This is a genomic window from Pedococcus sp. (genome assembly GCF_036000045.1).
GTDB lineage: Bacteria > Actinomycetota > Actinomycetes > Actinomycetales > Dermatophilaceae > Pedococcus.
Genome location: NZ_DASYGF010000069.1, coordinates 1 through 54,706 on the forward strand (window position 1 = coordinate 1; position 54,706 = coordinate 54,706).

At 71.4% G+C, this 54,706-nt stretch carries 51 protein-coding genes, 2 tRNA genes and 1 pseudogene; 45 read left to right on the forward strand and 9 right to left on the reverse strand.

All coding sequences use genetic code 11. The features are described from left to right. The 4 genes from VGN50_RS10460 to cimA form a co-directional block, all read left to right on the forward strand. Positions 1–1,377 (forward strand): aldehyde dehydrogenase family protein (locus VGN50_RS10460; protein ID WP_327444705.1); only part of this gene is annotated, 1,377 nt, incomplete at its 5' end. Positions 1,378–1,408: 31 nt separating this feature from the next. Beyond that, a complete protein-coding gene (locus tag VGN50_RS10465) occupies positions 1,409–2,176 on the forward strand; it encodes a 3-oxoacyl-ACP reductase (RefSeq protein WP_327444755.1) in 768 nt (255 codons plus the stop codon). Positions 2,177–2,186: 10 nt separating this feature from the next. Continuing rightward, complete coding sequence (locus VGN50_RS10470) at positions 2,187–2,909, forward strand: gamma-glutamyl-gamma-aminobutyrate hydrolase family protein (protein WP_327444707.1); 723 nt, start codon at positions 2,187–2,189, stop codon at positions 2,907–2,909. A gap of 285 nt (positions 2,910–3,194) precedes the next feature. After that, a complete protein-coding gene (gene cimA / locus VGN50_RS10475; RefSeq protein ID WP_327444708.1) occupies positions 3,195–4,775 on the forward strand; it encodes a citramalate synthase in 1,581 nt (526 codons plus the stop codon). Positions 4,776–4,781: 6 nt separating this feature from the next. Here cimA and argG read toward each other — a convergent pair whose 3' ends face one another. Both argG and VGN50_RS10485 read right to left on the reverse strand, forming a co-directional pair. Continuing rightward, on the reverse strand, positions 4,782–6,206 hold the full coding sequence (gene argG, locus VGN50_RS10480; RefSeq protein ID WP_327444709.1) for an argininosuccinate synthase: 1,425 nt from the start codon (positions 6,204–6,206) through the stop codon (positions 4,782–4,784). A gap of 6 nt (positions 6,207–6,212) precedes the next feature. Then, the gene (locus tag VGN50_RS10485) at positions 6,213–7,136 is read right to left on the reverse strand and encodes a 3-methyladenine DNA glycosylase (protein ID WP_327444710.1); all 924 of its coding nucleotides are present in this window, start codon (positions 7,134–7,136) and stop codon (positions 6,213–6,215) included. Positions 7,137–7,209: 73 nt separating this feature from the next. Between VGN50_RS10485 and VGN50_RS10490 the strand changes: the two genes are divergently transcribed. The 5 genes from VGN50_RS10490 (at position 7,210) to VGN50_RS10510 (ending at position 10,957) form a co-directional block, all read left to right on the forward strand. Next, positions 7,210–8,163, forward strand: a complete 954-nt coding sequence (locus VGN50_RS10490) for a GlxA family transcriptional regulator (protein ID WP_327444711.1) — start codon at positions 7,210–7,212, stop codon at positions 8,161–8,163. A gap of 30 nt (positions 8,164–8,193) precedes the next feature. After that, on the forward strand, positions 8,194–8,970 hold the full coding sequence (locus VGN50_RS10495; RefSeq protein ID WP_327444712.1) for a fumarylacetoacetate hydrolase family protein: 777 nt from the start codon (positions 8,194–8,196) through the stop codon (positions 8,968–8,970). A gap of 73 nt (positions 8,971–9,043) precedes the next feature. Beyond that, entirely contained in the window at positions 9,044–10,576 is a 1,533-nt protein-coding gene (gene gltX, locus VGN50_RS10500; RefSeq protein ID WP_327444713.1) for a glutamate--tRNA ligase, read from the forward strand. 132 nt (positions 10,577–10,708) lie between these two features. Further along, positions 10,709–10,780: transfer RNA gene (locus tag VGN50_RS10505), tRNA-Gln, on the forward strand. A 104-nt stretch (positions 10,781–10,884) separates the two neighbouring features. Further along, positions 10,885–10,957, forward strand: a tRNA-Glu gene (locus VGN50_RS10510). Between the two features lie 392 nt (positions 10,958–11,349). Here the strand turns inward: VGN50_RS10510 and VGN50_RS10515 are convergent. Continuing rightward, the gene (locus tag VGN50_RS10515) at positions 11,350–12,093 is read right to left on the reverse strand and encodes an IclR family transcriptional regulator (protein ID WP_327444714.1); all 744 of its coding nucleotides are present in this window, start codon (positions 12,091–12,093) and stop codon (positions 11,350–11,352) included. A 156-nt stretch (positions 12,094–12,249) separates the two neighbouring features. On the opposite strand from VGN50_RS10515, the gene leuC reads away from it, so the two are divergent. The 4 genes from leuC (at position 12,250) to murA (ending at position 16,891) form a co-directional block, all read left to right on the forward strand. Next, complete coding sequence (leuC, locus tag VGN50_RS10520; protein WP_327444715.1) at positions 12,250–13,662, forward strand: 3-isopropylmalate dehydratase large subunit; 1,413 nt, start codon at positions 12,250–12,252, stop codon at positions 13,660–13,662. Then, positions 13,662–14,255: a 3-isopropylmalate dehydratase small subunit gene (gene leuD / locus VGN50_RS10525; protein ID WP_327444716.1), complete on the forward strand. Its 594-nt coding sequence runs from the start codon at positions 13,662–13,664 to the stop codon at positions 14,253–14,255. Before leuC ends, leuD begins: the two co-directional genes overlap by 1 nt. A 394-nt stretch (positions 14,256–14,649) precedes the next feature. Next, positions 14,650–15,480 carry an HU family DNA-binding protein gene (locus VGN50_RS10530; protein WP_327444717.1) on the forward strand — a complete coding sequence of 277 codons (831 nt, stop codon included), beginning with the start codon at positions 14,650–14,652 and terminating at the stop codon, positions 15,478–15,480. Between the two features lie 94 nt (positions 15,481–15,574). Next, on the forward strand, positions 15,575–16,891 hold the full coding sequence (murA, locus tag VGN50_RS10535; RefSeq protein ID WP_327444718.1) for a UDP-N-acetylglucosamine 1-carboxyvinyltransferase: 1,317 nt from the start codon (positions 15,575–15,577) through the stop codon (positions 16,889–16,891). A gap of 5 nt (positions 16,892–16,896) precedes the next feature. Here the strand turns inward: murA and cofC are convergent, their stop codons facing one another. Then, the gene (gene cofC, locus VGN50_RS10540; protein ID WP_327444719.1) at positions 16,897–17,787 is read right to left on the reverse strand and encodes a 2-phospho-L-lactate guanylyltransferase; all 891 of its coding nucleotides are present in this window, start codon (positions 17,785–17,787) and stop codon (positions 16,897–16,899) included. Positions 17,788–17,858: 71 nt separating this feature from the next. Between cofC and VGN50_RS10545 the strand changes: the two genes are divergently transcribed. Together VGN50_RS10545 and VGN50_RS10550 are read left to right on the forward strand one after the other, a co-directional pair. Continuing rightward, positions 17,859–18,641, forward strand: a complete 783-nt coding sequence (locus tag VGN50_RS10545; protein WP_327444720.1) for a lysophospholipid acyltransferase family protein — start codon at positions 17,859–17,861, stop codon at positions 18,639–18,641. Continuing rightward, positions 18,638–19,636, forward strand: coding sequence for an NAD(P)H-dependent glycerol-3-phosphate dehydrogenase (locus tag VGN50_RS10550; RefSeq protein ID WP_327444721.1), 999 nt, complete (start codon positions 18,638–18,640; stop codon positions 19,634–19,636). The genes VGN50_RS10545 and VGN50_RS10550 overlap by 4 nt, the downstream gene beginning before the upstream one ends. Before the next feature lie 43 nt (positions 19,637–19,679). On the opposite strand, the gene VGN50_RS10555 is transcribed toward VGN50_RS10550, so the two are convergent. Then, positions 19,680–20,753, reverse strand: a complete 1,074-nt coding sequence (locus tag VGN50_RS10555; RefSeq protein ID WP_327444722.1) for a trans-sulfuration enzyme family protein — start codon at positions 20,751–20,753, stop codon at positions 19,680–19,682. 74 nt (positions 20,754–20,827) lie between these two features. On the opposite strand from VGN50_RS10555, the gene VGN50_RS10560 reads away from it, so the two are divergent. After that, positions 20,828–21,985, forward strand: a complete 1,158-nt coding sequence (locus tag VGN50_RS10560) for a D-alanine--D-alanine ligase family protein (protein WP_327444723.1) — start codon at positions 20,828–20,830, stop codon at positions 21,983–21,985. 57 nt (positions 21,986–22,042) lie between these two features. Here the strand turns inward: VGN50_RS10560 and VGN50_RS10565 are convergent, their stop codons facing one another. Together VGN50_RS10565 and VGN50_RS10570 are read right to left on the reverse strand one after the other, a co-directional pair. Further along, positions 22,043–22,531 carry a DUF3515 family protein gene (locus VGN50_RS10565; RefSeq protein WP_327444724.1) on the reverse strand — a complete coding sequence of 163 codons (489 nt, stop codon included), beginning with the start codon at positions 22,529–22,531 and terminating at the stop codon, positions 22,043–22,045. Positions 22,532–22,553: 22 nt separating this feature from the next. Further along, complete coding sequence (locus VGN50_RS10570; protein ID WP_056884115.1) at positions 22,554–22,787, reverse strand: Lrp/AsnC family transcriptional regulator; 234 nt, start codon at positions 22,785–22,787, stop codon at positions 22,554–22,556. A 143-nt stretch (positions 22,788–22,930) separates the two neighbouring features. Here VGN50_RS10570 and thiL point away from each other — a divergent pair, with 143 nt between their 5' ends. Next, positions 22,931–23,965, forward strand: a complete 1,035-nt coding sequence (gene thiL / locus VGN50_RS10575; protein ID WP_327444725.1) for a thiamine-phosphate kinase — start codon at positions 22,931–22,933, stop codon at positions 23,963–23,965. Between the two features lie 96 nt (positions 23,966–24,061). Here thiL and rpmB read toward each other — a convergent pair whose 3' ends face one another. Next, a complete protein-coding gene (gene rpmB, locus VGN50_RS10580) occupies positions 24,062–24,256 on the reverse strand; it encodes a 50S ribosomal protein L28 (RefSeq protein WP_056922510.1) in 195 nt (64 codons plus the stop codon). Positions 24,257–24,434: 178 nt separating this feature from the next. On the opposite strand from rpmB, the gene VGN50_RS10585 reads away from it, so the two are divergent. The 4 genes from VGN50_RS10585 (at position 24,435) to rsmD (ending at position 29,896) form a co-directional block, all read left to right on the forward strand. Then, positions 24,435–26,120, forward strand: a complete 1,686-nt coding sequence (locus tag VGN50_RS10585; protein WP_327444727.1) for a DAK2 domain-containing protein — start codon at positions 24,435–24,437, stop codon at positions 26,118–26,120. A gap of 2 nt (positions 26,121–26,122) precedes the next feature. Further along, positions 26,123–28,423: an ATP-dependent DNA helicase RecG gene (locus VGN50_RS10590; RefSeq protein ID WP_327444728.1), complete on the forward strand. Its 2,301-nt coding sequence runs from the start codon at positions 26,123–26,125 to the stop codon at positions 28,421–28,423. 40 nt (positions 28,424–28,463) lie between these two features. After that, a complete protein-coding gene (locus tag VGN50_RS10595; protein ID WP_327444729.1) occupies positions 28,464–29,252 on the forward strand; it encodes an alpha/beta fold hydrolase in 789 nt (262 codons plus the stop codon). Between the two features lie 68 nt (positions 29,253–29,320). Continuing rightward, positions 29,321–29,896 carry a 16S rRNA (guanine(966)-N(2))-methyltransferase RsmD gene (rsmD, locus tag VGN50_RS10600; protein ID WP_327444730.1) on the forward strand — a complete coding sequence of 192 codons (576 nt, stop codon included), beginning with the start codon at positions 29,321–29,323 and terminating at the stop codon, positions 29,894–29,896. 95 nt (positions 29,897–29,991) lie between these two features. Here the strand turns inward: rsmD and VGN50_RS10605 are convergent, their stop codons facing one another. Further along, positions 29,992–30,288: a Fe-S cluster assembly protein HesB gene (locus VGN50_RS10605; RefSeq protein WP_327444731.1), complete on the reverse strand. Its 297-nt coding sequence runs from the start codon at positions 30,286–30,288 to the stop codon at positions 29,992–29,994. A gap of 209 nt (positions 30,289–30,497) precedes the next feature. On the opposite strand from VGN50_RS10605, the gene coaD reads away from it, so the two are divergent. The 24 genes and pseudogenes from coaD to VGN50_RS10725 form a co-directional block, all read left to right on the forward strand. After that, positions 30,498–30,983 carry a pantetheine-phosphate adenylyltransferase gene (gene coaD / locus VGN50_RS10610; RefSeq protein WP_327444732.1) on the forward strand — a complete coding sequence of 162 codons (486 nt, stop codon included), beginning with the start codon at positions 30,498–30,500 and terminating at the stop codon, positions 30,981–30,983. Positions 30,984–31,115: 132 nt separating this feature from the next. Continuing rightward, on the forward strand, positions 31,116–31,691 hold the full coding sequence (locus VGN50_RS10615) for a YceD family protein (RefSeq protein ID WP_327444733.1): 576 nt from the start codon (positions 31,116–31,118) through the stop codon (positions 31,689–31,691). Between the two features lies 1 nt (position 31,692). Then, positions 31,693–31,887 (forward strand): 50S ribosomal protein L32, encoded by a 195-nt coding sequence (rpmF, locus tag VGN50_RS10620; RefSeq protein WP_327444735.1) that lies wholly within the window; start codon positions 31,693–31,695, stop codon positions 31,885–31,887. Positions 31,888–31,904: 17 nt separating this feature from the next. After that, complete coding sequence (gene rnc, locus VGN50_RS10625; RefSeq protein WP_327444736.1) at positions 31,905–32,771, forward strand: ribonuclease III; 867 nt, start codon at positions 31,905–31,907, stop codon at positions 32,769–32,771. 35 nt (positions 32,772–32,806) lie between these two features. Next, positions 32,807–33,682 carry a bifunctional DNA-formamidopyrimidine glycosylase/DNA-(apurinic or apyrimidinic site) lyase gene (gene mutM / locus VGN50_RS10630; RefSeq protein WP_327444737.1) on the forward strand — a complete coding sequence of 292 codons (876 nt, stop codon included), beginning with the start codon at positions 32,807–32,809 and terminating at the stop codon, positions 33,680–33,682. Positions 33,683–33,727: 45 nt separating this feature from the next. Further along, positions 33,728–34,024 carry an acylphosphatase gene (locus tag VGN50_RS10635; RefSeq protein ID WP_327444738.1) on the forward strand — a complete coding sequence of 99 codons (297 nt, stop codon included), beginning with the start codon at positions 33,728–33,730 and terminating at the stop codon, positions 34,022–34,024. 136 nt (positions 34,025–34,160) lie between these two features. Next, a complete protein-coding gene (locus tag VGN50_RS10640; protein WP_327444739.1) occupies positions 34,161–34,352 on the forward strand; it encodes a hypothetical protein in 192 nt (63 codons plus the stop codon). A gap of 17 nt (positions 34,353–34,369) precedes the next feature. Next, on the forward strand, positions 34,370–34,702 hold the full coding sequence (locus VGN50_RS10645) for a chorismate mutase (protein ID WP_327444756.1): 333 nt from the start codon (positions 34,370–34,372) through the stop codon (positions 34,700–34,702). Between the two features lie 175 nt (positions 34,703–34,877). Beyond that, a complete protein-coding gene (gene smc / locus VGN50_RS10650; protein WP_327444740.1) occupies positions 34,878–38,450 on the forward strand; it encodes a chromosome segregation protein SMC in 3,573 nt (1,190 codons plus the stop codon). A gap of 83 nt (positions 38,451–38,533) precedes the next feature. Continuing rightward, complete coding sequence (locus VGN50_RS10655; protein WP_327444741.1) at positions 38,534–38,827, forward strand: hypothetical protein; 294 nt, start codon at positions 38,534–38,536, stop codon at positions 38,825–38,827. Between the two features lie 146 nt (positions 38,828–38,973). Beyond that, a complete protein-coding gene (ftsY, locus tag VGN50_RS10660; RefSeq protein WP_327444742.1) occupies positions 38,974–40,179 on the forward strand; it encodes a signal recognition particle-docking protein FtsY in 1,206 nt (401 codons plus the stop codon). Positions 40,180–40,328: 149 nt separating this feature from the next. Further along, a complete protein-coding gene (locus tag VGN50_RS10665) occupies positions 40,329–41,768 on the forward strand; it encodes an ammonium transporter (protein ID WP_327444743.1) in 1,440 nt (479 codons plus the stop codon). Then, positions 41,765–42,103, forward strand: a complete 339-nt coding sequence (locus VGN50_RS10670; RefSeq protein WP_327444744.1) for a P-II family nitrogen regulator — start codon at positions 41,765–41,767, stop codon at positions 42,101–42,103. Before VGN50_RS10665 ends, VGN50_RS10670 begins: the two co-directional genes overlap by 4 nt. A gap of 197 nt (positions 42,104–42,300) precedes the next feature. Next, complete coding sequence (locus VGN50_RS10675; protein WP_327444745.1) at positions 42,301–44,676, forward strand: [protein-PII] uridylyltransferase; 2,376 nt, start codon at positions 42,301–42,303, stop codon at positions 44,674–44,676. A gap of 69 nt (positions 44,677–44,745) precedes the next feature. Beyond that, positions 44,746–46,359, forward strand: coding sequence for a signal recognition particle protein (ffh, locus tag VGN50_RS10680; protein WP_327444746.1), 1,614 nt, complete (start codon positions 44,746–44,748; stop codon positions 46,357–46,359). Further along, the gene (locus VGN50_RS10685) at positions 46,356–47,189 is read left to right on the forward strand and encodes an alpha/beta hydrolase (protein WP_327444747.1); all 834 of its coding nucleotides are present in this window, start codon (positions 46,356–46,358) and stop codon (positions 47,187–47,189) included. Before ffh ends, VGN50_RS10685 begins: the two co-directional genes overlap by 4 nt. A 9-nt stretch (positions 47,190–47,198) precedes the next feature. After that, positions 47,199–48,290 (forward strand): amidohydrolase family protein, encoded by a 1,092-nt coding sequence (locus VGN50_RS10690; protein WP_327444748.1) that lies wholly within the window; start codon positions 47,199–47,201, stop codon positions 48,288–48,290. Between the two features lie 183 nt (positions 48,291–48,473). Beyond that, complete coding sequence (locus tag VGN50_RS10695; RefSeq protein ID WP_327444749.1) at positions 48,474–49,541, forward strand: sulfate ABC transporter substrate-binding protein; 1,068 nt, start codon at positions 48,474–48,476, stop codon at positions 49,539–49,541. A gap of 3 nt (positions 49,542–49,544) precedes the next feature. Continuing rightward, positions 49,545–50,426, forward strand: a complete 882-nt coding sequence (gene cysT / locus VGN50_RS10700) for a sulfate ABC transporter permease subunit CysT (RefSeq protein ID WP_327444750.1) — start codon at positions 49,545–49,547, stop codon at positions 50,424–50,426. After that, entirely contained in the window at positions 50,423–51,232 is an 810-nt protein-coding gene (cysW, locus tag VGN50_RS10705) for a sulfate ABC transporter permease subunit CysW (RefSeq protein WP_327444751.1), read from the forward strand. Before cysT ends, cysW begins: the two co-directional genes overlap by 4 nt. After that, entirely contained in the window at positions 51,229–52,239 is a 1,011-nt protein-coding gene (locus tag VGN50_RS10710; RefSeq protein WP_327444752.1) for a sulfate/molybdate ABC transporter ATP-binding protein, read from the forward strand. The genes cysW and VGN50_RS10710 overlap by 4 nt, the downstream gene beginning before the upstream one ends. A gap of 128 nt (positions 52,240–52,367) precedes the next feature. Continuing rightward, positions 52,368–52,832: an Rrf2 family transcriptional regulator gene (locus tag VGN50_RS10715; protein ID WP_327444753.1), complete on the forward strand. Its 465-nt coding sequence runs from the start codon at positions 52,368–52,370 to the stop codon at positions 52,830–52,832. Continuing rightward, positions 52,829–54,424: an SDR family NAD(P)-dependent oxidoreductase gene (locus VGN50_RS10720; RefSeq protein ID WP_327444754.1), complete on the forward strand. Its 1,596-nt coding sequence runs from the start codon at positions 52,829–52,831 to the stop codon at positions 54,422–54,424. The genes VGN50_RS10715 and VGN50_RS10720 overlap by 4 nt, the downstream gene beginning before the upstream one ends. Before the next feature lie 209 nt (positions 54,425–54,633). Continuing rightward, positions 54,634–54,706, forward strand: a pseudogene (locus VGN50_RS10725) (30S ribosomal protein S16); the annotation flags it as partial.

Sequence of the window (54,706 nt, forward strand, 5' to 3'; positions counted from 1 at the left end):
ACGACAACTCGGCACGAGGTCGTCAACCCGGCCACCGGAGAGGTCGTCACCCAGGTCACCCTGGCCGGCCTCGAGGAGACCGACGCGGCGATCGCGGCCGCGGAGGCCGCCGGTCCCGGGTGGCGGTCCGTCTCGCCCGCCGACCGTGGCCGGCTGCTGCGGCGGTTCTCCGAGGTCGTCGACGACCACCGCGAGGAGCTTGCCCAGCTCGAGGTGGCCAACGCCGGCCACACCATCGGCAACGCCCGGTGGGAGGCAGGCAACGTCCGCGACGTGCTGGCGTACTACGCCGCAGCTCCCGAGCGACACTTCGGGCGCCAGATCCCAGTGGCCGGCGGCCTGGACGTGACGTTCAAGGAGCCGCTCGGCACCGTGGCCATCATCGTCCCCTGGAACTTCCCGATGCCGATCGCGGGCTGGGGCTTCGCCCCTGCGCTCGCGGCCGGCAACACGGTCGTCCTGAAGCCGGCCGAGCTCACGCCCATGACCGCGATCCGCCTGGGCGAGCTCGCCCTCGAGGCAGGGCTGCCCGAGGGCGTGTTCACCGTGATTCCCGGCAAGGGGTCGGTCGTGGGTGAGCGGTTCGTGACCCACCCCGCTGTGCGCAAGGTGTGCTTCACCGGCTCGACAGCGGTGGGGCAACGGATCATGCGAGGCGCCGCCGACCAGGTCAAGCGGGTGACGCTCGAGCTCGGTGGCAAGAGCGCGAACATCATCTTCGCCGACAGCGACCTGGAGCGGGCGGCGGCGACGGCGCCGTACGGCGTCTTCGACAACGCCGGTCAGGACTGCTGTGCTCGTAGCCGGATCCTGGTGCAGCGCAGTGTGTTCGACCGGTTCATGGAGCTCCTCGAGCCCGCGGTCAAGGGCGTGGTCGTGGCAGACCCGTCACAGGAGTCGACCGAGATGGGGCCGCTCATCAGCGCCGGCCAGCGCGACACGGTGCGGTCGTTCGTCGACGAGCCCTCCGAGCCGGTCGACGTGGCGTTCCGCGGTGAGGCGCCCGGCGGCGAGGGGTTCTGGTACCCCGCCACTGTGGTGCTGCCGCGCTCCACGCAGGACCGCGTCTGGCAGGAGGAGATCTTCGGCCCGGTCGTCGCCGTCATGCCGTTCGACGACGAGGCGGACGCGGTCACGAAGGCCAACGACACGGCATACGGGCTGTCCGGCTCGATCTGGACGCGCGACGTCGGCCGGGCCATCCGCGTGGCCCGCGGCGTCGAGGCCGGCAACCTGTCCGTCAACTCGCACAGCAGCGTCCGCTACTCGACCCCGTTCGGCGGCTTCAAGCAGTCAGGCCTCGGCCGCGAGCTGGGGCCCGATGCGCTCGACGCCTTCAGCGAGGTCAAGAACGTCTTCATTGCCACCGATGACTGACATCTCCACCACCACTCGAGAGGACCCACACATGGCAGGCAGGCTCGACGGCAGGGTTGCCGTCGTCACGGGCGGATGCAGCGGCATCGGGCTGGCGACGGTCCGACGCTTCGCCGAGGAGGGCGCCACGGTCGTCATCGGCGACCTCGACGACGCGGCGGGCGAGCGGGTGGCCGACGAGGTCGGTGGTGCCTACGTGCACTGCGACGTCACCGACGCCGACGAGGTCAATCGCCTTTTCGCCACGGCCAAGGAGCGGTTCGGCAGTGTCGACGTGGCGTTCAACAACGCGGGGATCTCGCCGCCCGAGGACGACTCGATCCTGACGACCGACCTCGAGGCTTGGCGCAAGGTGCAGGAGGTGAACCTGACCAGCGTCTACCTGTGCTGCAAGGCGGCGCTGCCCTACATGCTGGAGCAGAAGCGCGGGTCGATCATCAACACCGCGTCCTTCGTCGCGGTCATGGGCGCGGCCACCAGCCAGATCTCCTACACCGCCAGCAAGGGCGGCGTGCTGTCCATGTCGCGCGAGCTGGGTGTCCAGTTCGCCCGTGAGGGGGTGCGCGTCAACGCCCTGTGCCCTGGCCCGGTCAACACCCCGCTGCTCCAGGAGCTGTTCGCCAAGGATCCCGAGCGGGCGGCCCGTCGCATGGTGCACATCCCCGTCGGGCGGTTCGCCGAGCCCGCCGAGATCGCCAACGCCGTGCTGTTCCTGGCGAGCGACGAGTCGAGCTTCATCACAGCGTCGCAGTTCCTGGTGGACGGCGGGATCGCGGGCGCGTACGTCACCCCCGTGTGATGGGGATGTGATGAGCCTGCGGCGGCGCCCGGTCATCGGGATCACGTGCTACGTCGAGCCGGCCACCAGGGGTGGCTGGGTCGACGTCCCCAGCGCCATCCTGCCGATGCGCTACGTCACGATGGTCGAGGAGTCCGGCGGCCTGGTGATGCTCGTGCCACCGCGGGCCGACGCCGACGAGGCGCTGGCAGCCGAGGTGCTCGAGCGCCTCGATGGGCTCGTGATCGCCGGTGGCGCCGACATCGACCCCCAGCGGTATGCCGCCGATCGGCACCCCGAGGTGCAGGAGTCGCGGGCGGACCGCGACGGCACCGAGCTGGCCCTCGCGAGAGTGGCTGGAGAGACGGACATCCCGCTGCTGGGCATCTGTCGCGGAATGCAGGTGATGGCCGTGGCCGCCGGCGGCGTCCTGGAGCAGCATGTGCCGGACCGCGTCGGGCACGTCGACCACGCGCCCGGGCTGGCGGTCTACGGCGCGCACGACGTCGAGACCGTGCCGGGAACCCGGCTGGCGGAGCTGCTCGGTCCGCAGGCGACGGTGCCGACGTACCATCACCAGTCGGTCCAGACACACCCCGGCTTCGAGGCGGCGGCGTGGGCCCCGGACGGCACGTTGGAGGCGATGGAGGACCCCGCCGCGACGTTCCGGGTCGGCGTGCAGTGGCATCCCGAGATGGGCACGGACCCGCGCCTCTTCGACGCGCTCGTGCAGGCCGCGCGGGTGCGCTCGTGACGTCGGTGGTGACCACCATGCGGACCAGGGATTCAGCCCCTGGACAGGACCTGTCACAGTGAGCGCGTGACGTCCTGGCACATGGCTACCACCATGGTGATTATCGACTAGCGCGACGAGCCCTCCTCGTCGCGCAGACCTCCCGCACCCGGGGGGTCTTTCGCTTTTTCAGACATTCGTCTGTAAGGCGCTGCCGGCCACACCCCAGGCCCGGCGGCGGGCGGGACGGCGGAGGACAATGACCACCAGGACACAGGCGAGACCGAGTGTGATGAGGACCAGCTGATGAGCGACCTGCACGTCTACGACACCACCCTGCGCGACGGCGCGCAGCAGGAGGGGCTCAACCTCTCCGTGTCGGACAAGCTGGCGATCGCGATGCACCTCGACGAGCTCGGCGTGGGCTACATCGAGGGCGGCTGGCCGGGCGCGAACCCCAAGGACACGGAGTTCTTCGCCCGCGCCCGCAGCGAGCTGCGACTGCAGCACGCCACCCTCGCGGCCTTCGGCGCGACCAGGCGGGCCGGCGGTAACGCGGCCGACGACCCGCTGGTCCGCGCCCTGGTCGACTCGGGCGCCCCCGTCGTCACGATCGTCGCCAAGTCCCATGTGCGCCACGTCGAGTCGGCGCTGCGCACCACCCTCTCGGAGAACCTCGACATGGTGCGCGACACCGTGGCCTTCCTCTCTGGGGAGGGGCGGCGGGTGTTCCTCGACGCCGAGCACTTCTTCGACGGGTACGCCGCGGACCGCGCCTATGCGCTGGAGGTGATCCGGGCGGCGGTCGAGTCCGGCGCCGAGGTCGTGGCCCTCTGCGACACCAACGGCGGGATGCTGCCGGACCAGATCGCGGACGTCGTCGCCGACGCGGTGGCGGCCACGTCGGCACGCCTGGGCATCCACTGTCACAACGACACCGGGTGCGCGGTCGCGAACTCCATGGCGGCGGTGCAGGCTGGGGCCACCCATGTGCAGGGCACCATCAACGGCTATGGCGAGCGCACCGGCAACGCGGACCTGCTCACGGTTGTCAGCAACCTCCAGATCAAGCAGGGCATGCCGCTCCTGGAGACCGGGAGACTGCGTGAGGCGACGCGCATCGCCCATGCCATCAGCGAGATCACCAACGTCCCGCCCTACTCGCGCCAGCCCTACGTCGGCGCCAGCGCCTTCGCGCACAAGGCCGGCCTGCACGCCAGCGCGATCAAGGTCGACCCCGACCTCTACCAGCACACCGACCCTCAGCACGTCGGCAACGACATGCGCATGCTGGTCTCCGACATGGCCGGTCGGGCCAGCATCGAGCTCAAGGGCCGCGAGCTGGGCTACGACCTCGCGGGCGACGACGAGACGCTGTCGCGGGTGCTGGCGCGGGTCAAGGGTCTCGAGCTGCGGGGCTATACCTTCGACGCCGCCGACGCGTCCTTCGAGCTCTTGCTGCGCCAGGAGGTCGAGGGCAGGGGCTACGACTTCTTCGAGGTGGAGTCCTGGCGCGTCATCACCGACTCCCGGGGTGACGACGACGCCCTCTCCGAGGCGACCGTCAAGCTCTTCGCCGGCGGCGAGCGGGTGCTGGCGACCGGCGAGGGGAACGGCCCCGTCAACGCCCTCGACCACGCCCTGCGCCAGGCTCTCGCGCCTGCCTACCCCGAGCTGGACAAGCTCGAGCTCATCGACTTCCGGGTGCGCATCCTCGACGCCGCGCACGGCACGGACGCCGTGACGCGCGTGCTGATCGAGACCTCCGACGGCTCCACGTCCTGGGAGACCATCGGGGTCGCGGGCAACATCATCGAGGCGTCCTGGCAGGCGCTGGTCGACGGCGTGACCTACGGCCTGGTGCGGGCGGGCGTTCCCGTCCGCTGACCCGCGTCAGTCGGTGCCCGACTCCATCGCGGCGCGGTCCAGGGCGTCGTCGTCCGAGTCGGCCTGGGCCGCAACGGGGTTGGACGAGATCTCCTTCGCGCCGCCGGGCTCGAGGTCGCCCACGAGGTCCTGGTGACGGGCGACGAGCTGGCCCTGCGCGGCATACAGCTCGAGCTTGGCCCGGGAGTCCGCGATGTCGAGGTTGCGCATCGTCAGCTGACCGATCCGGTCGACGGGGCCGAAGGCCGCGTCCTCGGTGCGCTCCATCGAGAGCTTCTCGGGGTGGTAGCTGAACGCCGGACCCTCGGTGTTGACGATGGAGTAGTCGTCTCCGCGACGCAGCCGCACGGTGACCTCACCGGTGACCACCGAGGCGACCCAGCGCTGCAGCGACTCGCGCAGCATCAGCGACTGCGGGTCGAGCCACCGGCCTTCGTAGAGCAGACGACCCAGACGGCGACCCTCCGCGTGGTAGTTCGCGATGGTGTCCTCGTTGTGGATCGCGTTGAGCAGCCGCTCGTACGTCAGGTGCAGCAGGGCGAGCCCGGGTGCCTCGTAGATGCCGCGAGACTTGGCCTCGATGATGCGGTTCTCGATCTGGTCGGACATGCCGAGCCCGTGGCGCCCACCGATGCGGTTGGCCTCGTCGACCAGTGCCACGGCGTCCGGGAAGGTCTGTCCGTTGATCGCCACCGGGCGGCCCTGCTCGAAGCGCACGGTGACGTCCTCCGTGGCGATCTGGACCGACTCGTCCCAGAAGGCCACGCCCATGATGGGCTGGACGATCTCCATGCTCTCGCTGAGGAACTCGAGCGTCTTGGCCTCGTGTGTCGCGCCCCAGATGTTGGCGTCCGTGGAGTACGCCTTCTCGGCGCTCGCGCGGTAGGGCAGGTCACGCGCAGTGAGCCACTCGGACATCTCCTGGCGGCCGCCCAGCTCGGAGACGAACTCGGCGTCGAGCCACGGCTTGTAGATGCGCAGCGCGGGGTTGGCGAGCAGGCCGTAGCGGTAGAAGCGCTCGATGTCGTTGCCCTTGAAGGTCGACCCGTCACCCCAGATGCCGACGCCGTCGTCCTTCATGGCCCGCACGAGCAGCGTGCCGGTGACCGCGCGGCCCAGGGGAGTGGTGTTGAAGTAGGTCTTGCCACCGCTGCGGATGTGGAAGGCGCCGCACGCGACGGCTGACAGCCCCTCCTCGACGAGCGCCGCTCGGCAGTCGACCAGACGGGCGAGCTCGGCGCCGTACTGGCCGGCGCGGTCGGGGACCGTGTCGATCTCAGGCTCGTCGTACTGCCCGAGATTGGCGGTGTAGGTGCAGGGGATCGCGCCCTTCTCGCGCATCCACGCAACGGCGACAGAGGTGTCCAGACCGCCCGAGAAGGCGATCCCGACACGCTCACCAACAGGCAGGGACGTCAGAACCTTCGACACGGTAGGTCAGCCTACGGCCACGTCGACGCTCCCGCGCACAGCGTCCAGCGCAGCGAGGAGGCGGGTGCGCAGGAGCTGGCCGCGCTCGGCGAACGCGCGCTGCCTCGCGGCATACTCCGCCCGTCCGGTGGCGGTCTCGATCGGCAGGGGCGCGTAGCCGAGCGCACGCAGGTCGTACGGGGAGGCGCGCATGTCGAGCACGCGGATCTCGCGGGCCAGGTCGAAGCAGTCCATCGTCAGATTGCTGGGAACCGCCGGCGCGAGCTTCATCGCCCACTTGTAGAGGTCCATCCCGGCGTGCAGGCAGCCGGGCTGCTCCAGGCTCTCCTGTCGCTCGCGGGTGGGCTGCAGCAGGTTCAGCGAGCGGGCAGGCGGCGTGTAGAAGCGGTAGGCGTCGTAGTGCGTGCACCTCAGCTGCAGGCTCTCGACCACCGCATCGGTCCCGGCGCCACCCAGCCGCAGGGGCCAGCCGCGGTGGCGCACCTCGTCCTCCTCCAGCCGGTAGACCATGGCCCACTCGTGCAGCCCGAAGCAGCCGAGCTGAGCCGGTCGGGCGGCGGTCGCCGAGACCAGGCGGTGCACCCGGTCGAGCAGGTCGCCACGCGCCCGCAGGTAGGCCGTCCGGTCGAGCTCGACACCCCCGGCCGCCTCGCGGTAGTGGCGCCACCCGGCGCGCGGCAGGTCTTCGGCATCGGCCAGGAGCACACCGGGGCCCGGGTGCCAGCGCCGCAGCTGCGCCGGCTTGAAGGGGTAGTAGGTGAACAGGAAGTCCTCGACCGGGTGCGCGCGGCCGGACTGCCGGCGTTCGCGGTGGGTGGCCGTAGCCGCGTCGACGCGCTCCTGGTGGGCGGCCTCCCGTTCGGTCCACTCCTCGCGCGCCAGCACTCGCGGCAGGAGTGGGAGGGTTCGCGGTGCCTCGGTCGAGCTCACCCGGTGAAGGGTAGCCGTGGGGGGCTGATGGCAGAACCAAGTCATTGAGCCGGCTTCCTGCCACACTGGGGGCATGGCCCTGTCCACGGTGGCCGCCATCGCCACCAGCCCGATGTCCCTGTTCGAGATGTCCATCGCCGGCGAGGTGTTCGGTCTCGACCGCACCGACGACGGCGTGCCGCCGTTCACGTTCCTCACGTGCGGCGAACGTCCCGGCGAGGCCGTCCCCACGACCAGCGGCGGCCATTTCGTGCCCACCCACACGTGGCGGGATGCCGTCAGCGCCGACCTCGTCGTCATCCCGGCAGGGGGCATCAAGGACACCTATCCCGATGAGCTGCTCGACACGATCCGTGACGCGCACCGACAGGGGGCGACCATCCTGTCGATCTGCACGGGCGCCTTCATCCTCGCCGAGGCGGGCCTGCTGGACGGCCTCTCGGCCGTGACGCACTGGAGGTATGCCGAGCAGTTCGCGTCCCGCTTCCCCCGGACCCAGGTGTCGATGGACGTCCTCTACATCGACCACGGCTCGATCGTCACCGGTGCGGGTACAGCGGCGGGGATCGACGCCTGCCTGCACCTCGTGCGGCGTGAGCTCGGTGCGAGCGTCGCGACCCGGATCGCCCGGCGCATGGTGGTGCCACCGCAGCGCGACGGCGGGCAGCGTCAGTACGTCGAGGCGCCGGTGCCCGACAGCGACTGCGAGAGCATCCAGCCGGTGCTCGACCACATCACCCGGCACCTCGACGCGGCGCACGCGGTCCCTGAGCTGGCCAGGCTCGCGATGATGTCGGAGCGCACCTTCGCGCGCCGGTTCGTCAAGGAGACCGGCACGACGCCACACAAGTGGGTCGTCCAGCAGAGGGTGCTCCGCGCCCGCGAGCTGCTCGAGCAGACCGACCTGCCGGTGGACTCGGTCGCAGCCCAGAGCGGCTTCGGCTCCGCGGCCTTGCTGCGCAGCCACTTCCAGACCGTCGTCGGCACCTCACCCCAGCGCTACCGCCGCGAGTTCTCCGCCCGCTGACCGCTGAGAGGCGCCGGATAGGCTCATCCTGTGCGCATCGCGAGATACACGACAGGTGAGGACCCGGCCTACGGCATCGTCGAGGGGGAGCCAGGCAAGGAGCTCATCGCCCAGGTGCAGGGCGACCCGCTCTACCAGCCCATCGTGCTGACCGGCGAGCAGGTCCTCCTCGAGGAGGTTCGCCTGCTCACGCCCGTCATCCCGCGCAGCAAGGTGATCGGGGTGGGCAAGAACTACGCCGACCACGCCCGAGAGATGGGTGGCGAGCCGCCCACGGAGCCGTTGCTCTTCCTCGTCCCCAACACCGCCGTGGTGGGGCCCGGTGACCCCGTGGTCATGCCGTCGATCACCGACGAGGTGTCCTACGAGGGCGAGCTTGCGGTGGTCATCGGCCGGATCGCCAAGGACGTGCCGCGGGAGCGCGTCAAGGAGGTCGTCTACGGCTACACCTGCGCCAACGACGTCACCGCCCGCGACCTGCAGCGCAGCGACGGACAGTGGGCACGCGCCAAGGGTTTCGACACCTCGTGCCCCCTCGGCCCGTGGATCGTCACCGACCTGGACGTCTCGGACCTGGCCATCCGCACCCGCCACGGCGGCGAGGTGGTCCAGGACGGCACGACGGCCGACATGATCCACGACGTGGAGACGCTGGTCTCGTACATCTCGCAGGCGTTCACCCTGCTGCCCGGCGACGTGATCCTCACGGGGACGCCTGCCGGTGTCGGCCTGGTCCAGCCCGGCTCGAGCGTGAGCGTGGAGATCGAGGGCATCGGGACCCTCACCAACCCCTTCGTCCGCCGCTGAGGCGACGTATGCCGCGTGGCCCGGCCACGCGGCATACGAGCCCTGGGGTGCCGGTCCCTAGAATCGGGGCACCATGACAGACCAGCCCGCCAGCACCCACCCCACCCCTCGCCTGCGCGTCGCGCCGTCGCCCACCGGTGACCCGCACGTCGGCACCGCCTACATGTCGCTGTTCAACCTGGCCTTCGCCCGCCAGCAGGGCGGCAGCTTCGTGCTGCGCATCGAGGACACCGACAGGGCACGGTTCCGCGAGGACAGTGAGCAGCAGGTGTTCGACACCCTGCGCTGGCTGGGTCTGCAGTGGGACGAGGGACCCGACGTGGGCGGCCCGTACGCGCCGTACCGCCAGTCGGAGCGGCTCGACACCTACCGCCCGTACGTCGAGCGGCTGCTGGCGGAGGGCAAGGCGTACCACTGCTGGTGCTCCACGGAGCGGCTCGCACAGATGCGCGAGGTGCAGCAGAAGAGCAAGCAGCCCACCGGCTACGACCGCCTGTGCCACGGCAGGACCCGCGACGAGCGCGCCCAGCTTCCGGGCTTCTCCGAGACGCCGGTCGTGCGGATGCTCATCCCCGAGGACGTGGAGCTCCAGTTCGATGACCTCATCCGCGGCCGGGTCTCGGCGCCGCGTCCGGACGACCAGGTGATCCTCAAGGCCGACGGCTTCCCGACCTACCACCTCGCCGTCGTCGTGGACGACCACGAGATGGGCATCACCCATGTCGTGCGCGGCGAGGAGTGGATCTCCAGCACACCGAAGCACAACCTGCTCTACCGCTGGTTCGGGCTGGAGCCGGTCCGGTGGGCGCACATGCCGCTGCTGCGCAACACCGACAAGTCGAAGATCTCTAAGCGCAAGAACCCTGCGGCGAGGCTCACCTGGTTCCAGGAGCAGGGCTACCTGCCCGAGGCGCTGGTGAACTTCCTGGCCCTGCTGGCCTACCCGCCGGCAGTCGGCCCGGACGGTGAGGACGTCGAGGTCTTCACCTTCGAGGAGTTCAGCAGCGACTTCGACTGGAAGAAGGTCAACCCGGTCGGGCCGATCTTCGACCTCAAGAAGCTCGAGTGGCTCAACGGCGTCTACATCAGGGCGCTCGAGACCGGGCAGCTGGCCTCGCGGCTGCTGCCCTACCTCCAGCGCGACGGTGTGATGCCGGCGAGCCCGAGCCTGGGTGAGCTGGCCCGCCTCGGCAAGGTCACCGAGCTGATCCAGACCCGCATGGTCCTGCTGTCCGAGGCGACGGCGCTGGTCCGGCCGTTCTTCGTGGCCGACGACGAGCTCGAGATCGCCGATGACGCCAGGGCCCAGCTCAAGGACGACTCCCGTGAGGTCCTGGCCGCAGCGATCGACGCGCTCGGCCCCCTCGACGACGCGGGCCAGGGCGTCCTCGGGTCGGACAGCGGCTGGAGGGCCGCCCCGATCGAGGCGGCCCTGCGCGCCGCCATCGTGGACGGCATGGGGATCAAGCCGAAGTTCGCGTTCGGGCCGCTGCGCACGGCGGTCTCGGGGCAGCGGATCAGCCCTCCGCTGTTCGAGTCCATGGAGATCCTCGGCAAGGCCCCGACCCTGTCCCGGCTGGGCCGCCTGCGCGACCAGCTGGGCTGACGCGGCACACTCCGCCAGCCCGGGCCGGCCGGTCCGCAGTGGCCGATTTGGGAACGCGCTCGCGAGCCCGGTAGTATCGGCTCTCGGTTCACCCCCTGAAGGCTTTCGAGCGCGCGGGGAGTGATACCCCCTTGGGGTATGGTGTAATTGGCAACACTACGGTTTCTGGTACCGTCATTCTAGGTTCGAGTCCTGGTACCCCAGCTCAGGCGCAAGTCCTTGTGACAGACGCCGATTCGGAGATTCCCACCACCTTCGGTAAGGTTCTCTCCGCTGCCCGGGCGTCCGCGCCAGGTCAGACCAGCTAGGGCCCCGTTGTGTAGCGGCCTAGCACGCCGCCCTCTCAAGGCGGTAGCGCGGGTTCGAATCCCGTCGGGGCTACGCGATGAAGGCCCTCGTCCTCGGACGAGGGCCTTCGCCGTCTCTGCGTGGTGCACCGCCCCGACGGCACCCGGATCTGCTCATGCGCCGACGCCAGCGTGGCCCATCCGGAGAGGGCCCCGGGGACTCCTCGCGCGATACGAAAGCCGCCTGGGGACATCCGAAAGGCGGTTTCGGTTCGCGAGCCGACACCCAGGGGGCTCCATGGGAGTTACTCGCGACGAGTCTTGCCTGACGAAACCGCCTTGCCCGTTGCCGCGCCGATGTCGAAGGATGACCGCGGGGACACCCGGCGGTGCGCATGCCAGGGCGTTCGAGCGAAGGGGGTCGAGTTCGCCCGTGACGGTATGCGCGCCGCCCCCCGCCCACTCGCGGCGGGTGACGCGCTGGACTCAGGCGTTGTTCTGCTGCTGCTGCTGTGCATGGTGACGGGCGAGCACCTCGGTGAGCTTGTTCGCGCCGGCCACCACGGTCGCGGCGTGCAGCCGGCCCGGCTGCCGGGAGAGGCGCTCGATCGGCCCGGAGATCGAGACCGCAGCCACGACCCGCCCCGAAGGCCCGCGCACCGGCGCGGAGACGGACGCCACGCCCGCCTCTCGCTCACCGACGCTCTGCGCCCAGCCGCGACGGCGGACGCCGGACAGGCTCGTCGCCGTGAACTTCGCGCCGTGCAGCCCGCGGTGGAGGCGGTCCGGCTCCTCCCAGGCGAGCAGCACTTGGGCGGCCGAGCCGGCGAGCATCGACAGGGTGGCCCCAACCGGGATGGAGTCGCGCAGCCCGACCGGCCGCTCGGCCGCCGAGACGCAGATGCGCTGGTCTCCCTGACGGCGGAACAGCTGGGCGCTCTCGTTCGTGTGGTCGCGCAGCGCCCCCAGCACGGGGCCTGCGGCGGCGAGCAGCCGGTCCTCGCCGGCCGCGGCGGCCAGCTCGGCCAGGCGCGGACCGAGCACGAATCGGCCCTGCAGGTCGCGGCTGACGAGCCGGTGATGCTCCAGCGCCACGGCCAGGCGGTGGGCCGTGGGACGGGCCAGGCCGGTGGCCGTGACGAGCTGCGCGAGGGTCGACGGTCCGGCCTCTAGGGCGCCGAGGACGATGGCCGCCTTGTCCAGAACGCCGACTCCACTGGTGTTGTCCATGGGATGATATTGACGTCTCATTGCCTGAGACGCAAATCCCCGGGGGTGGACCGCGTGCCAACCTCCGAGAGACGGTACGACGTAGGACCCGGAGACGACGTGGTGACCGGGGGCTGGACGCGGCGAAGGCCGGAAACTGCTAAGGAAGTGGGAGACGTGTCAGGAACCCTGGCCGAGAAGGTGTGGGACGCCCATGTGGTGCGTCGTCGGGACGGTGAGCCGGATCTGCTGTACATCGACCTCCACCTGATTCACGAGGTCACCTCCCCCCAGGCCTTCGACGGGCTGCGGCTGGCCGGCCGCAAGGTCCGCCGCCCGGACCTCACCTTGGCCACCGAGGACCACAACGTCCCGACCACCCCCGGCCCCATCACCGACCCGGTCAGCAGGACCCAGGTCGAGACCCTGCGCCGCAACTGCGAGGAGTTCGGCGTCCGGCTCTTTCCCATGGGAGACGCTGAGCAGGGCATCGTTCACGTGGTCGGCCCGCAGCTGGGTCTGACCCAGCCCGGCATGACCATCGTGTGCGGCGACTCCCACACCTCGACCCATGGGGCCTTCGGCGCCCTGGCGTTCGGCATCGGCACGTCCGAGGTCGAGCACGTGCTGGCGACCCAGACGCTGCCTCTCAAGCCCTTCAAGACGATGGCCATCACGGTCGACGGCCGGCTCCAGCCCGGCGTGACGGCCAAGGACATCGTCCTGGCGGTCATCGCCAAGATCGGCACCGGCGGCGGCCAGGGCTACGTCCTGGAGTTCCGTGGCAGCGCCATCCGCGCGCTGTCCATGGAGGCGCGGATGACCGTCTGCAACATGTCGATCGAGGCCGGCGCCCGGGCCGGGATGATCGCCCCCGACGAGACGACCTTCGCCTATCTCCAGGGCCGTGACCACGCCCCCTCAGGCGACCAGTGGGACGCCGCCGTGGCCGACTGGAGCCTGCTGCACAGTGACGACGACGCCGTCTTCGACGCCGAGGTGCACCTCGACGCCGACACCCTGACGCCGTTCGTCACGTGGGGAACGAACCCCGGCCAGGGGCTGCCGCTCGGCGAGTCCGTGCCGGACCCCGAGACGATGACCGACACCGAGAAGGCGGCGGCACGCCATGCCCTCGAGTACATGGGCCTGACCGCCGGCACTCCCTTGCGCGACATCAAGGTCGACACCGTCTTCGTCGGGTCCTGTACCAACGGCCGCATCGAGGACCTCCGCGCTGCCGCCGAGATCGTCAAGGGCCACCACGTGGCCGATGGGGTCCGCATGCTCGTCGTGCCCGGCTCTGCGCGCGTCCGGCTCCAGGCCGAGCAGGAAGGCTTGGACAAGGTCTTCACCGCGGCGGGCGCCGAGTGGCGTCTGCCCGGCTGCTCGATGTGCCTCGGCATGAACCCCGACCAGCTCGCCCCGGGGGAGCGCAGCGCCTCGACCTCCAACCGCAACTTCGAGGGGCGGCAGGGCAAGGGCGGCCGCACCCATCTCGTCAGCCCCCTGGTCGCCGCAGCCACGGCCCTGCGCGGCACGCTCTCGAGCCCCGCTGACCTCGTCGACGCCACGGACGGAGGCAAGTGATGGACAGCTTCACGACCCACACCGGTATAGGGGTGCCGTTGCGTCGCAGCAACGTTGACACCGACCAGATCATCCCGGCGGTCTACCTCAAGCGGGTCACCCGGACGGGCTTCGAGGACGGCCTCTTCGCGGCGTGGCGCAGGGACGAGTCCTTCGTCCTCAACCACCCCTCGTATGCCGCGGGTTCGGTGCTCGTAGCCGGCCCTGACTTCGGGACCGGGTCGTCGCGTGAGCATGCCGTCTGGGCGCTGATGAACTACGGCTTCCGCGTCGTCCTGTCCTCCCGGTTCGCCGACATCTTCCGCGGCAACAGCGGCAAGCAGGGGCTCCTGACCGCCCAGCTCGCCCAGGACGACATCGAGCTCATCTGGAAGTACCTCGACAACGAGCCGGGGTCGTCGGTGACCGTCGACCTCGTCTCCCGGACGGTCACGGCGGGCGACATCATCGCCCCGTTCGAGGTCGATGACTACACCCGCTGGCGGCTCCTCGAGGGGCTGGACGACATCAGCCTGACCCTGCGTCACGAGCAGGACGTCACCGACTTCGAGAGCCGGCGCCCGTCCTACAAGCCTTCCGCCGGCGCTGCCTGACCCCGCGGCGCGCCGACACGGTCACGTTGTCGGCGACCGGGCTGAACAACCACGAGGTGGCCCTCGGTGCAACGCGCCGGGGGCCACTGGCGATGTGTCGGGCGACAGCGACAGCGCAGTCCTTTGATGTGAAAGTCCTTGTGGAACAACGCGTTTCGTCCCATCACGGCCGCATCTGAGGCGCGCGACAGGCGCGCGCTAGTGGAGTCGACCCCGACTTCCGGCGGGGCCCGAGGTGGCCTGAATCCGTTGCGACACAATGGATCAGGGCGTCGGGATGGTGGACTCCCGGCCACAACAGCCCTAACGTCAGGCTTGAGGTCGGGCATCGGCTCGGCCGCACACCTCGTCGGACTAAGGCGTTCGACCTCACTCACCCTGTGGAGGGGAAGACGTGAACAAGGCAGAACTGATCAAGGAGCTCGAGACTCGCCTCGGCAGCCGCAAGGCCGCCAGCGACGCCCTGACGGCGGTCGTCGACGTGGTCATCCGTGAGGTGGCCAAGGGTGGCACGGTCGCGATCACCGGTTTCGGCACGTTCGAGCAGGCTGCCCGCGCGGCACGAACCGGACGCAACCCCCGCACGGGCGCCAGTGTGAAGATCAAGAAGACGGTCGTCCCCAAGTTCCGCGCCGGCTCTGCCTTCAAGGACGTCGTGAAGAACCCTCGCTCGCTGCCCAAGGCAGCCGCTGCCGGCGCCCGTGCCGCGGCGGGCACGGCCACCAAGGCCGCGGCCGCCGGAGCCAAGAAGGCTGCTCCAGCTGCCACGAAGTCGGCCGCAGCCAAGAAGGCAGCGACCACCACGACCAGAAAGAGCGCCACCAAGGCGACGACCAGGGCGGCAGCCACGAAGTCCACCGCCACGAAGGCCGCCGCCACGAAGTCCACGACGGCCAGGTCCGCGGCCGCGAAGAAGACCACCACGAAGGCTGCTCCCGCCGCCAGGTCGACGGCGAAGCGGACTGCGCCCACCAAGGCGGCGACCGCCAAGGCCACCACCGCCAAGACCACCACCGCCAAGACCACCACCAAGAGCGCAGCCAAGAGGTCGACGCCGGCCAAGACGGCGACCACGCGCGCAGCCACCAAGTCGGCCCCGGCCAAGGTTGCGGCGAAGTCCACCGCCAAGGCCACCACCGCCAAGAAGACCACGAGCAAGGCCACCACCGCCAAGGCGACCAGCGCGAAGAAGGCCACCGCCAAGCGCACCGCCAAGCGGGCCTGATCGCCCGGCATACGCACGCCGGCTTTTCCACGCACACGGCGGCCGCCACCCCTCGGGGTGTCGGCCGCCGTTGGCGTTTGCGATGCTTGGCCCCATGGTCAACATCCTCACGGTGAACGGCGGAGTCCCTCTGGTCGGCGACATCGAGGTTCGCGGTGCGAAGAACCTCGTGTCCAAGGCCATGGTCGCTGCCCTGCTGGCCGAGGGTCCGTGCCGGCTGAGGGGGGTCCCGGAGATCTCCGACGTCAAGATCGTCTCGGGCCTGCTCGAGCTGCACGGCGTCAAGATCGAGGCGACGGACCGTGACGGCGAGCTGCTGCTCGACCCCACCAACGTCGAGCAGGCGCACGTGGCCGACATCGATGCGCACGCCGGCTCCTCCCGAGTCCCGGTGCTGTTCTGCGGACCGCTGCTGCACCGCCTCGGCGAGGCCTTCATCCCCGACCTCGGCGGGTGCCGCATCGGCGAGCGGCCCATCAACTACCACCTCGACGTGCTGCGCAACTTCGGCGCTGACGTCCAGAAGCGCCCCGAGGGTCTGCGTCTGACCGCGCCGAACGGCCTGCACGGGGCGCGGATCCACCTGCCCTACCCCAGCGTCGGAGGCACGGAGCAGGTGCTGCTGACCGCGGTGCGGGCCCAGGGTGTCACCGAGCTGCGCAACGCCGCGGTCGAGCCCGAGATCCTCGACCTCATCGCGGTGCTCCAGAAGATGGGCGCGGTGATCAGCGTCGAGACCGACCGGGTCATCAAGATCGAGGGCGTCGAGCGGCTCGGTGGCTACGACCACCTCGCCATCCCGGACCGCATCGAGGCCGGGTCGTGGGCCTGCGCGGCACTGGCGACCAAGGGCGACATCTACGTGCGGGGTGCGCAGCAGCTCGCCATGATGCCGTTCCTCAACGTCTTCCGGAAGATCGGGGGCGACTTCGACATCGACGACGAGGGCATCCGGTTCTGGCACGCGGGCGGACCGCTGTCGTCGCTGGTGCTCGAGACCGACGTGCACCCCGGGTTCATGACGGACTGGCAGCAGCCGCTGGTCGTCGCCCTCACGCAGACCACCGGCCTGTCCATCGTCCACGAGACGGTCTACGAGAACCGGCTCGGCTTCACCGACGCCCTCGCCGAGATGGGCGCGGTCATCCAGCTGTATCGGGAGTGCCTGGGTGGCTCCCCGTGCCGCTTCGGGCGCGCCAACTTCCGGCACAGTGCCGTCATCTCCGGCCCGACCCCGCTCAAGGGCGCCGAGATCACCGTGCCCGACCTGCGTGGCGGGTTCAGCTACCTCATCGCGGCGCTGGCGGCCGAGGGACAGTCCAAGGTGCACGGGATCGAGCTGATCTACCGAGGCTACGAGCGGTTCTCCGAGAAGCTCGACGCCTTGGGCGCCGACTACGAGGTCGGCTGACCGGCTCAGCCGATCCGCTGGTCCTCGCCGATGCCCACGATCCACAGGCGCGAGACCTCACCGGCGGGCGCGAGGTCGATGCTCAGCCGCTGACCGCGTCGCAGGTGGCGCAGCGCGCTCGCCGCGAACACCTCGGCGCTGAAGCTCACCTGTCGCCCGTCGTCGAGCAGGACCGACCCGGCCCCGCTGTCCTCGTCGAAGCTGTGCACGCTGGCCTGCATGGTCGGCAGCGTAGCCGCCGCGCCCCGGAGCGCTGCCGTGGTGGCCGGACCAACGCCGAGTGCGAGGGCGGCTGCGAGGTCGGTGTCGGCGTCGACGTCGGTCCGCAGGCGGGGGAGAGGCAGCTCGAGCCGACGGTAGCCCGCCGCCTCGTGGCGTGCTGCCGAGCCCGGCCCGAACCTCGGCGCCAGGTCCGCCCCGCGGCGTGCGGCGAGCAGCACGGTGCCGGTCCCGGAGGCATCGGGCACGACGGACGTCTCGTGCTCGCTGGCGGCGGCCAGCGCGTCGAGCACGTCCCCGGGGCGCAGCGAGGGCAGGTCGCCGAGCAGCGCGGCGACGGGCTGGTCGGGACCACCGTCGGCGAGCACCCGGTCGCGACCCGCCTCCACAGCGCGGTTGAGCCCGTGCCCGGGGTCGGCGACGACGACCGCCCCGCAGCGCTCGGCCACGGCAGCCGCCCGCACATCGGTGGTCACGACGAGAAGGTGACCACGCGGCATACCGGCAGCGCACGCCGTGAGGCAGTCCTCGGCGAGCGCCAGCGCCAGCGCGGCCCGCTCGACGCCGGGCGGTGGGTGCAGCCGCGACTTGGCCCCCGGACCACCCTTGACGGGGACGACGAGGCGCCACGCGAGCGGGTCTGGTCCTCCGGTCATCAGGACGATGGTCTCAGCCATCGCTAGGGTGCTCGACACCGACCCCATGAGCCGGGAGGATGCACACCCGTACCCATCGACAGGGAGCTTTTGTGACCGCCAGCGGCAACCCGCCTTTGCCCTTCGCCTACCGCTTCGTCGTCGCGCTGGTCCGTCCGCTCTTGATGGTCCTCACGCGGCGTGACTGGCGGGGCGCCGAGAACCTGCCGAGGACGGGCGGTTTCGTGGCGGCGCCCAACCATCTCTCCTACGTCGACCCGCTCATCTTCGGGCACTTCATGGTCGACAACGGGCGCGCACCGTTCTTCCTCGGCAAGGAGAGCGTGTTCCGGGTCCCCGTCGTGGGCGCGATCCTGCGGGCGGCCGACCAGATCCCCGTCTACCGCAACACCGGGCAGGCCGCAGACGCGTTCCGGGCCGCCGTGGGCGCCATCCAGGAGGGCAAGTGCGTCGGGGTCTACCCCGAGGGCACGCTGACCCGCGACCCGGACCTGTGGCCGATGGTCGGCAAGACAGGCGCGGCTCGGATCGCCCTGACCACCCACTGCCCGGTGATCCCGGTCGCCCAGTGGGGTCCCGAGGCGATCCTGGCGCCGTACTCCAAGCGCCTGCGGCTCCTGCCTCGCAAGACGATGCACGTCAGCGCCGGACCGGCCGTCGACCTCAGCGACCTCTACGACGTCCCGATGACGGGTGCGGTCCTGCGTGAGGCGACCGACCGGATCATGACCGCTCTGGCAGCTCAGCTGGCCGAGCTGCGGGGCGGACAGCCGCCGGCCGAGCGGTTCGACTCGCGCAAGCACGGACTGCCCGAGACCGGCAACTTCCACAAGGCCAAGCGACGCCCCAGCGGCGCCCACGGGGCCGACGCATGACCACGGCTGCTGTCTACGGCATGGGCAGCTGGGGCACCGCGTATGCCGCCGTGCTCGCCGACGGCGGCACGACGGTGCGCATGTGGGGACGGCGCGCGGAGGTGGTCGAGCAGGTCAACGCGGGGAGCAACGAGGACTACCTGCCCGGGATCGAGCTGCCCTCAGGGATCACCGCAACGACCGACCCGGCCGAGGCCGCCGAGGGGGCAGACATCGTCGTGCTGGCGGTGCCCTCGCAGACCCTGCGGGCCAACCTCGCGGACTGGGGCGGGGTCCTGCCCCGCAGAGCGGCTGTCGTCTCGCTGATGAAGGGGGTCGAGCTCGGCACCACCAAGCGCATGAGCGAGGTGATCGCCGAGGTGGCCGGGGTCGAGCAGGAGCGGATCGTCGTCGTCTCGGGTCCCAACCTCGCCAAGGAGATCGCCCTCAAGCAGCCGGCCGCGAGTGTGGTCGCCTGCGTCGACGAGGACGTCGCCGAGTTGGTGGCCGAGGCGTCCAACCCCCCGTACTTCCGGCCCTACACCAACACCGACGTGGTGGGCACCGAGCTGTGCGGGGCCGTGAAGAACGTCATCGCCCTCGCGGTCGGCATGGCGGAGGGGCTCGGCATGGGGGACAACTCCAAGGCGTCCATCATCACCCGTGGGCTCGCGGAGACCACCCGCATCGGTATGGCGCTGGGTGCCGACCCCATGACGTTCGCCGGGCTGGCGGGGGTGGGCGACCTCATCGCCACGTGCATGTCGCCGCTGTCACGCAACCGCACCTTCGGGCTCAACCTCGGCCGGGGCATGTCGGTGGCAGAGGTCGTGGCGGTGACCCGGCAGACCGCCGAGGGCGTCAAGTCGTGCGAGTCGATCCTCGAGCTCGCTCAGAAGCACGACGTGCAGGTCCCGATCATCGAGCAGGTCGCGGCGGTGGTGCATGACGGACGCCCGCCCGCCGAGGTCGTCGCGGCGCTCATGACCAGGGCGCTGAAGAACGAGACGGACTGAGACCCGTCTGTTCAGTGGTTCGTCGGGTCGTCCGCCCGTCGGCTCAGCGCTGCAGCGCCTGGTCGAGGTCGGCCCACAGGTCGTCGACGTCCTCGATGCCGACCGAGAGCCGGAGCAGCTCCTCAGGCACGGCCACCGGCTCGGCCGGATGCCGCCGGCGGCGCTCGACCTGGGACTCCACTCCGCCGAGGCTGGTCGAGTGGGTCCAGAGCCGGGTGGCGGCCGCCACCCGCTCGGCACCGTCGGCGCCCCCGGGCACCTCGATAGACACGATCGCCCCGAACCCCGGGTAGCGCACCCGGTCGACACCAGGGTGCTGCCTCAGTCGGGCCGCCAGCTCCTTGGCGTTCGCGGTGGCCCGCTCGAGGCGCACATGGAGGGTTCGCAGGCCGCGTAACGCGAGCCAGGTCTCCATCGGGCCGGCGATGGCGCCGCCGAGCAGACGGGACCGGGACAGGCGCTCGTGCAGCGCCCGTCCCCGCTCGTCCGGCGTCGTCACCGTGGCGCCCAGGATCACGTCGCTGTGGCCGCTCAGGTACTTCGTGACCGAGTGCACCACGACGTCGATCCCCAGGCCGAGCGGCTGCTGCACGAGCGGGGTGGCAAAGGTGTTGTCGCAGACCGAGATCACCCCGCGCTCCCGCGCGGCTGCCGCCAGTGCCGCGAGGTCCGAGACCTCGAGCAGCGGGTTGCTCGGGGACTCGAGCCACACGAGGTCGGCTCCGTCCATCGCGGCCACGGTGGCGTCGACGTCCGTGGGGTCCACCCAGCGCACCTCGAACCTGCCGTCGCGCTCGGCGTCCAGGAGGCTGGCCACGGTGCCGTTGTAGGCCGCGCGCGGCGCCACCACGACATCGCCGTGCCCGGCCAGGGAGAGGGCCGCGGTCACCGCCGCCATCCCGGAGGCGAAGACGAGGGCGTCACCGCCCTCCAGCGCGCCCAGCGCCTCCTCGAAGGCGGACCAGGTCGGGTTGCCGCCCCGCGCGTAGTTGACCGGGCCGTCCGCCACGTAGGTGGAGGACAGCTCGAGCGGGGCGTTCACGCCGGCACCCGGCATACGGTCCTGGCGGCCCAAGGCCACCACACGGCTGGCGGGGGCGAGGTGTTCGTGGCTCACGCACGCCAGCCTAGAGGGAGCCGTCGCGGGTCGTGGCCCGTGCCCGGGTGGGCCTCGGGATACGCTCCTGGGCGATGACTACGGACCAGCCCGCCCCCCGCGCTCCCCGCCAGCCGGACCTGCGCAAGCCGCGCGTCGCCGTCGTCTTCGGCGGTCGCTCCTCCGAGCACGCGGTCTCGTGTGCCACGGCGGCCGGCGTCATGCAGGCGCTCGACCGCGAGACGTACGACCTCGTCGCCATCGGCATCTCCCGCGACGGGCGCTGGGTCCTGGCGGACGGCGACCCGGCGCGGCTGGAGCTGACCACCTCGCACACGCCGGAGGTGGCCGGGGACGGCGCCGGCGTCGTAGTGCCGCTCGCCACCACCGACCGCTCGCTGACCGTGCTGGAGCCCGAGGAGGTGCCGCGCAGCCTTGGCGAGGTCGATGTCGTGTTCCCTTTGCTGCACGGGCCGTTCGGTGAGGACGGCACGATCCAGGGCATGCTGGAGCTGGCCGACATCCGGTACGTCGGCTCGGGAGTGTTCGCCTCGGCAGCGGGCATGGACAAGCACTACATGAAGGTCGTGTTCGCCAGCGCGGGGCTGCCGGTGGGCCCGTACACCGTGGTCACCGACGCCCAGTGGCGGCGCGACAAGGCCGCGGCCATGGATGCCGTGGGCGCGCTGACCTATCCCGTGTTCGTCAAACCGGCTCGCGCCGGGTCGAGCATGGGCATCTCCAAGGTCTCGGAACCTGAGGGGCTCGAAGCCGCGATCGAGGTCGCCCGACAGCACGACCGCAAGGTCATCGTCGAGCAGGGCATCGTGGGCCGAGAGATCGAGTGCGCGGTGCTGCAGGGTCGCGGCACGGACGGGCCGCGGACCTCCCAGGTCGGCGAGATCGTCGTGGAGTCCGGTGGCGGTCACGAGTTCTACGACTTCGAGGCCAAGTACCTCGACGAGCAGGGAGTCGTGCTCAGCTGCCCGGCCGAGGTGCCCGACCGCATCTCGGCCGAGGTGCGACGACTGGCCGCGGCGGCGTTCGACGCCCTCGGGTGCGAGGGGCTGGCACGGGTCGACTGCTTCTACACCGAGTCGGGGGACGTGCTGATCAACGAGATCAACACCATGCCCGGGTTCACCCCCCACTCGATGTACCCGCAGATGTGGGCGGCGACAGGGGTCTCCTACCCCGAGCTGATCGACGAGCTCATCCAGCTGGCGCTGACCCGACCCGTCGGCCTGCGCTGAGGCCTGCTCGCCTAGCTGCTGCCAGCAGAGGTTAGGGGCTGGTGGCGGGGGCGTCGGTCAGCTGCAGGCGCGGCCGTTGGTCGGCAGGGCCTTGGCGGCCGCGCCGAACGCCGGCAGGAGCAGGGGCTCCGGTGCGTACGCCTTGGGCACCAGCACCTCGATCACCGTCGAGCGCCCGAACGTCCGGAACCGCACGCCGTCGTCGAGCTGGTGGGCGACCCAGTCCACCCCGTCGACCTGGATGCACTGATCGGTGGTGGGCCCCAGCTCGGGCCATCCGCACGTCGCGATGATGGCCGGGTCACCCCAGGCTGCGGCGTCGGGGTTGCTCGGGGAGACCGAGCGGCGGGCCTTGCGGCTCACGGTGTGTGGCCAGAGTCGGTCCGGCCGGTCGCAGGCGGCGGTATGCCGCGGGGCGGCGCGGACGTCGACCGAGGACGAGCAGCCGGACAGCACACCACCGGCCACCCCGAGGACGAGGAGGCCGGTGGCGATGGTATGACGCGAGCCTGCGGCCGTGCGGCCGGGACCGGTGGTCACCGGCATGGCGCCGCAGCCGGAGCGCAGGTCAGACGTGGACGACTGTGCAGGTGAGCGTGCGGGTGATGCCCGGCACGTCCTGGATCTTGGCGATGACGAGCTTGCCCAGCTCGTCGACGGTGTTGGCTTCGACGCGGGCGATCACGTCATAGGGGCCGGTCACGTCCTCGGCCAGGACCACTCCGGCGATGCCGGCGATGGCCTCGGCCACGGAGGCCGCCTTGCCGACTTCGGTCTGGATCAGGATGTACGCCTGGACCACCACGAGACACCTCATTCTGTTCTGGTTGGCCGGGACCCGAGGCCCCGCGAGAACCGCACCGCGATGGGTACCACGGCACAGCCAGACGCTACCGTGCCCGTGTCCCGCCCGTCTCCCCTGGTGGGTCAGAGGAGGTCAAAGTCATGAGCGCAGGCCCGCAGACCCTGGCCGACGTCTCCGAGGGCACCCTGCTGGCGCGGATCTTCCCGTTCTTCCCCGCAGGCCCCGCGGTCGCCGTCGGCCCGGGCGACGATGCCGCCGTCCTGGCGACCGGAGCGGCGACGGTGGCGACGACGGACAGCATGGTCCGGACCCGGGACTGGCTGGACGCGTGGTCCACAGCAGGTGACGTGGCGGCCAAGCTGCTGACCCAGAACCTCGCCGACGTCGCGGCCATGGGCGCCGAGCCGACCGCCGTGCTGGTGTCCCTGATGGCGGACCCGCAGACGCCGGCAGCCTGGGCCGTCGAGTTCGCGCGTGCGCTCGGCGAGCAGGCCACGGCCGCCGGGGTGCTCGTTGCCGGAGGCGACCTGTCCTCGGCGCCGGACGGCGTGCTCATGGTCTCGCTGACGGCGCTGGGCGACCTCGGCGGTCGAGAGCCGGTCCTGCGAAGCGGGGCCAGGGCGGGCGACGCCGTCGCGGTGTGCGGCACGTTGGGCCGCTCGGCCGCAGGGCTGGCCCTTCTGGAGGCCGGCACCGACCCAGCCCTGGCCGACGCCGACCTGGCCGACGCCGACCCGGCCGAACCCGGAGCCGTCGTCGACGGAGCGAGCCGCGCGCGGGATGCCTGTCTGCGCCATCATCTGCGCCCGACCGCCCCGCTGGCCGCAGGACCGCAGGCGGCCAGGGCCGGCGCCTCGGCCATGATCGACCTCTCGGACGGCCTACTCCGAGATGGGTCGCGGATCGCCGCCGCGAGCGGTGTACGCCTGGCTCTGGAGTCGGCGTTGCTGGGGGAGGACCTCGAGCTGCTCGCCCGGGCGGTCGGCGACCTGGCGCTCGAGTGTGTGCTGGCCGGCGGCGAGGAGCACAGCCTGCTGGCGACGTTCCCGGGTGCCGTGCCCGAGGGCTGGAGGCGGATCGGTCACGTCGTTGCCGGCGCCGGCGTCACCCTGGACGGTGAGCCGCAGACGGCGCGCGGGTGGGACCACTTCGGCGGTGCCGGCACGGTGGCGTGAACCCAGCGTGGGGTGAGCGGAACCTGGAGAGCGCGAAGCCGGCCTCCCGTCGGGAGGCCGGCTTCGTCGGTATGCCGGTGGGCGGAGCTCAGCGCCTCAGCGCTTGACCTTGCCGGCCTTGAGGCACGAGGTGCAGACGTTGAGACGCTTCGGGGTCACACCCGCGTCACCGACCAGAGCCTTGACCCGCTGGATGTTGGGGTTCCAGCGACGCTTGGTGCGGCGGTGCGAGTGCGAGATGTTGTGACCGAAGCCCGGTCCCTTGCCGCAGACATCGCAGTTGGCAGCCACGGGTGTTCTCCTGAAATCGACGTTACAAACTTGGGGGTGGACCTGCTCACCTGGCGTCGGGCGCGAGCCAGCGACGGAGAGGTTCACGGGAACCGGTCAAGAGTAGCCGAGGGGAGGGGTAACGGCCAAAATGAGCCGCTTCCGGCCTGCTGACACCGGCGGGCACTAGCCTGCCACCGTGCTCGAAGCTCTGTCTGCCGCCGATGCCCGGCGCTGGGCGGTGCTCACGCGGGCCGCCTTCGCCGCCAGGCGGGCCGAGATCGACGCGCTCAACGTCTACCCCGTCCCCGACGGCGACACCGGCACCAACCTCTACCTCAGTCTCGACGCCGCCCTCGACGCCGTGCGGACCGAGCACGAGAGGGCCGGGGTCCTCGGGGAGGCCACGCTCGCGCAGGAGTGCTCGGCCCTGGCCTCGTCGCTGCTGCTCACCGCGCGGGGCAACTCCGGGGTCATCTTCAGCCAGCTCGTCAGGGGCTTCGCTGAGGCGATCGAGGAGGCCGGTGGGGAGCTGGCGGACGTGCGCACCATCGCCGAGGGCATGGGGCGGGCCAGCCAGCGGGCGTACGACAGCGTGACCCGGCCGGCCGAGGGCACCATCCTCACCGTCGCCAGAGCCGCTGCCGAGGCGGGCGCCGCCGCTGTCGACCGCGGGTTGGTGGCCGTCGTGGAGACCGCCCTCGACGCCGCCGCGGAGGCGCTGCAGGCGACCACCGCCCAGCTGCCGGCGCTCGCGAGGGCCGGCGTCGTCGACGCCGGGGCCGCTGGATACCTGCTGCTTCTGGAGGCCCTGGCGCGCGTGGTGCACCAGGACGAGGCTCCGGTCGGTGAGCGGCTGGAGCCGTTCGCCCACGAGGACTCGATGCGGCGCCGCGCGGAGTGGAGCCAGGTCGGTGGCGTGGTCGAGCCGAGGGGCGCCACCGGTGGCTCGCCTGCGGGCGCGGACCTCGACCCGGCCGGCCCGGCATACGAGGTCATGTACCTCCTGCGCGACAGCGACGAGCAGCGGGCGGCCTCGCTGCGCGACACCCTCGACGGGCTCGGAGACTCGCTCCTGGTCGTCGGTGGGCCCGAGCTGTGGAACGTCCACGTGCACGTCGACGACGTGGGGGCGGCGATCGAGGCGGGTCTGCTCGCCGGACGTCCCTACCGCATCCGGGTCACTCACTTCGCCGACCAGCTCGGGCAGCCCCAGCCGGCCGGAGGAGTGGCCGTGGTCGCCTGCGCGGCGGGTCCCGGGCTGGCCGACGTCTTCCGCCAGGCGGGTGCGGTGGTGGTGCTCAGCGGTCCGGGGCGCCGCGCCTCCGCCGGCCAGCTGCTCGACGCCGCGCGCGCCACCCAGGCCGCCGAGGTGGTGATGCTGCCCAACGACGGCGACACCGTGATGGCCGCAGAGGCGGCCGCTCGCGCAGCCGAGCAGGACGGGCTCACCGTGCACGTGGTCGGCTCCCGCACCGCCGTGCAAGGTCTGGCGGCGGTCGCCGTCTTCGACCCCGCCGCCTCGGGTGCGCGCAACGGCTCGGCCATGAGCGCGGCCGCCGCCGCGACCCGGCACGGCGCCGTCGCAGTCGCCGGTAAGGACGCGCTGACCAGTGCCGGGCCGTGTCACGAGGGTGACGTGCTCGGCGCGGTCGCCGGAGACGTGGTGCTGGTGGGGGACGACCAGTCTGCTGTCGCGACCTCCGTGGTCGAGCGGCTGCTCACCGGCGGCGGCGAGCTCGTCACGGTCGTCGTCGGGGCGGAGGCGGCCGAGGGGCTGGGGGAGGCCATCGCCGACGCCGTCCGCCGGTCCCACCGTGACGTCGACGTCACCGTGATCGAGGGCGGTCAGCCGCACTACCCCGTCCTGGTGGGAGTCGAGTAGGCGTGGCCGACGTCGTCACGCTGTCCACCAAGCTCTCGCGCATCGTCTCGACGGCGGCCCCGAAGCTGGCGAGGCACCGGGGGATCGAGGTCGTGGCCGACCTGCTCGAGTTCTGGCCGCGGCGCTATCTGGAGCACAGTGCCGACCTCGGGACGCTGCACGTCGGCATGTACGTCGTCGCGGTGGCGACGGTGAAGACCGCGACGACGCGGTCCATGAAGAACCGCCGCGGCGAGATGCTCACGGTGACGATCACCGACGGCGCCCACGAGGTGGACCTGGTGTTCTTCAAGTCGTGGGGCCACCGCGACGCCCTGGTGCCCGGCACCACGGCGTTGTTCGCCGGCACGGTGGGCATGTACCGCGGACGCTGGCAGCTGGCGCACCCGGCATACCAGCTCATGCACGGGGGGCTGGGTGAGGCGGCCACGGACCGGGGGCCGATCCCGGTCTATCTCCAGGTCAAGGGCATGCAGAACTGGGCTGTTGCCGAGTGCGTGCGGCTGACCCTCGACCAGCTGGACGACCTGCCCGACCCGGTGCCGAGCGCGCTGCGTGGGCGGCATGGGCTGCCGGGGCGCCTCGAGGCGATGCGGGGCATCCACGTCCCCACCGAGATGGCGCAGGTTCAGCGTGCCCGTTATCGGATGCGCTACGAGGAGGCTCTCGTCCTGCAGACGCTGCTGGCGCAGCGTCGCGCTTGGCTGGCGCGCGAGCACACCGCGGTCGCCCGCACGCCCTCAGCCGGGGGTCTGCTCGACGCCTTCGACGCGCGGCTGCCCTTCGAGCTCACCGCCGGGCAGCGAGACGTCGGCGCCACGCTGGCGCGGGAGATGGCCGGCGATACCCCGATGAACCGCCTCCTGCAGGGTGAGGTCGGATCCGGCAAGACCGTCATCGCGCTGCGCGCCATGCTCGCCGCCGTCGACGCGGGCGGCCAAGCCGCCTTGCTCGCGCCCACGGAAGTCCTTGCGGCACAGCACTTCCGCTCGATCACCGCGATGCTCGGCGAGCTGGCCGAGGGCGGCATGCTCGGCGGCAGCGACATCGGCACGCGGGTCGCCCTCCTGACGGGCAGCCAGTCGGCGGCCACTCGCAAGCGCTCGCTGCTCGAGGTGGCCAGTGGCGACGCCGGCATCGTCATCGGCACGCATGCCCTCATCCAGGAGCACGTCCAGTTCTTCGACCTCGCGCTCGTGGTCGTCGACGAGCAGCACCGGTTCGGGGTGGAGCAGCGAGATGCCCTGCGCGACAAGGCGAGGCAGCCTCCGCACGTCCTCGTGATGACTGCCACCCCGATCCCGCGCACCGTGACGATGACCGTGTTCGGCGACATGGAGACCTCGACACTGACCGAGCTGCCCCGCGGCAGAGCCCCGATCACCACCCACGTCGTGCCCACGGACAACCCCCGTTGGGTCGAGCGCACCTGGCACCGGGTCGCCGAGGAGGTCAGGTCCGGTCGGCAGGCGTATGTCGTGTGCCCACGCATCGGGGACGCCGAGGACGCCCGTGGTGGGGTGTCCGACGAGGAGGTGGCGGACGTGCCGCGCCCGGCGGGAAACGCGGGCGACGACGCCATGGACGAGAGGGTCGACGAGACCCGCGACGAGGATGGTGCCCTCGGTCGGGAGGGGGAGGGGGCGGGCGAGCAGGCCCTGCCGCGCACCTGGGCGAGCGCGCTCGCGGTCGCCGAACAGCTCCGCTCCGACCCCGCCCTGCACGGCATCAGCATCGACGTCCTGCACGGCCGGATGCCTGCCGAGGAGAAGGACGCCGCGATGGCGCGGTTCACCCGAGGCGAGACAGGCGTGCTCGTCTCGACCACGGTCATCGAGGTCGGCGTCGACGTGGCCAACGCCACCGTCATGGTGGTCATGGACGCAGACCGTTTCGGTGTCTCCCAGCTCCACCAGCTGCGCGGTCGTGTGGGCCGGGGCGGGCACCCCGGCCTGTGCCTGCTCATGACGGGTGCCGACGCAGAGGGCGGTGCACGAGAGCGCCTCGACGCCGTCGCGAGCACGACCGACGGGTTCGCCCTGGCCCAGCTCGACCTCGAGCTGCGCGGCACCGGCGACCTGCTCAGCGGCCGCCAGAGCGGTAGCGGCCAGCTCACCAAGAGCATGGGCCGGGGCAGCTTCCGCTTCCTGTCCCTGCTGCGAGACGAGGAGCTCATCCTGCAGGCGCGGGAGGACGCTGCGACCCTGGTGGCCGCCGACCCCGACCTTGAGGCCCACCCCGAGCTCGCCGCGGCCGTCGCCGAGCGCCGCGACGAGCAGGCGGCGTTCCTCGAGCGCGGCTGACGCGTTCACAGCGCGCGGCCTCGGACCGTACGCTCGGCGGGTGATCCTCGCGTATGACGACTCCGGCGCCGGCGACCCGGTCCTGCTCCTGCACGCGGGGGTCGCCGACCGGAGGATGTGGGACCCCCTCGTCCCCATACTGAGCCACACGTTCCGCGTGATCCGCCCAGACCTGCGTGGGTTCGGCGACTCGGCACAACCGGGGGTGGAGTATGCCGACGCCGACGACCTCGACGTTCTCCTGGACTCCCTGGGGGTCGGCAGTGCGTCCGTGGTCGGCTCGTCCTACGGAGGTCGCGTCGCCATGGAGCTCGCGACGGCCCATCCCGGCCGCGTGTCGTCCCTGGTGCTGCTGTGCCCGGCGTTCCGCGGTCTGCAGCCGTCCGAGGAGGACGCGGAGGCGCTGGAGACGTATGCCGCGCAGGAGGGCCGGCTGCTCGGAAGCGGCGACCTCGACGCGGCGGTGGAGCTCACGGTGGCCACGTGGGTGGGCCCGGAGGCCGACCCCGAGGTCCGTGACCTCGTCGCCGCCATGCAGCGGCATGCGTACGACGTCCAGCTCGCCGCCGAGCGTCAGGACCCGCCGCCGTCGGCGCGACGGATCGACGTCGACCCGTCGGCGCTCACGGTCGACACGCTGGTGGTGTCGGGTGGCCAGGACCTGGGCCACTTCCGCGCCATCGCCAGGCACCTGGCCGAGGAGGTCCCGGGCGCCGAGCACGTGGAGCTCGACTGGGCCGGTCACCTGCCCTCGCTGGAGAGGCCGGACGCCGTGCTGGCCCTCCTGCTCGACGTCCTGCGCGACGACCCGGCAGTCCACGCCCCCTGAGACCCGCTCCGTGAGGACGGTGGCCATGGGTGGGGGCCCCGGGTGAGGACCGCTGCTACCTTGCCGCCGTGACGCGGATCATCAGTGGGCGAGCGGGCGGGTTGCGGCTCTCGACACCGCCCGGCTCGGGCACCCGGCCCACCAGCGACCGGGTGCGGGAGGCGTTGTTCTCGCGACTGGAGCACCTCGATGTCCTCCTGGGGGCCCACGTGCTCGACCTGTATGCCGGGTCCGGTGCGCTCGGCCTCGAAGCGGCCAGCCGCGGTGCGCAGTCGGTCCTGCTCGTCGAGGCGGACAAGCGGGCCGCCAGGGTGACCTCCCAGAACGCAGGAGCACTCGGCATACCGGGGGTGTCGGTGCGCCAGGCCACCGTGCAGCGGGTGCTGGCCACGCCGCCGTCCCAGCCATGCACGCTGGTGTTCAGCGACCCGCCGTACGACCTCGACGAGGACGCGCTCGCGGCCGACCTGGGGCTACTGCACGAGCGGGGGTGGCTGCACCCCGACGCCCTCGTCGTGGTGGAGCGGTCGTCCCGCTCGCCGGAGCCGCGCTGGCCGGGGGACTGGGAACGCGAGGACGAGCGACGGTACGGCGAGACCAGGATCTGGTTCGCCGGCCCGCGCACACCCGACGTCGTGGCGTGACCGACGGCCCGGCCACGGGCTCAGACACGCCGCGACCCGACGGCCGAGGGCTGTCGGGTCGCGGGGCAGCACGTGGGCTGCGTCGGTCGTGTCGCTCAGGGAGCGGCAGGTGTCGCCGGCAGGATGCTGAACTGGACCGAACCGGTGTCGTCGACCTCGGCGTCGAGCACCTGGTCGCCCAGCGCCACGGCGGCGGTCTCGTCGAGGAAGACCTTGGCGCCGTTCTTCTCGACCACCTCGTCGCCTGGCTCGGCCTGCTCGGCGGTGGTGACGGTCAGGGCGGACTCCTGGCCGGACTCCTGGCTGAACCGCAGCCCAGCGTCCTCGGTCGGCAGGTTCTGGTCGACGAGGGTCTTGACGATCGTGCTGGCGTTCTCGGTGAGGGTGAGCATGGCTCTCCTTCCGATGGAGTGCAGGACCTCTCCACCGTGGCCTAGTGCGGCTCAGGGGACAAACGCACCGTCCGATGGGTGGGACGGCTCCGCCTCGAGCTGGGCCGCGTGGCTGGCCGTGGGCAACCTGACGCCCGCCGAGGACGAGGAGAAGTAGCGCGCTGTCGCGCCTGGGCGGCCGTGGACACGCACGCTGCTAGGTTGCCGCTGTGACCAGACGGTGCGTATGTCCCGGCTCCTATGACCCCGTCACGCTCGGCCACGCTGATGTCATCCGGCGCGCTGCCGCACTCTACGACGAGGTCGTCGTCGCCGTCCTGCACAACCCGGCCAAGCACGGCACGTTCACCCCGGACGAGCGGCGCGACCTGATCCTCGACACCTGCGGCGACCTCGCGAACGTGCGCGTGGAGCTGTTCGCGAACCGGCTCCTCGTGGACGTATGCCGCGACGTCGGGGCGTCGGCGATCGTCAAGGGCCTGCGCGGCGGGACGGACTTCGCCTACGAGCTGCCCATGGCCCTGATGAACCGTCACCTCACCGGCGTGGAGACGGTCTTCCTGCCCGGCGACCCGCGGTTCGAACACATCTCGAGCTCGCTGGTCAAGGAGGTTGCCCGCTACGGCGGGGACGTCTCCGGACTGGTCAGCGACCGCGTCCGAGATGCGCTGGCCGGGGCCTGGTCCGACCGGTGACGGGGTGCGGCATGGGCTGCATTTGGGAGTGAGGGCGGCGCTCGGGTAGCCTCGTGCGTCGGTCTACTCCCCGTCGTGCCCGTCGGGCTCGTCGGGGTGCCCAGGCCGACCCACTCGACGTCTGCTGGAGCCATGAACCATCTCGACCCCCGATCGCCCTTGGTGTTCGACACCAAGAGCCTCGGTCGGCGACCCGGTTCGATGGAGCGGTTGCAGCGGACCGTCGAGGCGCCGGCCGACTTCGGCACGGACGTCATCGGGGTGCCGCAGGGCGCACCGATCGAGCTGGACCTGCGGCTCGAGTCCGTCGTCGAGGGAGTGCTGGTCACCGGCTCGGCCCGTGCCACGGCAACCGGCGCCTGCGTGCGGTGCCTGGAGCCCGTCGACCTCGAGGTCGACGGGGTGTTCCAGGAGCTGTTCGCCTACGCCGATCGTGCGGCGCACCACCGCGAGGTGGGCGCCGACGACGCAGAGACGGAGGAGGAGCACACCCTCGAGGGCGACCTGTTCGACCTCGAACCCGTGCTCCGGGACGCAGTGGTGCCATCGCTGCCGTTCCAGCCGGTCTGCCAGGACGACTGTCCAGGGCTGTGCTCCGAGTGTGGAGCACGCCTGGCCGACGACCCTGAGCACCACCACGAAGTGATCGACCCCAGGTGGGCCGCGCTCCAGGCGCTGACCACTGACACCGAAGAGAAGAGGAACTGACGTGGCTGTCCCGAAGCGGAAGACGTCGCGCTCCAACACCCGTTCGCGTCGTGCGAACTGGAAGACGACGGCGACCACGCTCACCACGTGCCCCCAGTGCAAGGCGCCGACCCAGCCCCACATGGCGTGCCCGTCCTGCGGCACCTACAAGGGCCGTCACTACACGCCGGCCGAGCGCACCGAGCACCAGGGCTGACGCGCCCTGTCCCGCGCGTGAGCTCCCCTGAGTCCGCGGGCTCGTCCCAGGACGATGCGGCCCAGCGGCCCGTCGACGGGTTCGCCGAGCACCTCGCCGAGGTGTCCGGCGCGCCGGTCGACGAGCCGCTGCTTCTGCGTGCCCTGACGCACCGCTCGTACGCGTACGAGAACGGCGGCCTGCCCAACAACGAGCGCCTGGAGTTCCTCGGCGACTCGGTCCTCGGGCTCGTGGTCACCGACACCCTGTATGCCGCGCATCCGGACCTGCCCGAGGGGCAGCTCGCGAAGCTGCGCGCCGCCGTCGTCAACATGCGTGCTCTCGCCGAGGTCGCGCGCACCCTCGGTCTGGGCGAGCACCTGCTCCTGGGCCGCGGCGAGGAGAGCACCGGCGGGCGAGACAAGGCCTCGATCCTCGCCGACACGATGGAGGCGGTGATCGGGACGGTCTACCTCTCCTCGGGGATGCCTGCCGCTGCCGCCCTGGTGCATCACCTGCTCGACCCGCTAATGGCCCAGTCGGCCACCATGGGTGCTGGGCTGGACTGGAAGACGAGCCTGCAGGAGCTGGCCGCAGCGTCGAGCGCCGGTGTGCCCGAGTACCGCGTGGACGAGGAGGGCCCCGACCACCAGAAGACCTTCCACGCCCAGGCCGTGGTGGGCGAGCAGGTGTTGGGTGCCGGGTCGGGTCGCTCCAAGAAGGAAGCCGAGCAGCGGGCGGCCGAGGTCGCCTGGAGGGCTCTGACGGCCGCCGCCGCCGCGGCCGACGGAGATGGTCTCGTGGCCCACTCGCAGACCCACGCTGACGGTCGTCCCGCGGCAGGCCTCGCCGTCGTCGAGGACGAGGACGAGGCCGCCGACCTGCCTGCCGGCTCGCCGTCGTAGGCGAGCGCGCGGCATACCGATGACGGAGCCGACCCTTGCCTGAGCTGCCCGAGGTCGAGGTCGTCCGGCGCGGCCTGGCCGGCCATGTGGTCGGACGCATCATCGAGTCCGCGGAGCTGCGCGGGGCCAGGGTGGCCCGCCGGCACCTGCCCGGACCGGCCGACCTCGCCGCCCGGATCGCGGGCACCCACGTGGAGTCCGCCCGCCGCCGCGGCAAGTACCTCTGGCTGGTGCTCGCCTCGCCGGACGGCGAGCGTCAGGCGCTGCTCGCGCACCTCGGGATGAGCGGTCAGCTGCTCGTCGAGGAGCCTGGCGCCCCGGACGAGAAGCATCTGCATGCGCGGTTCCTCTTCGCGGACGGCGGCACCGAGCTGCGCTTCGTCGACCAGCGCACGTTCGGCGGCCTGGCGCTCTCCGAGCTGACCGACGAGCTGGTGCCCGACGCGATCGCGCACATCGCCGCCGACCCGTTGGAGCCGGCCTTCGACCAGGCACTCGTCGTGCGCCGGATGAAGGCGCGTGACTCTGCGGTCAAACGTGCGCTGCTTGACCAGACGCTCGTCTCCGGGGTCGGCAACATCTACGCCGACGAAGCGCTGTGGCGGGCGCAGATCCACGGCGAGCGCCTCTGCTCGGCTCTGACCAGACCGGCCCTGTCGCGCCTGCTCGACCACGCCCGCGACGTCATGCTCGAGGCGCTCGGCCAGGGCGGCACGAGCTTCGACGCGCTCTACGTCAACGTCAACGGCGCCTCGGGGTACTTCGACCGGTCCCTGCACGCCTACGGCCAGGAGGGCCGGCCCTGCGCTCGGTGCGGGACACTGATCCGGCGCGAGGCCTTCATGAACCGCTCGTCCTACAGCTGCCCCCGGTGCCAGCCGCGACCTCGCGCCCGCGGCGCGGGGAACTGACAGCGCCAGTCCTCGCGCTGTACAACTGGAGAAGAGGTGAGGCTGATGGACGAGAACGGTTCCGCGCGGGCGGTCATCTGGGTGCACGGTCGCGTGCAGGGCGTGGGATTTCGCTGGTGGACCCGGGCCCGAGCGCTCGAGCTGGGCCTCGTCGGTCATGCCCGCAACGCGGGTGACGGCCGTGTCGAGGTCGTCGCTCAGGGAGAGGCCGGCAAGATCCGCCAGCTCATGGAGCTGCTCGAGGAGAAGCCCTCGCGACACCTGCGCCCCGGCCAGGTGGAGACCTGTGCCACGACGTGGGGCCCACCACGAGAGGATCTGAGGGGCTTCATCGAGAAGTAGCCACCTCACCCATGGCCGCGACCGTCGGCCACGACCTCTGCCATTGACCCGTGTACGTCATGGCTGTCACCCTGAGAGAGGCCCGCTCTGGGCCACGCGTGGCGCGCACCTCCTCGCCGGCGGAAAGGGAGTCGACATGGCCAAGGCCCTCGTGGGCTATCGCCCCGTGAACGACCCGCGACTGATGCTCGAGACACTCGAGCTGCGCCGGCGGGTGGCCGACCTCGAACACCTGGTCGAGCGTCTGCAACGTGACAACGACCAGCTTCGCGAAGACCTGAGACAGCCCGACGTCGTCGGCGCGGGGATGCCTACGATTGCCGGGTGACCCCGCCCGAGACCCCGCTGGAGAGCTCGCCGGAGACTCCGTCCGAGACGCCCCGTCAGACACCCACCCAGGCACCGCCTGAGCTGCTGCGCCTGCGCGCCAGCATCGACAACATCGACGCGGCCCTGATCCACCTGCTCGCCGAGCGGTTCACGTGCACCCAGCGGGTGGGCGAGCTCAAGGCCCGCGAGGGTCTGCCGCCGGCGGACCCCGCGCGCGAGGAGGTCCAGGTGGCCCGCCTGCGCGCGTTGGCGCGTGAGTCGGGGCTGGACCCGACATTCGCCGAGAAGTTCCTCAACTTCGTCATCGCCGAGGTCATCCACCACCACGAGGCCATCGCCCAACGCTGACCGCCGCCGCCGGTCCCCCGCGCGGCCCAGCTCCGCGGCATACCTCTGCTGTCACACCGGCCACACCCGTTCCCTGCCGCGGCGTGGCGGCCGCGAGCGCCACGACCGGCCGCCACCCCGCCGGTACAGTGAGCCGCGATCCACGCCACCCGCATCCGAGGAGCCGAGACCGCTCGTGTACGTCAAGAGCCTCACCCTGAAGGGCTTCAAGTCCTTCGCCTCGGCGACCACGATGCGGCTCGAGCCGGGCGTGACCTGCATCGTCGGGCCCAACGGCTCCGGCAAGTCCAACGTCGTCGACGCGCTGGCCTGGGTGATGGGCGAGCAGGGTGCCAAGTCGCTGCGCGGCGGCAAGATGGAGGACGTCATCTTCGCCGGCACCGCGGGCCGCGCACCGCTGGGCCGCGCCGAGGTGTCACTGACCATCGACAACTCCGACGGCGCGCTGCCGATCGACTACACCGAGGTGACGATCGCGCGGACCATGTTCCGCAACGGCGGCTCCGAGTACGCCATCAACGGCACCGCCTGCCGGCTGCTCGACGTCCAGGAGCTGCTGTCCGACTCCGGCATCGGCCGCGAGATGCACGTCATCGTGGGCCAGGGCCAGCTCGACACCGTACTGCGGGCCACGCCCGAGGAGCGCCGTGGCTTCATCGAGGAGGCTGCCGGGGTCCTCAAGCACCGCAAGCGTAAGGAACGGGCGCTGCGCAAGCTGGAGACGATGGAGGCCAACCTCCTGCGGGTCAACGACCTCACGGGTGAGATCCGCCGCCAGCTCGGTCCGCTGGGGCGTCAGGCCGAGGCGGCTCGCAAGGCGGCGGTGATCCAGGCCGACGCCCGGGACGCCCGGCTCAGGCTGCTTGCCGACGACCTCGTGCAGCTCACGTCGACGCTGGAGCAGGAGGTCGCCGACGAGACGGCCCTGGTGGCCAAGCGCACGGAGGTCGAAGAGAGCCTTGCCGCGGTGCGCAGCCGGCTCGCCGCGCTCGAGCAGCGGGCCGAGGATGCCGCCCCCGAGCTCGCCCGGGCGCAGGACCGTTGGTTCCGGGCTCAGCAGCTGCGCGACAAGCTCACCTCCACCGAGTCGCTCGCCGCCGAGCGCGTGCGCCTCCTGACCCAGGACACGGCCGACGAGCAGACCACAGGGCGTGACCCCGAGGAGCTGCGCGCCCAGGCCGCGGAAGCGCGCGCCCAGGAGGAGGCGCTGCTCGCCGAGGTGCGCGAGGCCAAAGCCGCTCTCGAGGCGGCGGTCGCGGCCCGCGAGGCAACGGAGCAGGCGTATGCCGCCGAGCAGCAGCGTCTGCAGCGTCTGGTCCGGGCTGCGGCCGACCGTCGCGAGGGGCTCGCCAAGCTGGCCGGTCAGGTCGGCGCCCGCAGGAGCCGCATCGAGGCGGGCGAGGCCGAGATCGGTCGGCTGCGCGGGATCGCGGCCCAGTCGCAGGAACGTGCGGCCGCCGCCGAACGGGAGTTCACCGGTCTCGAGGCCTCGGTCGCCGTGGACGAGGAGGGCGAGGAGGATCTGGACTCCGCCTACGAGCGGGCCGCTGCGGTCCTCGAACGGCTCGAGGCCGAGGTCGAGCGCCTCCGCGAGGACGAGCGTGCCGCCGAGCGCGACCGCACCACCGCCGGCGCCCGGCTCGAGGCCCTGGAGCTGAGCCTGTCCCGCAAGGATGGCGCGGCCACGCTGCTGGCGGCGGCCGAGTCGCGGCACGGGATCGTCGGGTCCGTCGCGGCCCTGCTGCAGGTGCAGGGCGGTCACGAGGCGGCCGTCGCCGCCGCGCTGGGGTGGGCCGGGGACGCCCTCGTGGTCGAGTCGGTGGGACACGCGGCCGAGGCACTGACCACGCTGCGCGAGCAGGACGCCGGACGGGCAGCGTTCCTCGTCGGCCAGAGCGCGGTCTCGAGCGACCCGTCGACCTGGCCGGCGCTCGATGGCGCGGCCGTGTGGGCCCGGGACGTCGTGCAGGCCCCGGCCTCCGTGCGACCTGCGGTCGAGCAGCTCCTCGACCGGGTCGCGCTCGTCGCCGACGCCACCACCGCGGCTGACCTGGTCTCCCAGGGTCACGGTGTCACTGCGGTGACCAGCGAGGGCGACGTCTTCGCACCGGGCTTCGTGCGCGGCGGCAGCAGCCACGCTCCCAGCCTGATCGAGATCCAGTCGGCGGTCGACGAGACCCGCGAGCGCGTCGCCGAGGCCACTCGCCGTGGTGAGCAGGCCCGCTTCGCGCTGAGTGCGGCACTGGAGCGGCACACCGTCGCGACCGACGAGGTCGAGGCGGCCCTGGAGGCGCTGCACGAGTCCGACGCCAGGATGGCGGCGGTCGCAGAGCGGCTCGGCCAGCTCGGAGCCACGGCCCGCTCCGCGAAGGCCGAGGTGGAGCGCACCCACAAGGCGATCGCCGACGCCGAGGCGGCTCTCGAGTCCGACCGAGCTGAGCTGGCCTCGCTCACCGAGCGTCTCGACGAGGCCAGCAGCGAGCCCTCCGAGGCCGAGGAGCCCAGCACCGAGGAGCGCGACCGGCTCGAGCAGGACGCTCGTCGCGCTCGCGCTGCCGAGACCGAGCTGCGCCTCACCCTGCGGACCAAGGAGGAGCGCGCTCGCGCCCTCAAGGGACGGGCCGACTCCCTCGATGGGGCCGCGCGCAACGAGCTTGCGGCTCGACAGCGGCTGGCCGCCCGCCAGCAGCGCCGCCAGCGCGAGGCCGAGGTGGCCGAGGCGGTTCGGCGCGGCGCGGCATACGCCGTGAGCCTGGTGAGCGGCACCCTCGAGATCGCGGCCGACCAGCGGACCAGCGCCGAGCGCGAGCGCGCCGAGCGCGACCAGGCACTCACCCAGGTGCGTCGCGAGTCAGCGGTGCTCCAGGACGAGCTACGTGAGCTCACCGACACCGTCCACCGCGACGAGGTCGCCCGCACCCAGCAGCGCCTGCGCATCGAGGCCATGCAGGCCAAGGCGGTCGACGAGCTCGGCATCGCGCCCGAGGTGCTCATGGAGGACTTCGGGCCGCATCAGCTCGTGCCGTTCGTGGCGGGTCCCGACGACGACCCCGAGACGATCCCCGACCCGGCCCCCTATGTCCGCGACGTGCAGGAGAAGCGGCTGCGCAAGGCCGAGCGCGCGCTGAGCGCCCTGGGCCGGGTCAACCCGCTGGCCCTCGAGGAGTTCGCGGCTCTCGAGGAGCGCCACAAGTTCCTCACCGAGCAGCTGGAGGACCTCAAGAAGTCCAAGCGCGACCTGCTCGACATCGTCCGCGAGGTCGACGAGCGGGTCGAGCGCGTCTTCACAGAGGCGTTCCATGACACCGCCGCGCAGTTCGAGGGCGTCTTCAGCAGGCTGTTCCCCGGCGGCGAGGGCCGCCTGACCCTCACCGACCCCGACAACATGCTCACCACAGGCATCGAGGTCGAGGCCCGGCCGCCGGGCAAGAAGATCAAGAGGCTCTCGCTGCTGTCCGGCGGCGAGCGGTCGCTGGTCGCGGTCGCTCTGCTGGTGTCGATCTTCAAGGCGCGACCGAGCCCGTTCTACATCATGGACGAGGTCGAGGCAGCGCTCGACGATGCCAACCTCGGGCGGCTCATCACGCTGTTCGAGGAGCTGCGCGACTCCAGCCAGCTCATTGTCATCACCCACCAGAAGCGCACCATGGAGGTCGCCGACGCGCTCTACGGCGTCTCCATGCGCGGGGACGGCGTGACGACGGTGGTCTCCCAGCGCATCCGCGACGTCGCGGCGCAGAGCGCCTGACCTCTCGCCTGAGGTCGCGGCTGCCGTCGCACGCGCGGCGGGTCGATTTGAGCATTGACCGCGCGGCAGGGCACCCTAGACCCATGGTCGTGCTCATTGTCGGGATGCTGATCTGTGTCGGACTGGCGGTCGCCGTCGTCGGGCTCGTCGCCGTCCCGGCCCGCCGCGAGGGTCGTGAGCTGCTCACGCCCCAGGGCGAGGAGCTCGTGGCCACGGTCAAGGAGCGCACCGAGTCGACACTCGACCGCACCGGCGAGGCGCTGACCTCGGCCAAGGACAAGGTCGCCGACACGATCGCCGAGGCGCGGACCAGCTCCGTGAGCGAAGCGGACGGCGTGAGCGAAGCGGACGACGTGCCCCACGACCGGGCCAGCTGACCCGCAAGCTCCCGCACCACCCAAACCGCTCGTCCCTCTGACCCGCGAGGGGGACAACCGGGGGTCTCGGCGGCGTCCGAGACCGCAGATTCCCACCCTGCGCGCAGTGCAACGCCGCCTGAGCCAGCCCTGGGGTGAATGAGAGGATGGCGCCCGTGATCCATCAGCTGTGGGAACTCGTTGTCATCGCCGTCGGCCTGCTGGTCGTCCTCGGAGGCGTGCTCGTCGGGCTGCTGCGCGGCCGTGGGGGGGCCAAGAAGGACGCGCCCGCACCACGCCGCCCGGACGTGCTCCCTGGGGTCGGAGACGACGCCGAGCCCCCCCGCGACGCGCCGAAACGGCCCGTGCAGGACGCGCGGTCGGTCGACACGCTGCCCCCGGAGGCAGGGCTCCCCGAGCTCGCGCCGACGCCGACCCCGGAGCGCCCGGAGTCCCCGGCAGGCAGGCTCCAGCGGCTGCGGGCCCGGTTGGCCCGCTCGAACACCGTCCTCGGTCACGGCCTGCTCGCCCTTCTGTCGCGCGGCGGGCTGGACGAGGAGGCCTGGGAAGAGGTCGAGGACACCCTCATCGCCTCGGACCTCGGTGTCGAGGCCAGCACCGAGCTGGTCGACAAGCTGCGCTCCCGGGTCGCGGTGGAGGGGACGACCGACGAGTCGGTGGTCCGCGGCTGGCTGCGTGAGGACCTGCTCGCCCTCGTCGACCCGACCCTGGACCGTTCGCTGGCCGACTCCCGCGTTGACGGCCGCCCGGCCGTCGTCCTCGTCGTCGGCGTCAACGGCACTGGCAAGACCACGACGGTGGGCAAGCTCGCCCGAGTGCTGGTCGCGCAGGACAAGGACGTGGTCCTCGGTGCTGCCGACACCTTCCGCGCCGCCGCTGCGGACCAGCTGGAGACGTGGGGGAGCCGGGTCGGAGTGCCCACCGTGCGCTCGGACCGCGACGGCGCGGACCCCGCGGCGGTGGCGTTCGACGCGGTCAAGGCCGGCGCCGAGCTGGAGGCCGACGTCGTGCTGGTCGACACGGCCGGCCGGCTGCACAACAAGGTCGGCCTGATGGACGAGCTCGGCAAGGTGAAGCGTGTCATCGAGAAGCAGAGCCCGATCGACGAGGTACTGCTCGTCCTGGACGCGACGACCGGCCAGAACGGCCTGCGGCAGGCCGAGGTGTTCGCGGAGGTCGTCAACGTCACCGGCATCGTTCTGACCAAGCTCGACGGGACGGCCAAGGGCGGCATCGTCGTCTCCGTGCAACGCAAGCTCGGGGTGCCGGTCAAGCTCGTGGGTCTGGGGGAAGGCCCGGACGACCTGGCGCCGTTCGACCCAGAGGCGTTCGTCGACGCGATCCTCGCCTGACCCCGCCATGCCGCCCATCGGGACGGCTGCGTCCAGGATGTGAGACCCGGCGGTTCTCGAAACCTGATCCTTACCGCTGTGAGGTCTCGCTAACACGCCCGTAACACAACGCGGCGCTGTGCGAAATGCCGCGACGGCACAGTCTTCGCATGAGCGCTATTACTCTCGCGACGGCCGACACGCCGTTCATCGACAGCGGGAACACCGCCTGGGTCCTCGCTGCGGCGGCCCTCGTGTTGTTCATGACCCCCGGCCTCGCCCTCTTCTACGGCGGCATGGTCCGGACCAAGAGCGTGCTGAACATGATGATGATGAGCTTCATCACCATGGGCACGGTCGGCACTGCCTGGATCCTCTGGGGCTACAGCGAGTCCTTCGGGCCCGACGTGGGTGGCGGCCTGATCGGTAACCCGTTCGCCCACTTCGGGCTCAAGGGAGTCCTGAACGCCATCTACGGTTTCGTCCCGGCCACCAAGACCGCCGCCGCAGCGGGCGGCATACCCGGGCCGGCCTTCGTGGCGTTCCAGGTGGTCTTCGCGATCATCGCGGTGGCCCTGGTCTCAGGCGCCATCGCCGACCGCGCCAAGTTCAGCGCCTGGACCGTCTTCACGGTCATCTGGGCCACCTTGGTCTACTTCCCGGCAGCCCACTGGGTGTTCGCCTTCAGCGGCTACGCGGCCCAGACGGGCGGGTGGATCGCCAACAAGGCAGGCGGCCTGTTCCTCGGAGGTGCGGGTGCCTACGACTTCGCCGGTGGAACCGCGATCCACATCAACGCCGGTGCGGCGGGGCTCGCCCTCGCGCTGGTGCTCGGCAAGCGCATCGGGTTCGCCAAGGAGCCCATGCGTCCGCACAACCTGACCCTGGTCATGATCGGCGCGGGCATCCTGTGGTTCGGCTGGTTCGGCTTCAACGCGGGCTCGGCCCTCGGCGCCGGCGCCCAGGCCGCAGGCGTCTGGGTCAACACTCTGGCCGCCACCTGCACGGCGATGCTGGGCTGGCTGCTCGTGGAGAAGCTGCGCGACGGCCACTTCACCTCGCTCGGCGCCGCCTCGGGCATCGTCGCGGGGCTGGTCGCGATCACCCCGGCCTGTGCGACAGTCTCACCGATCGGCGCCCTCATCGTGGGCCTCGCCGCCGGTGCCGGGTGTGCCCTGGCCGTCGGTCTGAAGTTCCGCTTCGGCTTCGACGACAGCCTCGACGTGGTGGGCGTCCACCTCGTCGGTGGTCTCATCGGCACCCTGCTCATCGGCCTCCTGGCCACCAAGGGCAGCCCGACTGGCGCGGCCGGCCTGGCCGTCAACGAGGGCCTGTTCTACGGCGGCGGGCTGTCCCAGCTGGGAGCGCAGGCCGAGGGCGCGTTCACCGTCCTCATCTTCTCGTTCGTGGTGACCTACCTGATCGGTCTGGCGATTCACAAGACCATGGGCTTCCGGGTCGACGAGGCCGACGAGGCCCAGGGCGTCGACCTCTCCGAGCACGCCGAGACGGCCTACGATCTCAGTGGCCTCAGCGGCGGACGCTTTGGCTCCGGCTCGGCCCTGTCCACGACGGCCTCGACCAAGACCAAAGAGGGAGCACCAGCATGAAGCTCGTGACCGCCATCATCAAGCCACACCAGCTCGACGAGGTGAAGGAGGCCCTGGAGGCCTACGGCATCTCGGGCATGACCGTCAGCGAGGTGAGCGGCTACGGCCGGCAGCGCGGTCACAGCGAGGTCTACCGCGGCGCCGAGTACACCGTCGACTTCGTGCCGAAGGTGCGGGTCGAGGTGCTCGTCGACGACATGGACGCCGCGTCGGTCGCCGACGTGGTCCTCAAGGCCGCGCAGACGGGCCGCATCGGCGACGGGAAGATCTGGACCGTCCCCGTCGACGAGGTGATCAGGGTACGCACCGGCGAGCGTGGGGTGGACGCGCTCTGAGCGCGGCCCGACACCGTCCACCGGCAGCACCCAGAAACGTGGCGGCCGTAGCGCCACGGACATAGCGCCCACAGCACGACCAGAGGCGCCCGCACCGACCAGGTGCGGGCGCCTCTGCCGTATGCCGCGCCGCGCGCTAACACGGGCGTAACACGAACGGGCGTCGTTCGAAACCTCGAAGGGGCAGGCTCTGGGGTATGACGATCGAGCACGCCGACCTGGCAGCACGCCGGCTCGACCTGGCCGGGGCCAGGGGCTTCGACGCCCCGGGAGCCGGCCCGACGCGCCGGGACGCCATGGGCAGCCTCACGCGCACCTGGCTTGGCCAGGTCTGGGAGGCCGCGCTGGACGGCCGCTCCTCCGAGGGGCTGGCGCTGGCGGCAGTGGGCAGTCTCGCCCGAGGCGATGCCGGCCCGCTCAGCGATGTCGACCTGGTCCTGCTGCACTACGGACGCTCCGTCGGGGGAGAGGACCTGCGGGAGCTGGCCGACCGGATCTGGTACCCCGTCTGGGACGCCGGCGTCCGGCTCGACCACTCCGTGCGCACCGTGAGCCAGTGCCGCACGGTGGCCGCCGGTGACCTCACCGCCGCGGTGGGACTGCTCGACCTCGACCGCGTGGCCGGGGACGCGGAGGTCGTCGCCGCCGCGCGCTCCACCGTGGCGCACGACTGGCGGGCCAACGCGCGCAAGCGGCTGCCGCAGCTGGTCGACGGGCTTCGTGCCCGTCACGCCCGGCACGGCGACCTCGCCCAGAGCATCGAACCCGATCTCAAGGAGGCCCACGGCGGCCTGCGGGACATGACGGTGCTCAACGCCCTCGTGGCAGCGTGGCTCACCGACCGCCCGCACGGCGAGGTGGACGAGGCGCACCGGATCCTGCTGGACGTCCGCGACGCCGTGCACGTCGTGACCGGCAAGGGCCGCGACCGGCTCACCCGCGAGGACCACGACGGCGTCGCGGCGCTGCTCGGGCACGACGACGCCGACGAGCTGCTCATCGATGTCTCCAACGCGGCTCGCACGATCGCCTACGCGATCGACGGGACGGTTCGCCGGGCCGGCCAGTCCCAGCGGGCCCGTACCCTGCGGGTCGGACCCCGCCGCCCCCAGCTCAACCCGCTCGGGTTCGGCATGTACGAGCACGACGGGGAGGTGGTGCTCGGGCCACGCAACGCACTCGCCACCGACCCGCTGCTGCCGTTGCGCGCGGCCGTCGTCGCCGCGAGGAACAACCTGCCCATCGCCCCCACGACTCTTGCCAACCTCGCGGCCCAGGCCCCCCAGCTGACGAGCCCCTGGCCGGTCATCGCGCGAGACCTGTTCGCTGACCTGCTCGCCACCGGACCCGGCCTGGTGGGTGTATGGGAGGGGCTGGACCAGGCGGGCGTCATCGACCGCTGGTTCCCCGAGTGGGCCGCCGTCCGCTCGCGCCCGCAGCGCAACGCGGTGCACCGGCACACGGTCGACCGGCACCTGATCGAGACGGTGGTGCTGGCCGGAGGCCTCGTCCGGGGGGTGCACCGTGCGGACCTGCTGCTGCTGGGGGCTCTGCTGCACGACATCGGCAAGGTGCGCGACGCGCACGACCACTCCGCTGCCGGGGCGCCCGTGGCGGCGGCCATGGCCACGAGGCTGGGCTACCCCGAGCAGGACGTGGCCACGATCGAGCTCCTCGTCCGGGAGCACCTGACCCTCATCGACCTGGCGACCCGGCGGGACCACCAGGACCCGGGAACCGTCACGGCGGCGCGGGCCGCAGCGGGCGGCTCTCGTGAGGTGTTCGACCTGCTGCTGGCACTGACCGAGGCCGACGCGAGCGCGGCGGGGCCTCAGGCGTGGACGGACTGGCGAGCGACCCTGTTGGGTCAGCTCGCCGAGGCGACCCGCCGCGGCTGGGAGGAGGGGACCGTCGCCCCGCCGTCCGAGGCCGCGACGGTCTCCGAGGCCGACCTCGAGTCCGTCGCCTCGGGCGAGCCCCGGGTCGTCGTCCGCCCCCAGGGCGGGTCGTACCGCATCGACGTCTTCGACCGCGACCGGCTGGGACTGTTCGCCGACACCGCCGGGCTGCTGGCGGCATACGGCATGGTCGTGCGCACCGCGATCCTGCGCACCCTCGACGGGGTGGCGGCCAACGAATGGCACGTGGAGACTCCCAGCGGTGAGCCGCCGGACGAGCAGCGGATCGTCCGCGGTCTCGAGCGGCTCGCGCAGGGCGACCGCGCGCCGTTGGGCCTGCTGGAGCGGCGGCGGCAGTTCGCAGGGCAACCCAGCGCGCGGGCGTCCTCGGGTTCCCCCGGCCAGGCCCGCGCCCTCGTCGTGCCGCGCGCCTCTGAGGAGGCGACGGTCATCGAGGTGCGGGCGCAGGACCGGCCCGGGCTGCTGCACGAGCTGGGCCTGGCGTTCGCGAAGGCGGGCCTGTCGGTGCGCTCCGCGCACATCGCCACCTATGCCGGTCAGACCCTCGACACGTTCTATGTCACCGAGTTCGGTGGTCGCCTGCTGTCGCCGGCCAAGGTCGCCCAGACCGTGTCCGTCGTCATCGACACCTGCGACGGCAACCCGCCCGGCTGACCCACGCCTACTGCTCCTCGGGCGGTGCCCGGTCGGTGGGACCCGCCGCGAACGATTAGCCTTGGGGCCGTGTTCACGTCACTCTCCGACCGCCTGACCGCCACCTTCAAGAACCTGCGAGGGAAGGGGCGGCTCAGCGAGCACGACGTCAACAGCACGGTCCGCGACATCCGGCTCGCGCTGCTCGACGCCGATGTCGCACTGCCCGTCGTCAAGCAGTTCACCTCCGCGGTGCGCGAGCGCGCGCTGGGCGCAGAGGTGTCCGGAGCCCTCAACCCCGCTCAGCAGGTCGTCAAGATCGTCAACGACGAGCTCGTGTCGATCCTCGGCGGCCAGACACGGACCATCCAGCACGCCAAGAACCCGCCCACCGTCATCATGCTCGCCGGCCTGCAGGGCTCCGGCAAGACGACGCTCGCCGGTAAGCTGGCCAAGCGGCTCAAGGACGAGGGCCACACCCCGATCCTCGTCGCGGCCGACCTCCAGCGTCCCAACGCCGTCACCCAGCTCCAGGTCGTCGGCGAGCGCGCCGGTGTGCCCGTCTTCGCGCCCGAGCAGGGCAACATCGGCGGCCACGACGCGGTCGGCGCCACCGGTGAGGGGACCCGGTCGTTCGGCGACCCGGTCGCCGTCTCCCGAGCCGGCATCGAGCAGGCTCGGCGCGCCCAGCACGACGTAGTGATCGTCGACACGGCCGGTCGCCTCGCCGTCGACGCGAACCTCATGCAGCAGGCGGCCGACATCCGGGCCGCGATCCAGCCCGACGAGGTCCTCTTCGTCATCGACGCGATGATCGGGCAGGCGGCGGTCGAGACGGCCCAGGCCTTCCAGGAGGGCGTCGACTTCACCGGCGTGGTCCTGACCAAGCTCGACGGCGACGCCCGCGGTGGCGCGGCGCTGTCGGTCGCGTCCATCACCGGGCGTCCCATCATGTTCGCCTCGACGGGTGAGCGGGTGCAGGACTTCGAGGTGTTCCACCCCGACCGGATGGCCTCGCGCATCCTCGACATGGGTGACGTGCTCACCCTCATCGAACAGGCCGAGAAGGCCTTCGACGCGCGCCAGGCGCAGGAGATGCAGCGCAAGTTCCTGGCCGAGGAGGAGTTCACCTTCGACGACTTCCTCAGCCAGATGGCCGCCCTGAAGAAGATGGGCGGCCTGAAGTCGATGCTCGGCATGATGCCGGGCATGGGCCAGATGAAGGCCCAGCTCGACAACCTCGACCCCAAGGAGTTCGACCGGGTCGAGGCGATGGTGCGGTCGATGACGCCGTTCGAGCGCACCCACTCCAAGCAGATCAACGGATCCCGCCGGGCGCGCATCGCCCGAGGCTCTGGCGTGCAGGTCTCCGAGGTCAACGCGTTGCTCGAGCGCTTCACCGAGGCCCAGAAGATGATGAAGCAGCTCGCTCGTGGGGGCGGCATCCCCGGTATGCCGGGGATGCCGGGCATGGGGGGCGGCAAGAAGGGGCGTCAGCAGCCCCAGGGCAAGAAGTCCAAGTCCGGCAACCCGGCCAAGCGCGCCGCCGAGGAGCGCGCTGCCGCAGAGAAGGCCAGGGCCGCGCGCAGCGGAGCCGGCGCAGGGGCCGGCTCGGCGTTCGGCGGGGGATCCGCGGACGGCCTACCGGCGGACCTCGACCCGGCGAACCTGCCCAAGGGCTTCGAGAAGTTCCTGGGCCGGTGAGCGGCGGCGCCGGTCTGCATACCCTCTCGGTCGGCACCGGCGGCCCACGGGTCGCCTTCCTGCACGGGCTGTTCGGCCAGGGGCGCAACTGGACCCAGATCGCCAAGGCGCTCGCCGGCCCGGACGGCTCGGGGGCGCGGTGCACGCTGGTCGACCTGCCGGACCACGGCCGGTCGCCGTGGAGCCGCGAGTTCTCGTTCGAGGGGTATGCCGCGGCTGTCGCCGACACCCTGCGCCGCATCGACGGTGAGGCTCGCTGGGTCGTGGTCGGTCACTCGCTCGGGGGCAAGACCGCCATGCTCCTGGCCCTGCGGTATCCCGAGCTCGTGGCGGGGTTGGTGGTCGTCGACATCGCCCCGAAGCACTACGGCGACCTCGAGCGCTTCATGGGCTACATCGAGGAGATGCAGCGCCTGCCGTTGGCACAGCTGGGGTCCCGGGCCGACGCCGAGGCGCGGTTCGAGGAGCCCAACCCCGCGGTCAAGGCCTTCCTGCTGCAGAACCTGCGTCGGGACGGCGAGTCCTGGCGCTGGCAGGCCAACCTGGGGCTGGTCGCCGCGGACGCGGCACGGGGGAGTGCCTCGGCAATCGCGGACTGGCCGATCGAGATCGGCGAGGTGACGCCCTTCGACGGACCTGTGCTGTGGGTCGCCGGCGCCGAGTCGCCCTACATCCAGCCTGAGGACATCGAGCCGATGCGCGCCCTGTTCCCCAGAGTGCGGCAGATAACGGTCAAGGGCGCGTCGCACTGGGTGCACACCGACGCCCCCGACGTCGTGGTCGAGGCGCTGCGCCGGTTCGTGGCGCGGACGGTCGAGGTCCCTCGCTAGGGTCGCCCCATGACCGCACCGGTGCTGCATCTGCTGGGCGAGATCCTCGTCGGACCCGAGGACGTCCGTGGGGAGGCGTGGGTCGTGGGCGGGCGGCTGACCTTCGAACGCCCCACGGGTGCGGGGGCGGACGTGCAGACCTTGCGCGGGTATGTCCTGCCCGGTCTGGTGGACGCGCACTGCCATGTGGGTCTCGACGCCCATGGTGCGGTGGACATGGCGACCGCCGAGGCTCAGGCGCTCGCCGACCGCGACGCGGGCACGCTGCTCATCCGAGACGCCGGCTCGCCGTCGGACACGCGGTGGGTCGACGAGCGTGAGGACCTCCCCAAGATCGTGCGGGCGGGGCGTCACATCGCCCGGACCCGCCGGTACATCCGCAACTACGCCTGGGAGGTGGAGCCGGACGAGCTGGTGGACCGCGTCCGCATCGAGGCGAAGGCGGGCGATGGCTGGGTCAAGCTGGTGGGGGACTGGATCGACCGGGAGGCGGGAGACCTGACTCCCTGCTGGCCCGTCGACGTCCTGACCGACGCGATCGCGGCCGCCCACGAGGAGGGGGCGCGGGTGACGGCGCACTGCTTCGGCGAGGCCTCGCTCTACGACTTCGCCGCCGCGGGCACGGACTGCATCGAGCACGCTACCGGGCTCGAGGACGAGACCATCGCGCAGTTCGCAGCCCAGGGCATCGCCATCGTGCCGACCCTGGTCAATATCGCGACGTTTCCGCAGCTGGCCGAGCCGGCCCGGGACAAGTACCCCGGCTACCACCGCAGGATGCTCTCGCTGCATCGGCGTCGCTACGACACCGTGGCGGCTGCTCGCGACGCCGGCATCGCGATCTACCTCGGCACCGACGCTGGTGGCTCGCTGCGTCACGGTCTGGTGGCCCAGGAGGCGCTCGAGCTGACCCTCGCGGGCCTGACGCCGGAGGAGGCGCTGTCTGCCACGACGTGGGGTGCGCGCGACTGGCTGGGGCGCCCCGGGCTGGAGGAGGGCGCTCCGGCCGACCTCGTGGTCTATGGCGCCGACCCTCGGCGTGAGATCCGGGCCTTGGCGGCACCCGAGCACATCGTGCTCCGCGGCCGCGACCTGTCGTAGCGGTCGGCCCCGGTCCCGGCCAGGCCCGCCCCGCCGCGAGCCGGCCGGCCTCCCTCGTGCTTCCATGATGCGAGACATAAGGCGAAGTTACTTGACCGATAAGCAGATGCTATAGAAAAGTCCTAGTCAACGACTAGGAAATCGGTCGTCGACACGCGCCCCACTGCATACCGAGGAGCTCTCATGGGTCCCCGCCCCCGCCTGCATGTCCCTCCGCTGGCCGCCCTGGCCACCGCCGTGACCGCTGGTGCGATGGTGATGGCCGCCTGTGCGGGGGGCGGCTCGAGCGACACGGTGGTCACCGGCGCTGCGGGTGCCCAGGCCCAGGACGCCGCGGCCACGTCCAGCACCCTCAGCCTGTTCGCGTACTCCACGCCCAAGCCCGGGTTCGACACGGTGATCCCGGCGTTCACGCGGACCGCGGCCGGCAAGGGCGTGCAGCTCCAGCAGTCCTACGGCGCCTCGGGTGACCAGTCGCGCAAGGTCGCCGCCGGTGCGCCCGCGGATGTCGTCACCTTCTCGACCGAGCCCGACGTCACCCGGCTGGTCAAGGCCGGCCTGGTCGACAAGAGCTGGAACGCAGGCCCCCACCGGGGCATCGCGTTCGGCTCGGTCGTCACCATCGTGGTCCGCAAGGGGAACCCCAAGGGCATCCACGACTGGGACGACCTGCTCAAGCCCGGCGTCGAGGTCGTGACTCCCAACCCGTTCAGCTCGGGCAGCGCGAAGTGGAACCTCCTCGCCCCGTATGCCGCGAAGAGTGATGGGGGCAAGGACCCGAGGGCGGGTCTCGCCTTCATCGACAAGCTCGTCACGCAGCACGTCAAGGTGCAGCCGAAGTCCGGACGGGAGGCCACCGAGACCTTCCTGCAGGGCACCGGTGACGCGCTGCTCAGCTACGAGAACGAGGCGCTGTTCGCGGAGCGTGCGGGGGACCCCGTCGAGCACGTCACGCCGCCGACGACGTTCAAGATCGAGAACCCCACGGCGGTCCTCAAGGGCAGTCCCCACCTCGCCGAGGCCAAGGCGTTCGAGGAGTTCCTCTTCACCCCGCAGGCGCAGAAGCTGTGGGCGCAGGCCGGCTTCCGCCCGGTCGACCCGGCCGTGGCGAAGGAGTTCGCGGCCAGCCTGCCGCCGCCCACCACGCTGTGGACGATCGCCGACCTCGGTGGCTGGTCGAAGGTCGACAGCTCGCTGTTCGCCAAGGGAACGGGCTCCATCGCGGTCATCTACGACAAGGCGACCTCCTGAGCCATGACCGCAACCGCCACCACCCGTAGCGACGCGCGCGCGGATGACACCGCGCAGGTGTCGTCCCTGCCGCCGCGGCCAGAGCGCCCTCGCCGCCTGTCCGTCCGGCCCGTGGGCGTCGGGCTGGTGGGGCTGTGGCTGAGTGTCATCGTCCTGCTTCCCCTGGCTGCCCTCGCCGTGACGTCGTTCGGCGACGGGTGGGCCGGCTTCTGGGCGGCGGTGACCGCGCCCGCCGCCGTCGCCGCGCTGGGGGTCACCGTCCTCATGGCGCTGGTCGTCGCGGTGGTCAACGCCGTCATGGGGACGCTCGTGGCCTGGGTGCTGGTCAGAGACGAGTTCCGCGGGAAGCGAGTGGTCAACGCGCTGATCGACCTGCCGTTCGCGCTGCCCACCATCGTCGCCAGCATCGTGCTGCTCTCGCTCTACGGCCCCGACAGCCCTCTCCACATCCAGCTCAACGCGACCCGTCCCGGCCTGGTCGTCGCGCTCGCCTTCGTCACCCTGCCGTTCGTCGTCCGCTCGGTGCAGCCGGTGCTCATCGAGGCCGACCGCGAGGTCGAGGAGGCGGCCGCGTCGCTGGGGGCGTCCAGCTGGACGACGTTCCGCCGGGTCGTGCTGCCCACCCTGGCGCCGGCGGTGATCAGCGGCACCGGACTGGCGTTCGCCAGGGCCATCGGCGAGTACGGCTCGGTGGTGCTCATCGGTGGCGACATCCCGCGCCGGACCCAGGTCGCGTCCCAGTACATCCAGGAGCAGATCGAGATCGACCGGCCCGTCAACGCAGCGGCGGTCTCGGTAGCCCTGCTGGCCATCGCGTTCCTCACCCTGTTCGTCCTGCGCGTCCTCGCCGGCCGCGGCCAGCGACGCGAGGAGGAGTCGCCGTGAGGACGTCCGCCACCGCCCGCCTCGGGTTGCGCGCCGTCGCCCTGGGCTACCTGCTCCTGCTGCTCGGCATACCGGTCGTGCTCATCCTCTGGCGGTCCTTCGGCCCGGGGGTCGGGGCCTTCCTGGCCTCGGTGCGCACGCCGGCCGCTATCTCGGCCCTGAACCTGTCGATGCTGATCGTGGCCATCGTCGTGCCGCTCAACGTCGTGTTCGGGGTCGGGACGGCTCTGGCCCTGGTGCGGGGCAGGTTCCGCGGGCGGGGGCTCGTGCAGGCGGTCGTGGACCTGCCGTTCGCGGTGTCGCCGGTCGTCGTGGGGGTGTCACTGATCCTGCTGTGGGGGGCGGGCGGCTGGTTCGGTGGCGTGGAGCGACTGGGCTTCAAGGTCATCTTCGGCTTGCCGGGCATGGTCATTGCGACGCTGTTCGTGACGCTGCCCTTCGTCGTCCGTGAGGTGGAACCGGTGCTCCACGAGATCGGCACCGACCAGGAGCAGGCCGCGGCCACCCTGGGCGCGAGCTCGTGGCAGACGTTCTGGCGCATCACGCTCCCGGCGATCCGCTGGGGACTGACGTACGGCGTGGTCCTGACGGTGGCCCGGGCGCTGGGCGAGTTCGGCGCCGTGATCATGGTCAGCTCCGGCTTCCCCGGCGTCTCGCAGACCCTGACGCTGCTCGTCCACTCCCGGTACATCGACGACCACAACACCTACGGCGCGTATGCAGCGGCGACCCTGCTCATGGGCCTCGCCCTGGTCACGCTGCTGCTCATGACCCTGCTGGACCGCAAGAGGAGCACGACGACATGATCACCGTGACCGGCGCCCGGAAGTCCTACGGCAGCTTCCTGGCCCTCGACGACGTCAGCCTCGACATCCCCGCGGGGACGCTCACCGCCCTGCTCGGGCCGAGCGGCTCGGGCAAGTCCACGCTGTTGCGCTCGATCGCCGGGCTGGAGCGGCTCGACGGCGGAGCGGTGGTCATCGGGGGCCGCGACGTCACGGCTGTGGCTCCGCAGAAGCGCGGGATCGGGTTCGTGTTCCAGCACTATGCGGCCTTCAAGCACATGACCGTGCGCGACAACGTGGCGTTCGGTCTCACCATCCGCAAGCGCCCCAAGGCCGAGGCCGCACGCAAGGTCGACGAGCTGCTCGAGATCGTGGGCCTCGACGGGTTCCAGCACCGCTACCCCGCTCAGCTCTCTGGGGGCCAGCGCCAGCGGATGGCGCTTGCCAGGGCGTTGGCCGTGGATCCCGAGGTGCTGCTGCTCGACGAGCCCTTCGGCGCGCTCGACGCCAAGGTGCGTGCGGACCTGCGGCAGTGGCTTCGTCGCCTGCATGACGAGGTCCACGTCACCACGGTCCTGGTCACCCACGACCAGGAGGAGGCGCTCGACGTCGCCGACCGGATCGCCATCCTCAACCACGGCCGAATCGAGCAGGTCGGTGACCCGGTCTCGCTCTACGACCGGCCGGCCAACGACTTCGTGATGTCCTTCCTCGGGTCGGTCGCTCGGCTGGGCGGCCAGCTCGTCCGACCGCACGACATCGTCCTCGACCGGAGCCGGGAGCGCGCGTACTCCCTGGATGCTCGGGTCGGTGGGACCCCAGGCGTCGTGACGGCGGTGGTCGAGCGCGTCGTGCGTCTGGGCTTCGAGGTTCGGGTCGACCTGCGGGCCGACTCGGGGGAACGGTTCTGTGCGCAGATCACCCGGGCCCAGGCCGACGCGCTCGACCTCAGCGAGGGCGAGACCGTCTATGCCCGTGCGGCCACGCGTCCCGACGCCGCCGAGATCGAGCCGGCGCTGGCCATCTGACGGCGCGCGTACGACGTGCAGCGCCCGCGGGCCACTGGGTTGCAGCCTGTGGACCGCGTGAGATCGCCCGGACTGTACGTCGCTGCGCCGGTGCACAGGCCGCGCGCGTCGTAGGGGAGAATGCCGCCGTGGACATCTCGGCGCGCACGGAGTACGCAGTGCGAGCCATGCTCATCCTCGCCGAGTCGGCCCTGGCCGCCGCCGGGCCGGTCAGCGTGGAGACCCTGGCCTTCCGCCAGACCCTGCCGCGCAAGTTCCTCGAGGCGATCGTCGCCGACCTGCGCAGCGCCGGACTGGTCAAGAGCACCCGTGGCGCGCGTGGCGGCTACTCGCTGACCCGCGAACCCCGCGACATCTCCCTGGGTGACGTGTTCCGAGCCGTCGACGGGCCGCTGGCCGAGGTCCGCGGTCTGCGCCCGCACGAGACCACGTACCAGGGCGTCGCCGAGCACCTGCCGACGGTCTGGGTCGCCGTGCGGGCCAGCCTGCGCTCGGTGCTCGACGAGACGAGCCTCGCCGACGTGCTGTCCGGCAACCTCAACGAGCGCGTCTCCGCGCTGGCCGCCGACCCCGACGCCTGGCGCAGCCGATGACCGAGCAGCGGATCACCGAGCAGCGGATCACCGCGCAGCGGATCACCGAGCAGCGGATCACCGAGCAGCCGACAGCGACCGACCCAGACCAGTCCTACGGACCCGGCATCGACCCCGACGACCTGGCTACCGCACTGCGGGTGCTGGCCGAGCTCCCTCGCCTCGACGCCGGACACCCCGACCTGCAGACCGTGAAACGGGCCACGGGTCGCATGTACAAGCAGGTCCGCAAGGCCCGCCGCCGCGAGGCACGTCAGCCGCAGGTCGACCACGACGAGGCGGTGCTCGCCCGGACCGCCACCGGCTCGCCGCTGCGGATCGACGACGAGACCAAGGGCCTGCCGCTGGTCTCGACGGCCCGGGGTGCGCACGCCGGCGAGCTGGTCAAGCCGCGCGGCTGCTACATCTGCAAGACCGAGTACACCGTGGTCGACGCCTTCTACCACTGGCTGTGCCCGGACTGTGCCGAGCTGAGCCACGCCAAACGCGACCAGCGCACCGACCTCACCGGCCGCCGCGCTCTGCTCACGGGTGGTCGGGCCAAGATCGGCATGTACATCGCGCTGATGCTCCTGCGCGACGGGGCCCACCTGACGATCACGACGCGGTTCCCGCACGATGCAGCGAGACGCTTTGCGGCACAAGACGACTCGCCCGACTGGCTGCACCGCCTCAAGGTCGTCGGAATCGACCTGCGCGACCCCACCCAGGTGGTGGCACTGGCCGAGGAGGTCGCCGCCGCCGGACCCCTCGACATCCTCATCAACAACGCGGCGCAGACGGTCCGCCGCTCGCCGGGCGCCTACACCCACCTGGTCCATGGTGAGTCGGTGCCGCTGCCCAGCGGCATACCGCTGCCTGAGCTGGTGACGTTCGACCGGATCAGTGACGCCCACCCCGCCAACCTGATCGGCACCCTGCGCGAGCACCAGGTCGCCCACCACGAGGGCGAGGCCGCCGAGACGGCGGCACGGGCGCTCGCGCAGCGCTCGGCGGCTGCCATGACGACCATGGCGCTGACGGCCGGCCATGCCAGCCTGGAGGCGCACCGTGCCGGGACCGCGGTGGATGCCGGCGGTCTGCTGCCCGACGAGCAGCGCAACAACTCCTGGACCCAGAAGGTCGAGGAGGTCGACCCGCTCGAGCTGCTCGAGGTGCAGCTGTGCAACGCCACGGCGCCGTTCATCCTCATCTCGCGGCTGCGTCCGGCCATGCGGGCCGCGGTGGCTGCCGGGGCTCGGCGCGCCTACGTGGTCAACGTGTCGGCGATGGAGGGCCAGTTCTCGCGCCGCTACAAGGGCCCCGGGCACCCTCACACCAACATGGCCAAGGCGGCCCTCAACATGCTCACGCGCACCAGTGCCGGCGAGATGTTCGAGACCGACCGCATCCTCATGACCGCCGTCGACACGGGGTGGATCACCGACGAGCGCCCCCACCACGAGAAGCTGCGGATCGCGGCCGAGGGCTGGCACGCGCCTCTGGACCTCGTCGACGGCGCGGCCCGCGTCTACGACCCCATCGTGCGGGGCGAGGCGGGGGAGGACCTCTATGGCTGCTTCGTGAAGGACTTCGAGCCCAGCCCCTGGTGAGCGGCGCACCCGCCGACCACCCGGCCCGTATGCCGCGTCCGCACCGCGTGTGGTCGGGCGTGCGCCCCCGGTCTGGCACAATGGTCGGCTGTACCCGTTCGGCCAGGGCCCTCTCTCCTGGCCGGATGCCTACCCCGAGCGACGGCTCCCCGCGTGTCCCCACCCGGTCTCGCCGCGCTCACCACCAAGAAACAGGAGACACCACAGCTGTGGCCGTCAAGATTCGTCTGAAGCGCATGGGCAAGATCCGTGCACCGTTCTACCGCGTCGTCGTCATGGACT

What these genes read in the sequence shown, in the direction of transcription:
- VGN50_RS10465 (WP_327444755.1), top strand. Translation starts at nt 1,409, where the DNA reads ATGGCAGGCAGGCTCGACGGCAGGGTTGCCGTCGTCACGGGCGGATGC.
- VGN50_RS10470 (WP_327444707.1), top strand. Translation starts at nt 2,187, where the DNA reads ATGAGCCTGCGGCGGCGCCCGGTCATCGGGATCACGTGCTACGTCGAG.
- cimA (WP_327444708.1), top strand. Translation starts at nt 3,195, where the DNA reads ATGAGCGACCTGCACGTCTACGACACCACCCTGCGCGACGGCGCGCAG.
- VGN50_RS10490 (WP_327444711.1), top strand. Translation starts at nt 7,210, where the DNA reads ATGGCCCTGTCCACGGTGGCCGCCATCGCCACCAGCCCGATGTCCCTG.
- gltX (WP_327444713.1), top strand. Translation starts at nt 9,044, where the DNA reads ATGACAGACCAGCCCGCCAGCACCCACCCCACCCCTCGCCTGCGCGTC.
- VGN50_RS10515 (WP_327444714.1), bottom strand. Translation starts at nt 12,093, where the DNA reads ATGGACAACACCAGTGGAGTCGGCGTTCTGGACAAGGCGGCCATCGTC.
- leuD (WP_327444716.1), top strand. Translation starts at nt 13,662, where the DNA reads ATGGACAGCTTCACGACCCACACCGGTATAGGGGTGCCGTTGCGTCGC.
- murA (WP_327444718.1), top strand. Translation starts at nt 15,575, where the DNA reads ATGGTCAACATCCTCACGGTGAACGGCGGAGTCCCTCTGGTCGGCGAC.
- cofC (WP_327444719.1), bottom strand. Translation starts at nt 17,787, where the DNA reads ATGGCTGAGACCATCGTCCTGATGACCGGAGGACCAGACCCGCTCGCG.
- VGN50_RS10550 (WP_327444721.1), top strand. Translation starts at nt 18,638, where the DNA reads ATGACCACGGCTGCTGTCTACGGCATGGGCAGCTGGGGCACCGCGTAT.
- VGN50_RS10560 (WP_327444723.1), top strand. Translation starts at nt 20,828, where the DNA reads ATGACTACGGACCAGCCCGCCCCCCGCGCTCCCCGCCAGCCGGACCTG.
- VGN50_RS10565 (WP_327444724.1), bottom strand. Translation starts at nt 22,531, where the DNA reads ATGCCGGTGACCACCGGTCCCGGCCGCACGGCCGCAGGCTCGCGTCAT.
- thiL (WP_327444725.1), top strand. Translation starts at nt 22,931, where the DNA reads ATGAGCGCAGGCCCGCAGACCCTGGCCGACGTCTCCGAGGGCACCCTG.
- VGN50_RS10605 (WP_327444731.1), bottom strand. Translation starts at nt 30,288, where the DNA reads ATGCTCACCCTCACCGAGAACGCCAGCACGATCGTCAAGACCCTCGTC.
- VGN50_RS10615 (WP_327444733.1), top strand. Translation starts at nt 31,116, where the DNA reads ATGAACCATCTCGACCCCCGATCGCCCTTGGTGTTCGACACCAAGAGC.
- VGN50_RS10635 (WP_327444738.1), top strand. Translation starts at nt 33,728, where the DNA reads ATGGACGAGAACGGTTCCGCGCGGGCGGTCATCTGGGTGCACGGTCGC.
- VGN50_RS10640 (WP_327444739.1), top strand. Translation starts at nt 34,161, where the DNA reads ATGGCCAAGGCCCTCGTGGGCTATCGCCCCGTGAACGACCCGCGACTG.
- VGN50_RS10655 (WP_327444741.1), top strand. Translation starts at nt 38,534, where the DNA reads ATGGTCGTGCTCATTGTCGGGATGCTGATCTGTGTCGGACTGGCGGTC.
- ftsY (WP_327444742.1), top strand. Translation starts at nt 38,974, where the DNA reads ATGGCGCCCGTGATCCATCAGCTGTGGGAACTCGTTGTCATCGCCGTC.
- VGN50_RS10665 (WP_327444743.1), top strand. Translation starts at nt 40,329, where the DNA reads ATGAGCGCTATTACTCTCGCGACGGCCGACACGCCGTTCATCGACAGC.
- VGN50_RS10670 (WP_327444744.1), top strand. Translation starts at nt 41,765, where the DNA reads ATGAAGCTCGTGACCGCCATCATCAAGCCACACCAGCTCGACGAGGTG.
- VGN50_RS10675 (WP_327444745.1), top strand. Translation starts at nt 42,301, where the DNA reads ATGACGATCGAGCACGCCGACCTGGCAGCACGCCGGCTCGACCTGGCC.
- VGN50_RS10690 (WP_327444748.1), top strand. Translation starts at nt 47,199, where the DNA reads ATGACCGCACCGGTGCTGCATCTGCTGGGCGAGATCCTCGTCGGACCC.
- VGN50_RS10695 (WP_327444749.1), top strand. Translation starts at nt 48,474, where the DNA reads ATGGGTCCCCGCCCCCGCCTGCATGTCCCTCCGCTGGCCGCCCTGGCC.
- cysT (WP_327444750.1), top strand. Translation starts at nt 49,545, where the DNA reads ATGACCGCAACCGCCACCACCCGTAGCGACGCGCGCGCGGATGACACC.
- VGN50_RS10710 (WP_327444752.1), top strand. Translation starts at nt 51,229, where the DNA reads ATGATCACCGTGACCGGCGCCCGGAAGTCCTACGGCAGCTTCCTGGCC.
- VGN50_RS10720 (WP_327444754.1), top strand. Translation starts at nt 52,829, where the DNA reads ATGACCGAGCAGCGGATCACCGAGCAGCGGATCACCGCGCAGCGGATC.